Raw genomic sequence first — 55,942 nt, forward strand, 5'->3', positions numbered from 1 at the left:
CCCGAGGATACGACGGCTCGACACCGGCATGGCAAGACCACCCAGCGGCCGCCGCGGGCGTGTCACCTGCGACCGGACTGCGCACGTCCTCGAGCCGCCGCCGCGCTCCGGCGGCGCCGGTGCGCTGGTGGCGCGCCTCCGACGGGGAGGCGCCGCAGGCGCTGCGGGGGCCTCTACCCCGGCGCGATCTCGCCCGCGTAGTCGGCCAGGGCCTCGAGCAGCGCCTGCATGCGTTCGTCGTCGGCGTGCGCCTCGGCCAGCGCGTCGATGCGGTCCTGGTACGCGGCCAGCGTCAGTGCGCCGCCGGCGCCGTCGTGCAGGCGCGCGGCACAGTGCCGCTGCCAGCGCGCGCGTTCCTCGTCGTCGAGCGTGGCGGGAAAGTTGCGCGCGCGGTAGCGCCACAGCAGTTCGTCGAGCCGCGGGTCGTCGAACGCCGTGCGCCGGTGCGCCAGCTCGTCGGGTGGCAGCGCGCGCAGCCGCTCGAGCGCGCGGCGGTCACCGTCACCGAGCAGCGCGCCGTACAGGTCGTCGTCGACGTCGGCCGGCTCACCGCTTTCGGGCCGTGCGAACACCTCGGGCCACAGTCCGGCCAGCGCCGGCGCCAACCGCTGCGCGTCGCGCAGGTGGCGCGCGGTGCGCTGCGCGTCGACACCCCAGCGCTCGGCGGTCGCCGGCGTCAGCACCTTCGCGTTGCCGATCACCACCGGCGCGCGGTTCAGGTGGATCGTCTTCAGCGGCAGGCGTTCGACGCCCTCGGGCAGGTCGTCGGCGCGCGTGAACAGGCGCTCGCGCACCTGCGCCGCGTCGAGGCCGGCCAGGCGCTGCGGGTCCTCGGCCAGGTCCCAGACGATGACCTCGTTGCGGTTCGTCGGGTGCGGCGCCAGCGGCCACACCAGCGCCAGGCAGCCACGCTCGACCGGGTAGCGCCCCGAGACGTGCAGCAGCGGCTGGCCGGCGCGCTGTGCCGCGGCGATCTCGTCGGCCACCGCCTGCTTGCCGCGGCGCTCGAGCAGGAAGGCCCACAGTCGCGGCTTCTTCGTGCGCAGCAGCCTCGCCAGCGCGACCGTCGCACGCACGTCGCTCAGCGCGTCGTGCGCCGACGCGTGCACCAGCCCGTTGGCCGCAGACAGCCTGTCCAGCCGGAACGTCGGCCGGCCGTCGTCGCCCAGCGGCCACTCGATGCCTTCGGGCCGCAACGCGAAGGTGCAGCGCACGACGTCGAGCAGGTCCCAGCGCCCGCAACCGTTGCGCCACTCGCGCGAGTACGGGTCGATCAGGTTGCGCCAGAACAGGAACCGCGTGACCTCGTCGTCGAAGCGGATGCTGTTGTAGCCCACGCCCACCGTGCCCGGCACCGCCAGTTCGCGCTCGATCGCCGCGGCGAAGGCGTGCTCGGCGACACCCTGGGCCAGCGCCTGCTGGGGCGTGATGCCGGTGACCAGGCAGCTCTCGGGATCGGGCAGGAAGTCCGGCGCCGGACGGCAGTACAGCATCAGCGGCGGCGCGACCTCTTCGAGTGCGGCGTTGGTGCGCACGCCGGCGAACTGCGCCGGGCGGCTGCGCCGCGGGTCGACGCCGAAGGTCTCGTAGTCGTGCCAGAAGAAGGTGCCGTCGAGTGCGAGGGGGGCCATGCACGCACGATAACCGAGCCGCGGCCGGCGCATCGGCTAAGCTTGCGCGCACGTCCGCCCCCCGCCCCCCTGCCGGAGACCCCGTCCATGACCCGCGCGATCAACTTCAGCGCCGGCCCCGCCGCGCTGCCCGAACCGGTGCTCGAGCGCGCCGCCGCCGAGATGCTCGACTGGCGCGGCTCGGGCATGTCGGTGATGGAAATGAGCCACCGCGGCAAGGAGTACATGGCGATCCACGCACAGGCCGAGGCCGACCTGCGCGAGTTGCTCGGCGTTCCGGCGAACTACAAGGTGCTGTTCATGCAGGGCGGCGCGATCGCGCAGAACGCGATCGTGCCGATGAACCTGCTGCGCGGACGCACCGGCGCCGACTACGTTCACACCGGCGAGTGGTCGAAGAAGTCGATCCAGGAGGCGAAGAAGTACGCCGAGGTGCGCATCGCCGCGACCGCCGAGGCCAGCCGCTTCACGCACGTGCCGCCGCGCTCGGAGTGGCAGCTCGACCCGAACGCCGCCTACGTGCACATCTGCGCCAACGAGACGATCGGCGGCGTCGAGTACCACTGGACGCCCGACACCGGCGACGTGCCGCTGGTGGCCGACATGTCGAGCAACATCCTGTCGCGCCCGGTCGACGTGGCGCGCTACGGGCTGATCTACGCCGGCGCGCAGAAGAACATCGGCCCGGCGGGGCTGACGATCGTCATCGTGCGCGACGACCTGGTCGGCCAGGCGCTGCCGATCACGCCGTCGGTGTTCGACTACAAGCAGGCGGCCGACAACGACTCGATGCTCAACACGCCGCCGACCTACTCGATCTACGTCGCCGGGCTGGTGTTCCAGTGGCTGAAGGACCGGGGCGGGCTGGCCGCGATGGCCGCGCACAACGAACGCAAGGCGGCGCTGCTGTACGACTTCCTCGACGGCGGCAGCGGCTTCTACGTCAGCCCGGTCGCCAGGGACAGCCGCTCGCGCATGAACGTGCCGTTCAAGCTGAAGGACGAGTCGCTCGACGACGCCTTCCTCGAGGGGGCGCAGGCGCGCGGCATGGTGCAGCTCAAGGGCCACCGCTCGGTGGGCGGGATGCGCGCGTCGATCTACAACGCGATGCCGCTGGCCGGCGTGCAGGCGCTGGTCGAGTACATGAAGGAGTTCGAGGCGCGCCATGGCTGAGCCGACGCACCGCCGCCTGCGCGTGCTGGTGCTCAACCAGGTCTCGGCGCAGGGCCTGAAGCGCCTGCCGGCCGAGCGCTACGACGTCGGCAAGGACCTCGCCGATCCCGACGCGATCCTGCTGCGCTCGGCCGACCTGCACGCCGCCCCGATCCCCCCCGGCGTGCAGGCGATCGCGCGGGCCGGCGCCGGCACCAACAACATCCCGGTGGCGGCGATGAGCGCGCGCGGCGTGCCGGTGTTCAACGCGCCGGGCGCCAACGCCAACGCCGTGAAGGAGCTGGTGCTCGCCGGCATGCTGCTGGCGGCACGCAACGTGGCGCCGGCACTGCGCTTCGTCGCCGCGCTCGACCCCGCCGCGCCCGACCTCGACAAGCTCGTCGAGGACGGCAAGAAGGCCTACGCGGGGTTCGAGCTGGCCGGGCACACGCTGGGCATCGTCGGGCTGGGCAAGATCGGCTGCCTGGTCGCCGACGCGGCGATCAAGCTCGGCATGGACGTGATGGGCTTCGACCCGCACATCACCGTCGACGCGGCGTGGAGCCTGCCGTCGCAGGTGAAAAAGGCCGCCAGCGTCGCCGAGGTGCTCAAGCACTCGCACTTCGTCACGCTGCACGTGCCGCTGATCGAGGCCACGCGAAACCTCGTCGACGCCGACAACGTCGTGCTGATGCGCCCCGGCGCGGTGCTGCTGAACTTCTCGCGCGAGGGCGTCGTCGACGACGCCGCGGTCGTCGCCGCACTCGAACGCAAGGCGCTGGCAGCGTACGTGTGCGACTTCCCGAACGCCGTCTTGCACGGCCACGAGCGCGTCGTCGCACTGCCGCACCTCGGCGCGTCGACGCGCGAGGCCGAGGAGAACTGCGCACGCATGGTCATCGACCAGCTGCGCAGCTACCTCGAGCACGGCCAGGTCGAGCACGCGGTGAACTTCCCCAGCGTGACGATGCCGCGCGAGTCGGCGTGGCGGGTGGCGATCGCCAACGCCAACGTGCCGAACATGCTCGGCCAGATCTCGACCACGGTGGCACGGGCGGGGCTGAACATCCACAACATGGTCAACAAGTCGCGCGGCGAGATGGCGTACACGCTGGTCGACGTCGACAGCCCGGTGGCCGACGCCGTGCTCGCCGACCTGCGGCGCATCGACGGCGTGCTGGCGGTGCGCTACCTCCCCGACCCGGCGGCGTGACGGGCGTGGACGCGACGCAGGTCGACGACCTGCGCGCCGGACTGCGACGCTTCGTCGCGCGAGAGCTGGCGCCGCACGTCGACGCGTGGGACGAGGCCGGCGAGTTCCCGCGCGAGCTGTACCGGCGCGCGGGGCAGCTCGGCCTGCTCGGGCTCGGCTACCCCGAGCGGTTAGGCGGCATGCCCTGCGACCTCGCGACGCGCCTGGTCGCCGTCGAGGAGATCGCCCGTGCCGGCAGCGGCGGGCTGCTGGCCGGGCTGTTCTCGCACCACATCGCGCTGCCGCCGCTGCTCGCCGCGGGCCGCGCCGAGCTCCAGCAACGCGTGATCCCGCCGGTGCTGGCCGGCGAGGCGGTCGCCGCGCTGGCGGTGACCGAACCCGGCGGCGGCTCCGACGTGGCGCGGCTGGCCACCACCGCGCGGCGCGAAGGCGAGCACTACGTCGTCGACGGCGAGAAGGTGTTCGTCACCTCGGGGCTGCGCGCCGACTGGCTGACGGTCGCCGTGCGCACCGGCGGCCCCGGCGCCGGCGGCATCTCGCTGATGGTGGTGCCGGGCGACGCGCCGGGGCTCGCGCGCGCGCCGCTGAAGAAGATGGGCTGGTGGTGCAGCGACACGGCGCACCTGCGCTTCGACGGCGTGCGCGTGCCGGCGCAGCACCTGATCGGCGACGAGCACGGCGGCTTTGGCCTGATCATGGAGAACTTCAACGGCGAACGCCTGGCGCTCGCCGCAGGCGCCGTCGCGTTCGCGCAGGTCACCCACGACGAGGCGCTCGACTGGGCGCGCCGCCGGCGCACGTTCGGCCGCGCACTCGTCGAGCACCAGGTGGTGCGCCACCGGCTGATGGACATGCGCATGCGCATCGCCGCCAGCCGCGCGTTCCTGCGCGACGTCACGCGGCGGCTCGACACCGCCGGCGCGGCACCCGACGCCGAGACCGTCGCCGACCTGTGCCTGCTGAAGAACCACGCCACGCGGACGCTGCAGTGGTGCGCCGACGCCGCGGTGCAGATCCTCGGCGGCATGGGCTACATGCGCGGCACGAAGAGCGAGCGCATCTACCGCGAGGTCAAGGTGATGACGATCGGCGGCGGCACCGACGAGATCATGAAGGAGCTCGCCGCGCGGCAACTGGGGGTCTGATGGCTCGCTACACGACGCTCAAGCTCGCGGTGCGCGGGCGCATCGCGACGATCACGCTGAACCGCCCCGAGCGGCTCAACGCGATCGACGACCGCATGCCCGGCGAGATCGAGGCCGCGGTGCAGCGCGCCAACGACGACGCGCGCGTGCACGCCATCGTGCTGCAGGGCGCCGGCAGCGCGTTCTGCGCCGGCTACGATCTCAGGTTCTACGCCGAGCACGCGCACGCCGTGAACCAGCCGATGCCGTGGCAGCCGATGCGCGACTACCGGCTGATGAAGCGCAACACCGAGCGGTTCATGAGCCTGTGGCGCAGCCACAAGCCGACGATCGCCAAGGTGCACGGCTACGCGGTGGCCGGCGGCAGCGACATCGCGCTGTGCTGCGACCTGCTGGTGATGGCCGACGACGCGAAGATCGGCTACATGCCGGCGCGCGTGTGGGGTTGCCCGACCACCGCGATGTGGGTCTACCGTGTCGGCGCGATGCGCGCCAAGCGGCTGCTGTTCACCGGCGACCTGATCGACGGGCGCACCGCGGCCGACTGGGGGCTGGCGACGCTGGCGGTGCCCGCGGGCGAGATCGACGTCGCGACGCAGGCGCTGGCCGAGCGCGTCGCCGGCGTGCCGACCGCGCAGCTGACGATGCACAAGCTCGTGGTCAACCAGGCCGTCGAGGCGATGGGGCTGGCGCAGACGCAGACGCTGGCCACGCTGTTCGACGGCATCACGCGCCACTCGCCCGAAGGCACGTGGTTCCGCCGCTACGCCGAGGCGCACGGCTTCCCGGCCGCGGCCGAGTGGCGCGACTCGGGGCGAGCGCTGCCCGAGCTGGAGCCGGGCGACACCGGCGACGCGTTCATGACGCCGCCGGCCGCGGCCGACGCGCGGTCGGCCTGGTCGCGCGACGTGACCGGCAAGCGCCGCGTGGCGGCGCGCCCCAAGCCCGGGCGCCGTTGACGCCGTGGGCGTCGCCCGCGTGACAGCCGACGCCAAGGGCCGTAGCATGCTCCGCACGACCCCCCATGACACCCGGGAGACTGCGATGACCGACCGCGCGACGCCCCACGACGACTACCTGGCCAGCGCCGGTCGCCGGCGGCTGCTGCGCGCCGGGAGCGGCTCGCTGGCGGCCCTCGCCGCCGGCGGCCTGTTCGGCGGCCGGGTCGCGGTGGCGTCGACGGTCGACAAACCCGCCGACGTGCCCGTCGTCGACCGCGTCGCGATCCGCGTCGTCACCGACTCGTACCACCACGCGTTCGAGCCGCCGCGCACGCTGGGCTCGCTGCAGGTGCAGCGCCTGGGCTTCGCGGTGGCCCCGCGCACGCCGCCGCGGCGCACGCTGCAGAACGAGTGGGGGCTGTCGCTGCACGTCGAGTCGGCACGCGGCGACGAGACGCGGCAAGTGCTGCTCGACTTCGGCTACACCCCCGAGGCGCTGCTGAACAACCTGCTCCTGTGCGGCATCGACACCTCGAAGCTCGATGCGGTGGCGCTCAGCCACGGCCACTTCGATCACTTCGGCGGCATGGTCGGCTTCCTCGAAGCGAACCGCGGCAAGCTCAAGCCAGGGCTGCCGTTCTACCTCGGCAGCGAGGAGTGCTTCTGCACGCGCGAACTGAACGTGCCGGGCGAGGCAGGCAGCTTCGGTGCGCTCGACCGCGACGCGATCCGCGCCGCCGGGCTCACCGTCACCTTCGCCGAGCGGGCGTCGGTGCTGGCATCGCACGGCTTCACGACCGGCACGATCGCGCGCAGTTCGTTCGAGCGCGTGCTGGCGCCCACGCGCATGACCGTGGGCATGCAGGGCGCGCTCGGCTGCGCGCCCGAGCGCCTGCCCGAGGCCAAGCGGGCGCTGACCACCGCCGTGCCCGACGACTTCGAGCACGAGCAGGCGATCGCGTACCACCTGCGGGGCCGCGGGCTCGTCGTGATGACCTCGTGCGGACACCGTGGCATCGTCAACTCGGTGCGCAAGGCGATGCAGGTCGCCGGCACCTACAAGGTGCACGCCGTGCTCGGCGGCTTCCACCTCGCGCCGCACGCCGTCGACTACCAGCGGCAGACGCTGGCCGAGCTGAAGGCGATCAACCCGGACTTCCTGATCCCGATGCACTGCTCGGGCGAGACCTTCGTCTCGATGGTGCACACGGAGATGCCCGAGCGCTTCGTGCGTTCGTCGACGGGCACGCGCTTCGTGTTCAACGCGTAGCGGTGTCACCCGCCGGCGACGATCAGGCCGGCTGCCCTCCTCGCCCGGCGCCCGCAGCAAAGCGTCCGGCGCCGGCCCGGCTTTCGCCCGACGACAGCGTCGCGCGGCCCAGCGCGAACTCGTGCGCCAGCGCGTCGCGCAGCGGCAGGCCGGCCTGGGCCTTCACGCTGGCCAGGTCGCCGCGCAGGCAGACCTGCGGCAGCGCGGCGATCTGCCGCGCCAGCGCGAGCGCGGCGTCGAGCGCCGTCTGCCCGGGCCCGGCGCGCCGCTGGGCCAGGCCGATGGCCAGCGCCTCGTCGGCGCCGACCGCGCGGCCGGTGAGGATGAGGTCGAGCGCACGGCTCTCGCCGATCAGACGCGGCAGCCGCACCGTGCCGCCGTCGATCAGCGGCACGCCCCAGCGACGACAGTAGACGCCGAACACCGCCGTGCCGTCGACCACGCGCAGGTCGCACCACAGCGCCAGCTCGAGGCCGCCGGCCACCGCGTGGCCGCTGACCGCGGCGATCACCGGTTTCGACAGCCGAAGGCGCGTCGGCCCCATCGGGGCGTCGGCGTCGAGGTCGTCGTGCAGCGGGTTCGTGCGCTCGCCGCCTTCGGCGATCGCCTTCAGGTCGGCGCCGGCGCAGAACACCGCGTCGCCGCCGGTGAGCACGGCGACACTCGCTGCGGGGTCGGCGTCGAAGCGCCGGAACGCGTCGGCCAGCGCGCGGGCGGCCGGCCCGTCGACGGCGTTGCGCACCGCGGGCCGGTGCAGCCGAACGATCCACACGGCGCCGTCGCGCTCGACGCCGACACCGGCCTGCACTGTCTCCATCGTGACACCTCGTCGCGGGTGGTTTGCGGGTTTCCTCCCGCACGGTGGGCGGCGGCTTTTCGCTACAACTGCGCGTCCCCACGTCCAGCATAGCCCGAACCCGGCCCGAGGCTTCGTTTGCAGGTCCTGCAGGTACTCGTCAGCGGCATCGCGCAAGGTTGCATCTACGGCCTGATCGCGCTGGGCTTCGTGCTCATCTACAAGGCCACCGAAGCGGTCAGCTTCGCGCAGGGCGAGCTGATGATGCTCGGCGCCTTCCTCGGGCTGGCGCTGCTGACGGTGCTGGGCTTCCCGTTCTGGATCACCGTGCCGGCGGTGATCGCAGCGATGGCGGTGTTCGGCTTCGCGCTCGAGCGCGCCGTGATCCGCCCGATCCTGGGCCAGCCGGCGTTCTCGATCGTGATGCTGACCATCGGCATCGGCTACGTCGCGCGCGGCGCGATCACGATGGTGCCGGTGATCGGCACCGAGACGCACACGCTGCCGGTGCCGTACAAGGACGAGGTGATCCCGCTCGGCGGCGTCGTGCTGGCCGTCGAGCAGTTGGTGGTGATCGGCATCACCGCGCTGCTTTGCGGCGTGCTGTACCTGCTGTTCAGCCGCAGCAAGGTCGGCATCGCGATGCAGGCGGCGTCGCAGAACCAGCTGGCCGCCTACTACATGGGCATCCCGGTGAAGCGGCTCAACGGCGTGGTCTGGGCGCTGGCGGCGGTGGTCGCGGCGGTCGCGGGGCTGCTGCTCGCGCCGATCACCTTCGTGCACGCCAACATGGGCTTCATCGGGCTGAAGGCGTTCCCGGCCGCGGTGGTCGGCGGCTTCGGGAGCCTGCCCGGCGCGATCGTTGGCGGGCTGATCATCGGCGTGGTCGAGTCGCTGGCCGGCTTCTACCTGCCCGAGGGCTTTAAGGACGTCGCCGCCTACGTCGTGGTGCTGATCATGCTGATGCTCAAGCCCAACGGGCTGTTCGGCGAGAACCTCAGGAAGAAGGTGTAGCCGGCGATGCGCTTCATCTTCAAGACCAGCTACGACCAGGACATCTCGCTGGCCAAGCACGGCGGGCACCGGCTCTGGTACGGGGCGCTGCTGGTCGCGCTCGTCGCGGCGCCCTGGTGGCTCGAGGCCTACGGGCTGGCGCAGCTGACCTTCATCCTGATCTACGGCATCGTCGGGCTGGGGCTGATGCTGCTCGCCGGCTTCACCGGGCTGTTCTCGATCGGCCACGCGGCGTTCCTCGGCGTGGGCGCCTACACGCAGGCGGTGCTGGCGGCACAGGGCTGGCCGTTCCCGCTGTCGCTGGCCGCGGCGGCGGGGCTGTCGGCCGTGGTCGGTGCGGTCGTCGGGCTGCCGGCGCTGCGCGTCAAAGGGATCTACCTGGGCATCGCGACGCTGGCCTTCGGCTTCATCGTCGAGGAGGTGCTGGCGCGATGGGAGAGCGTCACCGGCGGCAACGCCGGCAAGATGGTCGGGCAGCCGCAGATGTTCGGCTGGGTCGCCGACAGCAGCGAGAAGTTCTACTTCCTGTGCCTGGTGATCGCGGTGGCCTGCACGCTGGCGGTGCTGAACCTGCTGCGCAGCCCCACCGGGCGCGCCTTCGTCGCGATCCGCGACAGCGAGATCTCGGCGCAGAGCATGGGCATCCACCTCGCCTACTACAAGACGCTCAGCTTCGCGATCAGCGCCGCGCTGGCAGGCATCGGCGGCGCGTTGTACGCGCACATGATCCGCTTCCTGTCGCCGGACCAGTTCAATATCATCCAGTCGATCGACCTGCTGCTGATGGTCGTCATCGGCGGGCTGGGCAGCGTGCACGGCGCGTTCCTCGGCGCGATCTTCCTGATCGGCATGCCGCAGGCGATCAGCGCGTTCAAGGACCTGCTGCCCGAGGCGATCGGGCAGGCGCCGGGACTGAAGTCGGTGATCTACGGCGCGGTGCTGATCGCGTTCGTGCTGTTCGAGCCGCTCGGGCTGTACGGGCGCTGGCTGAAGGTGCGCACCTGGTTCCAGCTGTTCCCGTTCTACCGCAAGGGCCTGTTCAAGCGGCAGAAGGCGTTCCAGAAGTCGGATCGATTGAGATGATCCCCCCCGAAGCGCCGTCGGCGCCTCCCCCCCGGGGGGGCGAGCCCGCAGGGCACGCCAGCGGAGCGGCGAAGCCGGATCCGCGGCGTCCGCCCGAACAACGCAGCGTGCCAAGCGTCTGATCGCTGCCATGCAAGACGTCCTGCTCTCGGCGAAGAACCTGGAAGTGCGCTTCGGCGGCGTGCTGGCGGTCAACGACGTCAGCTTCGACGTGCGCCGCGGCGAGGTGTTCACGCTGATCGGCCCCAACGGCGCCGGCAAGACGACGGTGTTCAACCTGATCAGCCGCATCTACACGCCCACCGCCGGCTCGATCGCCTACGAGGGTCAGGACCTGCTCGGGTTGCCACCGCACCGCATCGCCGCGCTGGGCATCGCGCGCACGTTCCAGAACATCGAGCTGTTCGAGCACGCCACCGTGCTGCAGAACCTGCTGATCGGGCGCCACATCCACCGCCGCAGCGGATTCTGGAGCGAGATCGTGTTCACGCCCCGCGTGCGTGCGGCCGAGCGCGAGACGCGGCGCAAGGTCGAGGAGGTGATCGACTTCCTCGACCTGCAGCACTACCGCGACACGATGGTCGCCGGACTGCCCTACGGGGTGCGCAAGGTCGTCGAGCTGGCGCGCGCGCTGGCCACCGGCCCGAAGCTGCTGCTGCTCGACGAGCCTTCGTCGGGTCTGAACGTCGAGGAGACCGGCGACATGGCGTTCTGGATCCAGGACATCGTCGACGACCTCGGCATCACGGTGCTGATGGTCGAGCACGACATGAGCCTGGTCTCGCGCGTGTCGGACCGCGTGCTGGCGATGAACCAGGGCGCGGTGCTCGCGGTGGGCGCGCCGGCCGAGGTGCAGGCGCACCCGGGCGTCGTCGAGGCCTACCTCGGCACGGCCGACGACGCGTCGTCGCTGCGGAGACCGAGATGACGGATGTCATCCTGAAGCTCAGCAACGTCGAGAGCGCCTACGGCCCGATCAAGGCGATCCGCGGCGTCAGCCTGCAGGTCGAGCGCGGCCGCATCGCCACCGTGCTCGGCAGCAACGGTGCCGGCAAGACGACGATCCTGAAGACGATCAGCGGCATCATCGACCCGCGCAAGGGCACGGTCGAGTTCAAGGGCGCGAACATCACCGCGCAGGACCCGGCGTTGATCGTGCAGCAGGGCCTGGTGCACGTGCCCGAGGGGCGCGAGGTGTTCCCGCTGCTGTCGGTGCACGACAACCTGCTGATGGGTGCCTACACGCGCCGCGACCGCGACGCGGTGGCGCGCGACCTGGACACCGTGTACCACTACTTCCCGATCCTCAAGGAGCGCGAGCGCCAGGACGCCGGGCTGCTGTCGGGCGGGCAGCAGCAGATGCTGGCGATCAGCCGCGCGTTGATGGCCGCGCCCGACCTGATGCTGCTCGACGAGCCGAGCCTGGGCCTGAGCCCCAAGCTGACGAAGGAGATCTTCGAGATCGTCGTGCGCATCAACCGCGAGCGCGGCACGACGATGCTGCTGGTCGAGCAGAACGCCAACATGGCGCTCAACGCCGCCGACTACGGCTACGTGCTCGAGAACGGCCGCATCGTGATGGAGGACACCTGCGAGCGCCTGCGCGACAAGGAGGACATCAAGGAGTTCTACCTGGGCATGAAGGAAGCCGGCGCGCGCGGCGAGCGACGCTGGAAGAAGAAGAAGACGTGGCGATGAACGGACTGTGGAACCTGGCGCGCGACGCGGGCCGCACCGAGCGGGTGGTGCCCGGCGCGACGGTGCCCGAGGTGTTCGTCAACGCCGTGCGCGAGCGCGGCGACCGCGTCTGGATGCGCGAGAAGAAGCTCGGCCTGTGGCGCGCCTGGACCTGGAACGCCGCCGCCGCCGCGGTGCGCGAGATCGCGCTCGGCCTGGCCGCGCTCGGCGTGCAGCCGGGCGAGCGCGTGTCGATCCTGTCGAATACGCGGCTCGAGTGGATGCTCGCCGACCTCGGCGTGCTGTGCGCCGGCGGCGTGTCCAACGGCATCTACCCGACCGACAGCCCGGTGCAGGTCGAGTACCTGTGCAGCGACTCGGACACGCGGGTGATCTTCGTCGAGGACGAGGAGCAGCTCGACAAGGTGCTCGAGGTGCGCGCGCGCCTGCCGCGGCTGGCGAAGATCGTCGTCTTCGACATGAAGGGCCTGCACCGTTTCGACGACCCGATGGTGCTCGGCCTCGAGGTGCTGCGCAGCGCCGGCGCCGAGTACGACCGCACGCACCCCGGCCTGTACGACGAGCGCCTGCGCAGCCGCGGCCCCGACGACCTCGCGATCCTCGTCTACACCTCGGGCACCACCGGCAAGCCCAAGGGCGCGATGCACCTGCACCGCGGGCTGGTCTACACGATGCGGCAGGCGTCGCTGGCGTTCCCGCGCACCGACCGCGACGAGCGCATGTGCTTCCTGCCGCTGTGCCACATCTTCGAGCGCATGGCCGGCGCGTACTTCTCCGTCTACACCGGGTCGGTGCTCAACTTCGTCGAGAACCCCGACACGGTGCCCGAGAACGTGCGCGAGATCGCGCCGACGGTGTTCGCCGCGGTGCCGCGCGTGTGGGAGAAGTTCTACTCGGCGGTGATGATCGCGCTGCAGGAGTCCAGCCGGGTGCAGCAGATCGCCTACCGCTGGGCGATCGGCGTCGGCGGACGCGTCACCGACCTCGTGCTCGCGCGCCGGCCGGTGCCGTCGGCGCTGAAGCTGCAGTTCGTGCTCGCGCGCTGGCTGGCGCTGGACAACGTGCGTCGGCTGATCGGCATCCACCGGGCGAAGTACCTGGTCACCGGCGCGGCGCCGATCTCGCCCGACCTGATCCGCTGGTACCTGTCGCTCGGGGTGCCGATGCTCGAGGGCTGGGCAATGACCGAGAACTGCGCGCTGGGCACCATCAACCGCCCGGAGGCGATCCGCGTCGGCACCATCGGCCGCGCCGCCGACGGCACCGAGGTGCGCATCGACCCAGACACCGGCGAGATCCTCGCGCGCGGGCCGAACGTCTTCGCCGGCTACCTGAACCTGCCCGACAAGACCGCCGAGGCGATCGACGCCGACGGCTGGCTGCACACCGGCGACGTCGGCACCGTCGACGACGAAGGGTTCTTCCGCATCACGGACCGGATGAAGGACATCATCATCACGGCCGGGGGCAAGAACGTCACGCCCAGCGAGCTGGAGAACGAGCTGAAGTTCTCGCCGTACGTCACCGACGCGGTGGTGATCGGCGACAAGCGGCCGTACCTGACGGTGCTGATCATGATCGACCAGGAGAACGTCGAGAAGTACGCGCAGGACCACGACGTGCCGTTCAGCAACTACGCCAGCCTGACGCGCGCGCGCGAGGTGCAGGAACTGATCCAGCGCGAGATCGACAAGGTCAACGCCAAGTTCGCGCGCGTCGAGCAGATCAAGGCTTTCCGCCTGATCGAGACCCAACTCAGCGCCGAGGACGAGGAGCTGACCCCGACGATGAAGCTCAAGCGGCGGTTCGTGCAGCAGAAGTACGCCCCGCTGATCGAATCGATGTATGGCAGCAGCCGCGCCTGAGCGGCAACGAAAGGAGACGCAGCATGAAACGCACCCTCACCGCGCTGGCCGTCGCGCTGGCCGCCCCGCTGGCGCTGGCGCAGGCCACCCAGGGCGTGACCAAGGACGAGATCATCGTCGGCTCGATCCAGGACCTGTCGGGGCCGATCGCCGGCTTCGGCAAGCAGTTGCGCCAGGGCATGCAGCTGCGCATCGACGAGCTCAACGAACAGGGCGGCAAGATCCACGGCCGCAAGCTGCGCCTGCTCATCGAGGACGACGCCTACGACCCGCGCAAGTCGGTGCTCGCGGCGCAGAAGCTGGTCAACCAGGACAAGGTGTTCGCCATCGTCGGCCACGTCGGCACGGCGCAGAACCTGGCCGCGATGCCGGTGCAGTTCGAGAAGAACGTGCTGAACTTCTACCCGGTCACCGCGGCGCGCGAGATGCACGAGCCGTTCCACCGGCTGAAGTTCGCGTTCGCCGCGACCTACTACGATCAGATGCGCATCTTCGTGCCGCGCCTCGTCAAGGAGAAGGGCGCCAAGAAGGTGTGCACGATGTACCAGGACGACGAGTTCGGGCTCGAGGTCTTCCGCGGCGCCGAGGAGGGCCTGAAGTCGATCGACATGAAGTTCACCGAGGTCACCACCTACAAGCGTGGCGCCACCGACTTCGCCAGCCAGGTGGCGCGCATGAAGGCCGCCGAGTGCGACTTCGTCGTGCTCGGCACGATCATCCGCGAGACCATCGGCGGCATCGCGACCGCGCGCAAGCTCGGCTTCAACCCGACCTTCCTCGGCTCGAGCGCGACCTACACCGACATCATCCCCAAGCTCGGCGGCAAGGCGATGGACGGCCTGTACGCGGGGATGACGATCCAGCATCCCTACCTCGACGACGCGTCGCAGCCGATCCGCTTCTGGGCCACCAAGTACAAGACCAAGTACAACGAGGATCCGACGGTGTTCTCGGTGTACGGCTACAACGCGATGGACGCGTTCATCGCCGTCGCGTCGCAGGCCGGACCGAACCTGACCACCGACAGCTTCATCAAGGCGATCGAGTCGATGCGCTTCGCGCCGGACATCTTCGGCAGCGCCGAGGCCACGTTCGGCCCGACCAAGCGCCAGGGCAGCAACGTGTCGCGCCTGTCGCAGCTGCAGGACGGTCGCTGGAAGCTGCTCACCGACTACGTGAAACCCTGACCGGGCGGCCACGCCGCGGTCGCTCCGGCCGCCCCTCGGGGCGGCTTTTTGCTGCCCGCACCGCCGGCGCCGACCGGGTCGGACTTGGATCCGTCGCGCAAGGTACGTATACTTGATGCATACTTTTTCGATCCGATGAACGAGCCGATCATGGAAGCCACCGTGGCCGAGCGCGGGCAGATCACGCTGCCCAAGGCCGTGCGCGACGCGCTCGGGCTGACCAAGGGCACCAAGCTCAAGGTCGAGCTCGACGGCAGCCGCATCGTGCTGCGCAAGGAGGTCGACGACGCGCTGTCGCGACTGCGCGGCAAGTTCAAGCTGCCCCCGGGCGTCACCACCGACGACGTCATGCGCGAGTTGCGGGGGCGCGCCCCCGGCGATCCGATCGACGTCTGATGGTCGCCGTCGACTCGTGCATCCTGATCGACCTGCTGGGCGGCGACGCGCGCGCTCAGGTGGCCGAGCAGGCGCTGCGCGACGCGCTGTCGCGCGGCCCCGTCGTCGTCTGCGACGTCGTCGTCGGCGAAGTCGTCTCTGGGCTGGGCTACGGCGCGGAACTGCTCGACACCCTCGAAGGCGCCGGCATCACGTTCTCGGCCATCGAGTCGCGCTCGGCCGTGCGCGCCGGCGAGATGCAGCGCCGTTACAAGGAGCGCCGCAAGGCCGCCGCGCTGCCGGCCGTCGGCCCGCGCACCGTGCCCGACTTCCTGATCGGCGCGCACGCGCTGCTGCAGTGCCGGGGCCTGATCACGCGCGACGCCGGTTTCTTTCGCGACTACTTCAAGGGCCTCAAAGTCATCGTGCCGCAAGCTGACTGACCGACCATCGCCGCCGCTGCCGCACAATCGACCGCCTTCTCGCACCGCAACAACACCCCCGTCCCAGCCCACGTCGAGGACCTTCGCCATGCTCGCCCCCACCCACGCCTTCTCCAAGACCCTGAAGTCCTTCAAGACCGCCTCCGGCAAGGAGGGCCTGCTGTACTCGCTGCCCGCGCTGTCCAGGATCCACCCGAACGTCAACCGGCTGCCGGTGTCGATCCGCATCGTGCTCGAGAGCGTGCTGCGCAACTGCGACGGCAAGAAGGTCACGCAGGAGCACGTCGAGCAACTCGCCAACTGGCAGCCGAACGCGCCGCGCACCGACGAGATCCCGTTCGTCGTCGCACGCGTCGTGCTGCAGGACTTCACCGGCGTGCCGCTGCTCGCGGACCTGGCGGCGATGCGCAACGTCGCCGACAGGATGGGCAAGAACCCGAAGACGATCGAGCCGCTGGTGCCGGTCGACCTGGTCGTCGACCACTCGGTGATGATCGACCACTACGGCAACAAGAAGGCGCTCGACCTGAACATGAAGCTCGAGTTCGAGCGCAACCGCGAGCGCTACGAGTTCATGAAGTGGGGCATGCAGGCGTTCGACACCTTCGGCGTCGTGCCGCCGGGCTTCGGCATCGTGCACCAGGTCAACCTCGAGTACCTGGCGCGCGGCGTGCACAAGCGCCGCGACAAGGTGCACTACCCCGACACGCTGGTCGGCACCGACAGCCACACGACGATGATCAACGGCATCGGCGTCGTCGGCTGGGGCGTCGGCGGCATCGAGGCCGAGGCCGGCATGCTCGGCCAGCCGGTGTACTTCCTGACGCCCGACGTCGTCGGCTTCGAGCTCACGGGCCAGCTGCGCGAGGGCGTGACGGCCACCGACCTCGTGCTGACGGTGACCGAGATCCTGCGCAGGCACAAGGTGGTGGGCAAGTTCGTCGAGTTCTTCGGCCCCGGCACCGAGAGCCTCGCGGTGCCCGACCGCGCGACGATCGCCAACATGGCGCCCGAGTACGGCGCGACGATGGGCTTCTTCCCGGTCGACGGCAAGACCGTCGAGTACTTCAGGGGCACCGGCCGCACCAAGGCCGAGATCGAGGCCTTCGAAGCCTACTTCAAGGCGCAGAAGCTGTTCGGCGTCCCGAAGGCGGGCGACATCGACTATTCCAGCGTCGTCACGCTCGACCTGTCCACGGTGGCGCCGAGCCTGGCCGGCCCGAAGCGCCCGCAGGACCGCATCGAGATCACGCACCTCGCGAAGACCTTCCGCGAGCTGTACAGCAAGCCGGTGGCCGACAACGGCTTCAACCAGCCGGCCGACCGGCTCGAGCGCCGCTACAGCCTGGCGGCAGAGGCCACGCCCGCCGCGCCGCCGACGCCGGCCGGCGCGCCGGCGGCGGTGACGGAGATGGTCGCCAACCGCCCGACGCTGGCCACCGCCAAGGGCATCGACAGCGGCGTGACGATCGGCAACGGCGACGTGCTGATCGCCGCGATCACCAGCTGCACCAACACCAGCAACCCCGGCGTGCTGCTCGCGGCCGGGCTGCTCGCGAAGAAGGCCGTCGAGGCCGGCTTGACGGTGCAGCCGCACATCAAGACCTCGCTGGCGCCGGGCTCGCGCATCGTCACCGAGTACCTGACGCGTGCCGGCTTGCTGCCCTACCTCGAGAAGCTCGGCTTCGCGGTGGCCGCGTACGGCTGCACGACGTGCATCGGCAATGCCGGCGACCTCACGCCCGAGATCAACGAGGTCATCACGAAGAACGACCTGGTCTGCGCCGCGGTGCTGTCGGGCAACCGCAACTTCGAGGCGCGCATCCACCCGAACCTGAAGGCCAACTTCCTCGCCAGCCCGCCGCTGGTCGTCGCCTACGCCATCGCCGGCAACGTGATGAAGGACCTGATGACCGAGCCGGTGGGCTACGGCAAGAAGGGCCGTGCGGTGTACCTCGGCGACATCTGGCCCAGCAGCGACGAGGTCTACAAGCTGATGAAGCACGCGATGGACGCGAAGGCGTTCAAGGCCAACTACGGCAAGGTGCACGCCAAGCCGGGCAAGCTGTGGGAGCAGATCAAGGGTGTCAAGGGCCAGGTCTATACGTGGCCGAAGAGCACCTACATCGCGCAACCGCCGTTCTTCGAGGGCTTCGAGATGACGCCGAAGGCGCTCGAGGCCGGCGTCAAGGGCGCGCGCGTGATGGCGCTGTTCGGCGACTCGATCACCACCGACCACATCTCGCCGGCCGGCTCGATCAAGGAGAAGTCGCCGGCCGGCCAGTACCTGGTCGCCAACGGCGTGGCCAGGGCCGACTTCAACAGCTACGGCTCGCGGCGCGGCAACCACGAGGTGATGATGCGCGGCACCTTCGCCAACGTGCGCATCAAGAACCTGATGATCCCGCCCGCCGCCGACGGCTCGCGCGAGGAAGGCGGCGTGACGCTGTTCCAGCCGGGCGGCGACAAGATGTTCATCTACGACGCCGCGATGAAGTACATGGCCGCCGGCGTGCCCACCGTGATCTTCGCCGGCGAGGAATACGGCACCGGATCGAGCCGCGACTGGGCGGCCAAGGGCACGCAGCTGCTGGGCATCAAGGCCGTGGTGGCCAAGAGCTTCGAGCGCATCCACCGCAGCAACCTGATCGGCATGGGCGTGCTGCCGCTGCAGTTCAAGGCCGGTGACTCGTGGGAGAAGCTGGGGCTCAAAGGCGACGAGACCGTCGACGTGATGCTCGGCCGGGAAATCAAGCCGCAGGACGACGCCGCGCTGGTGATCACCTACGCCGACGGGCGCAAGGTCACGGTCACGGTGACGCTGCGCATCGACACCGCGATCGAGGTCGACTACTACCGGCACGGGGGCATCCTGCCGTTCGTCCTCAGGCAACTGCTGGCAGCCTGAGCGCACTCGGCGCCATGCCGGGGGGCGCGGCACGCGAGTGCCGCGCCCCTTCGCGCTTCACGATGCGTGCAAGCCCGCTGGCGCGGCGTGGCGGCACCGTCGACACTGGCAGCCACGATGCCTGCTCCCACCGCGCGCGCCCTCGCCCGGGGCTTCACGCTGACCGGCCCGCCGCCGGGTTTCGTCGACGACCCCTACCCGTTCTACGCGGCGCTGCGCGCCCACGCGCCGGTGCACGAGATGGCGCCGGGATCGCTGCTGCTGACGCGCCACGACGACGTCGCCGCGATGTACCGCGACCCTGCGGCGAGCTCCGACAAGCGGCGCGAGTTCGCGCCCAGGTTCGGCGCCGGCACACCGCTGTACGAGCACCACACGACCAGCCTGGTGTTCAACGACGCGCCGCTGCACACGCGCGTGCGCCGGCCGATCGTCACCGCGCTGAACCCGCGCGCACTGGCGCGCATGGAAGCGCCGCTGGTCGCCCTCGTCGACGCCCTGCTCGACCGCCTCGCCGCGCTGCCCGCGCCCGACCTGATCGACGACTACGCGGCGCGCATCCCGCTCGAGGTGATCGGCAACCTGCTCGACATCCCGCCGGCCGAACGCGGCCCGCTGCGCGACTGGTCGCTGGCAATCCTGTCGGCCCTCGAGCCGGCGCCGTCGCCCGCGGTGCTGGGGCGCGGCCACGCCGCCGTCGACGAGTTCAAGGCCTACCTGCGCGGCCTCGTCGCCGAGCGGCGCAGGCACCCCGGCGACATCGACACCGACGTGCTGACGCGGCTGATCCACGGCGACGGCGAGCCGCTGTCGGACACCGAGCTGCTGCACCAGTGCATCTTCCTGCTCAACGCCGGCCACGAGACGACGACCAACCTGATCGGCAACGGCGTGCACGCGCTGCTGGTGCACCGCGGCGAGTTCGACCGGCTGCGCGCCGACCCCGCACTGATCACAACCGCGGTCGAGGAACTGCTGCGCTTCGAGAGCCCGCTGCAGCTGAACAACCGCGTGACGACGGCGCCGGTGACGCTCGGCGGCCGCGACTGGCCGGCCGGCACCTTCGTGACGCTGGGCATCGGCGCGGCGAACCGCGATCCGGCGGTGTTCGCCGACCCCGACCGGCTCGACATCGCGCGCAAGCCGAACCCGCACCTGGCGTTCGGCCACGGCGCGCACGCCTGCGCCGGCATGAACGTCGCGCGCCTCGAGGCGCGCATCGCGGTCGGCCGCCTCGTCGCGCGGTTCCCGCGCGTCGACCTCGCGGCGCCGCCCGAACGCGACCCGCGCATCCGCTTCCGCGGCTTTCGGCGCCTGCCGGTGCGCATCGGCTGACGCCACGATGGCCGAGCCGTTCAAGCTGCTGCTCGATGCCGACGTCGTGCGCCGCGCCGGCCGCCACCTGCAGCGCACATGGCCGGCGTTCGACCGCCGCCGATTCGAGCGCCTGGCCCTCGACGGACTCGACGCACTCGAGCTGAAGGCGCGTGCGATGCACATCGCCGACGCGCTCGAGGCGACGCTGCCGCCGCGTTTCGCCGACGCCGCCGCGGTGATCGAGGCCGCGCTGGGCGCGCCGCTGCCGGTCGACGGCGAGCCGGCGCGCGACCGCGACGACGGCCTCGCCGGCTGGATCGTCTGGCCGCTCGGCGAGTTCGTCGCGCGCCGCGGCCTCGACGACGCGCCGCGCGCGCTGCAATGCCTGCACGCGCTGACGCAGCGCTCGAGCGCCGAGTGGGCGATCCGCCCGTTCATCGAACGCGACCCCGCCACCGTGTTCGCCACGCTGCGGCGATGGACGCGCGACCCCAGCGCGCACGTGCGCCGTCTCGCCAGCGAAGGCAGCCGTCCGCGGCTGCCCTGGGGGCAGCAGCTGAAGTCGCTGATCGCCGACCCGTCGCCGACGCTGCCGCTGCTCGCCGCGCTGCAGGACGACGCCAGCGCCACCGTGCGCCGCAGCGTCGCGAACCACTTGAACGACATCGCGAAGGACCACCCCGCGGTCGTCGTCGCGTGGCTGCGCGAACACCTGCCGGGTGCACCGCCGGCACGCATCAAGCTGCTGCGCCACGCCAGTCGCACGCTGGTCAAGCACGGCCACCCCGAGGTGCTCGCGCTGTGGGGCGCGGGTCAGCCGCTGCGCGGCCAGGTGGCGCTGCGCGTGTCGCCGCCCGCGATCCGGCTCGGCGACGCGATCACGCTCGAGGTGCGGCTGCATTCGACGGCGCGGCGCGCCCAGCCGCTGCTGATCGACTATGCGCTGCACCACGTGAAGGCCGACGGTGCGCCCCGGCCGAAGGTCTTCAAGGGCTGGAAGCTCGAACTCGCGGCCGGCGAGCAGCGGACGCTGCGCAAGCGCCACGCGCTGCGGCCGGTCACCGTGCGCCGCTACCACGCCGGGCGGCACGTCGTCGACCTGCGGGTCAACGGCCGCACGGTGGCCAGCGCCGCGTTCGACCTGCGGCTGTAGCCTCGCGTCAGCGCAGCCGGCGCGCCCAGTCGTCGGCGTCGAAGCCGACCGTGACGCTGCCGTCGGGCCAGCGCACCACCGGCCGACGGATCACGCTGGGCTGGCGCAGCATCAGCGCACGGGCCGCAGCGGCGTCGACGACGGCTGCCTTCGCCGCGTCGTCGAGGCGGCGCCAGGTCGTGCCCCGGCGGTTGAGCAGCGGTTCCCAGCCCAGCGCGGCGATCCAGTCGTCGAGCGCCTCGGCCGGCACGCCCGACTTCCTGAAGTCGTGGAAGTCGGCCGCGCGGCCATGGTCGACGAGCCAGGCGCGGGCGCGCTTGACGGCGTCGCAGTTCGTGATGCCGTAGACGATGGGGTTCATCTTCGAAAGTCGGCGTCAGTCGCGATCGCTGGGCGCGTCGCAGACCGGGTCGATCATGTAGCCGCCACCGTCGACCGCGCGGCCCGCGGCGTCGAAGGTCATGCGAAACCACAGGCAGTCGTTGGTCGGGTAGCGCCACGACCACACCACGTGGCCCTGCCAGCCCACCCGCTGCACCTCGCCAGCACGGCCGATGCGGCGCAGCACCTCGTCGGCGCCCATCCCAGGCGCGAGCGTCGCGAAGTGGCGCTCGCCCAGCACCTGCTCGGCACGCAGCGCGCGCCCGCCGGCGTCGACGTCGACCATCCAGGTCACGCGGCCGAACGGGCCGGTGGCGAACTCGAGCCGGGTCGTCCCGTCGGGCATCGCGTATCGGCCGGTCGGCGCGCCGAGCGCGCGCAAGACCTCGGCCTCGCTCTGGCCGGGCTGCACCGGCGCGCCGAGCGAGGCACAGCCGGCCAGCAGCAGCAGCAGCAGCAGCCAGGACCATCGCAGCAGTGGTGTCATCGGTACTCGCCTCTGGGGCCGGGTGAGCGCACGCACGGCGACCGCGTCACTCGCGCACGTGGCCCGACAGCTCGAACTGCGGCCGCACCTGACCGGCGCTTGTGTAGGCCGGCTGCACGTGCCGCGGATCGGTCGGCGCCACCTGGCGCACCGTCGCGACCCACGCCGGCGGCGGGGGTGGCGGCGACGGCGCGAGCCGGTCCAGCTCGTCGATGCGGTCGAGGTGGCGAACGATGTCGTCGAGGCTGCAGCGGCCGATGCGGTAGCACGACGGCAAGGCAGTTGCCCAGCCCGCACGCGATGCCGGGCCGCGCCACGCCAGCGGTGGCACGGCCTGCCCATGCGCCCACCACGGTGCGGCGTGCGCGGGCCACGCCAGATCGCTCGGCGCGGCGTGCCGCTGCGCGACGGCAGACGACGGCAGCGCCATGATCGCTGCCGCGGTCAGCAGGTGCAGCCACGACTCCATCGGCGCATCGTAGCGCCGCGCACGACGGCGCGCACCGGCGAGGTCATGCCCCTTGGCGGGCGTCCGGCGCCGGCCTCAGGCCACCGCGATCACGACGTGCAGGTGCCGCGGCCCGTGCGCGCCCAGCACCAGGCTGCCCTCGATGTCGGTGGTGCCGCTGGCCCCGGTCACGAGGTTGGCGTTGCGCGGCGGCTTCGCACCCTCCACCGCCCGCGCGTAGTCCTCGAGGTAGGCCAGGATGCGGCCGGCGCGCAGCAGAACCAGGTGGTGCAGAGGCAGGAAGTGCGCCAGCACCGGCGTCTCAGCGTCGGAGTGGAACACCAGCGAGCCGGTCTCGGCGATGCCCCAGCGCGCCAGGCCGACCGCGGCCGTTTCGTCGGGCGCCACCGCGTCGTGCACCTCGAACCCCGTCCAGTCGAGCGCGCGCAGCGCGGCCGCGGGCTGCAGCGCGATCGCCGGCGCGAGCCCGCGCGCGTCGAGGTAGCGGCGCACCGCCGCGGGCAGCTCGTCGGCACGGGCGATCCGGTCCACCGTCGCCGCCACCTTCGGCGTGGTCACGCGCGCGACGAAGGCGTCGACGAGCGACGTCGCGAGCAGCGCCGGGCGGGTCGATGCCGGGTCGTCGAGCAGCGCCGCGGCGTCGCGCCGGATCCGCGCCGCGTCGGCGGTGCGCGGGCCGAGCGCCGCGCGCACCGCAGCGAGGATGGTCTCGCGCGCGCTCATCGGCAGACCCCGCCCGCCGCGCGCCGGCAGACAAGCGCACGGCAGCAGCGCGGTGCGCTCATCGCCTGCCGCCCGCACCGACGTCGTCGCCTTCGGCCAGCATCGCCATGAAGGTCTTGCGCGCCGGCGCCGGGAAGTCGCGGTGCCGCGTCCACGCGCCCAGCCCCGGCATGCCGCGCACCCACCCGGCGCGCGCGAACAGCCGCATCGCGCGCACGCCCAGGGTCGCGCCCAGCCGGTACAGCCGCGGCCTCGCGGCGACGAAAGTGAACACGCCCAGGCCGAAGCGCATCGCGCCCGGCTCCAGGCCGTCGCGCCACGAGCGATCGCGCCAGCCCCGCAGCAGCGTCGGCAGCGGGATCCTCACCGGGCACACCTCCTGGCACTTGCCGTTGAGCGTGCAGGCGTGCGCCAGGTCGCGCGAGGTCTCGAGGCCGTCGAACACCGGCGTCAGCACCGCTCCCATCGGCCCCGGGTAGGTGCCGCCGTAGGCGTGGCCGCCGAGCTGGCGGAACACGACGCAGTGGTTCATGCACGCGCCGCAGCGGATGCAGCGCAGCATCTCGCGCAACGCGGCGTCGCCCAGCATGCGCGTGCGGCCGTTGTCCACCAGCACGATGTGGAACTCGTCGGGTCCGTCGCGATCGCCCGGCTGCCTCGGGCCGCAGTGGAACGTGGTGTACTGGGTGACGTCGGCGCCGGTGGCCGAGCGCACCAGCAGGCGCAGCATCGCGAACGCATGCGCGGTGCTGGGCACCAGCTTCTCGATGCCGGCGGTGACGATGTGCATGCGCGGCGGCGAGGTGGTCAGCTCGGCGTTGCCCTCGTTGGTCACGGTGCAGGTGGCGCCGGTGTCGGCGATCAGGAAGTTGGCGCCCGAGATAGCGACGTCGGCGCCGAGGAACTTGTCGCGCAGCTCGCGCCGCGCGCTGTCGACCATGGCCTCGATGGTCTCGTCGCGGTGCGGCACGCGGTGCGCGCGCTTGAACATCGCCGACACCTGCTCGCGCGTGCGATGCATCGACGGCCAGACGATGTGCGATGGCCGGTCGCCGCCGAGCTGCACGATGTGCTCGGCCAGGTCGGTCTCGACGCGCTCGATGCCGGCGGCGTCGAGCGCGTGCGGCAGCCCGATCTCCTCGCCGAGCATCGACTTGACGCGGGTGACGCGCCCGGCGCCGGCCTGCCGGCACAGCTCGACGACGATGCGCGAGGCCTCGTCGGCGGTCGCCGCCCAGTGCACGCGGGCACCGGAGGCGACGGCGTTGCGCTCGAACTCGGCCAGGTAGTGATCGAGGTGGGCAACGACATGGTCCTTGATGCGCTGGCCGCGCTCGCGCGCGGCCTCGAACTGCGGGAAGTCGGCCAGCGCGGCGGCGCGCTTGCGTTCGGCGGTGCCGGTGGTGCGGTCGATCGCGAGCTTGAGCGTCGCGTCGGCCAGCGCCGCGTCGGCTCGCGCCTTGAACGACAACGGTGCGGCGTGCATCGCTCAACCCTCCTCGCCGATGGCCGCATCGGCGCGACCGGCCAGCACCTCGGCGGCGTGGAACACGCGCACCGCCGAGCCGTTGCGCTTGAGCTTGCCGGCCATGTGCATCAGGCAGCCCATGTCGCCGCCGAGCAGCAGCTGCGCGCCGCTGCCGTCGATGGCGGTGGCCTTCTCGCCGACGACCGCGTTCGAGATCGCCGGGTACTTGACGCAGAACGTGCCGCCGAAGCCGCAGCACACGTCGTGGCCCTGCAGCGGCTTCATCGCCAGCCCGTCGACCGCCGCCAGCAGCGCGCGCGGCTGGCCGAAGACGCCCAGCTCGCGCAGCCCCGAGCAGCTGTCGTGGTACGTGGCGCTGGCGTCCAGGCGGCGGCCCGACGGCCGGAAACGCATGACGTCGACGAGGAAGCTCATCAGCTCGTGACTGCGCTCACCCAGGCGCCGGGCACGCTCGGCCCACGGCGGATCGTCGGCCAGCGCCTCGGGATAGTGCGTGCGCGTCATGCCGACGCACGACCCCGACGGCGCGACCACGTAGTCGTACGGCTCGAAGATCTCGATGAAGCGGCGCGCCAGCAACGCCGTGTCGCGCGTGTCGCCGCTGTTGAAGGCCGGCTGGCCGCAGCAGGTCTGCGCCGACGGCACCTCGACGCGGCAGCCGGCCTCGCGCAGCAGCTGCAGCGCCGAGAAGCCCACGTTGGGCCGCATCGCGTCGACCAGGCAGGTCACGAACAGCGCGACGCGTGGCGACGACGCCGTCGACGGAACCGGGGGGCTGGCCATGGGCGTGCTTTCGGTTGGGGTGGCGTCGGACGCAGCCCCGCCGATGCGCGCTGCTGCCGACGCGACGATAACGCATCGGGGCATCGGGCGGTGGCCGCGTGCCGACCGCCGCTCAGGGCGGCTTCACGCCGATCAGCGGGTCGCCCCAGCGCAGCAGATGCATCGCGATCATCGCCAGCGCACCGGTCGATGCGACGTAGTAGACCGTCGGCAGGACGGTGCGGCGCAGCGTCTGGCCCTCGCGCCCCATCAGGCCCACCGTCGCCGACGCGGCGACGACGTTGTGGATGGCGATCATGTTGCCGGCTGCCGCGCCGATCGACTGCGCCGCCACCATCGTCGCGCCGCTGACGCCGAGCGCCTGCGCAACGCTGTACTGATACTGGCCGAGCATCAGGTTCGAGACGGTGTTCGAACCCGCGAGGAAGGCGCCGAGTGCGCCGACGGCCGGCGCGAACAGCGGGTAGACGTCGCCGACCGAGCCCGCCACCCAGCGCGCCATCGCTATCGGCATGCTCGCCAGTCCGTGGGCGTTGACACCCGACTGGATCATGATGCGCACCATCGGCACCGTGAACACCAGCACGAAGCCTGCGCCCAGCAGCGTGCCGCCGGACTCGCGCGCCGCCTTGACGAAGCCGGTGACCGGCATGCGGTGCAGGGCGATCGTGACCAGGCAGACGAACACGAGGACGCCGCCCGGCAGGTACAGCGGCTGGAAGCTGCCACCGATGCCGGTCTCGCCGAGGATGTCGCCTGCGCCGATGCTGACCGACTGCATCCACGCCTTGAGCGGCTCGATGGTGCGGCTGGCCACCAGCAACAGCGCCAGCAGCCCGTAGGGCACCCACGCCAGCAGCGTCGGAATGCGCCGGCTGCCGAGCTCGTCGAGCTTCATCTCGACGTCGCCCATCCACTCGGCCGGCCACTGCCTCGGGTCGGCGAAGTCCCAGCTCTGCTTCGGCACCAGGAAACCGGCGCGCGCGGCCAGTGTCGCCAGCGCCAAGCCGGTGAGGCCGCCGAGCAGCGACGGAAACTCCGGCCCCAGGTAGCGTCCGGCCAGGCCGTAGGGCACGGTGAACGCGAAGGCCGCGAACAGCGCGAACGGCACCGCCGGCAGCGCCTCGGCCCACGAGCGGTTGCGGCCGAAGAAGCGGGTCATGAACAGCACCAGGAACACCGGAATCAGCGTGCCGGCGATCGCGTGTCCCAGCGCGACCCGCTCGACCACCAGGTCGAAGAAGTCGGCCCAGCTCAGGCCCTGCGCTTGCAGCGCCTGCGTCATCGACTCGCGCTGCAACCCGCCCTGCACACCGACGATCAGCGGCGTGCCGACGGCGCCGAACGACACCGGGGTCGACTGGATGATCATGCCGAACGTCACCGCCGACAGCGCCGGGAACCCCACCGCGACCATCAGCGGCCCGGCCACCGCCGCCGGCGTGCCGAAGCCCGATGCCCCCTCGATGAAGCTGCCGAACAGCCACGCGATCAGGATCACCTGGATGCGGCGGTCGGGGCTGATGCGCGCGAAGCCGCTGCGGATCCCGGCGATGCCGCCCGAGTGTTTCAGCGTGTTGAGCAGCAGCAGCGCACCGAAGACGATCCACAGCACCTGCACGGTGACGATCAACCCTTCGAGCGTGGCCGCGGCCACCCGGTTGAAGCCGACACCCCAGGCGAACAGCGCGATCGACGCCGTGACGAGGTAGACCAGCGGCATCGCGCGCCTGGCCGGCCAGCCGAGGCCGACCAGCAGGATGCCCGACAGGGCGATCGGCGTGAAGGCCAGGAGTGCCTGCAGACCAGCGGTCACGATCACCCTCCTCGGTGCGCGGGCAGTCCCGGCGCGGATCGCCCAAGCCATTGGACGGTCTTCCGCTGCCGCCTCGGCCGTCGCCGCGACGACCGCGTTCGTGGCGTCGAAGGCAGACCACGCCTTGTCCGTCGGGAACGCCTCGCTGTCAATGGTGGCACCGCCGCGGCACACTGCGGCATCGACCTCTTGACAGGAGCCCTCACGTGCCCGACGCACCGCAAGACCTCGGCGCCGACCGCAGCCCGCTGGACTATCCGTTCGACGGCCCGCCCTCCCCCGGGCGCACCGTCGAGATCGCCTCCGGCGTGCACTGGATGCGCATGCCGCTGCCGTACGCGCTGGACCACATCAACCTCTACGCGATCGACGACGGCGCCGGCTGGGCCATCGTCGACACCGGCACGCGCACCGAAGCCGTCGCCGCGGCCTGGCGCGAGCTGTTCACGCTGTCGCCGCAGCGCTCGCTGTCGCGCATCTTGGTCACCCACATGCACCCCGACCATGTCGGCATGGCCGGCTGGCTGGCGCGCAAGTTCGGCGTGCGTCTTTGGATGACGCGCCTGGAGTACCTGAGCTGCCGGGTGATGGTGGGCGACACCGGCCGCGAGGCGCCGCCGGAGGCGATCGAGTTCTACCGCCGCGCCGGCTGGGGCGACGCGGCGATCGAGACCTACCGCGCGCGCTTCGGCAACTTCGGCAAGCACATCCACCCGCTGCCCGACAGCTTCCGCCGGCTGCATGACGGCGAGCGGCTGGCGATCGGCGCGCACGAGTGGCAGGTCATCGTCGGCACCGGCCACTCGCCCGAACACGCCTGCCTGTACTGCCCGGCACTGAAGCTGCTGGTCTCGGGTGACCAGGTGCTGCCGCGCATCTCGTCGAACGTGTCGGTCTACCCGCTCGAGCCCGACGCCGACCCGCTCGCCGAGTGGATGGCCTCGCTCGACAGGCTGCAGCGCCTGGTGCCCGACGACGTGCTGGTGCTGCCGTCGCACAACGAGCCGTTTCGCGGCCTGCACCGTCGCATCGACGCGCTGCGCCGCGGCCAGGAGCTGGCGCTGGTGCGCCTGCGCCGCACGCTGGCCGAACCGAAGCGGGCGATCGACGTCTTCGCGGCGCTGTTCGCACGTGCGATCCCCGAGGACAACGTGCCGCTGCTGGGCATGGCCACCGGCGAGAGCCTGGCCTGCCTGAACTGGCTGCTCGCACGCGGCGAGGCGGTGCGCGAATGCGGCGCCGACGGGGTCGACCGCTATCGGATCGCGTGATGCGGCTGCACTTGCCATCCGGTGGGTCGTGGCACGCTCGGGTCGACCGCCTCGGCCACCGCAGCGCAGGAGCCGGTCGCAACAGCGACACCTCGCGGTGCCGCGGCGGGACGCGTCAGCCGCCACCGGAATCACGACGGCCGGCCCGCCTTCGGGCCGAGCCCACATGTACTCGTGTAGGCACGGCGGCGAGCACGTCGCGACCGTCGCCGGCAACGTGCCGGCGGCGCAAAAGCGGGATCGCGGCGATGCGCAGGTGCGCCTGCAGACGCCCGAAGCAGTGGCTGGTCCTGTTGCACTGGAGCACTGGAGCACTGGGTTTCCTCGGGTCGTCTGCGTGCATGCATGGCTGGCATGTGCCGGTCGTTCGGCACCGGATGTCGCGATTCGTGAATCCGCGCTGGCCGAGCTCCCCGACCGGCAGGCCCTCGACCTAGATGGCTTCGTGCCGACTCGATCTGCCGAACCGCGGGCGACGGCGCCGCCGCGGCGTCCTTCCTCACGATGGTCGGGCGCTGCAGCGCCGGCTCTGCGGACTCGGCGTCGTCGGCCGCGGTCGAATCACCCCGGCATCCCTGGGCGGCGCAATGCAGGTCGCCGACGCCGGACACGCAGACGTGTGGACGTGGCGCCCGCAGTCCGGTCCGATGCCATCGCCGCTGCCACGCCGCGAGGCCGGCGCGCTTCGGTGACCGATCAGCGCCACGAGTCCTGGTTCTTCGGCAGCAGGCCGCCCGGGTCGTGCACGTCGAGCCGATCGCCGGGCGCCAGCGACTGCGTGTAGACCACCAGGTTGACGCCGCCCGGCGCCACCGCGGAGCCGAACACGATGCCCTTGGCGCTGGCCGCCAGCGCCTCGTCGGCAGCCCGCCAGCTGGGGGGTTCCAGCCGCCGGTCGAACCACAGCTCGCGCCAGTCGCAGTGGAAGTCGGCCCAGGGTTGCGACCAGTGCACCGCGTCGAACCCGCCACGGTAGTCGACCGCCGGCGCGATCTGCACGATGTACGTCACCAGCGTGCCCGGCGGCATCAGCGGCGACAGCTGCTGGTACTCGCGGATGGCGGTGTGCGCGTCCAGGGACAGGTACAGCGCGGGCGTGCCGGGCCGGTTCGCGCGGCCACCGTGGGCGGCGGCGCCGGCGCCGCTGGTGGGTGCCACCGCCCAGCGCGGCGTGTGCATGCGCCAGGCGATGACCGGACCCAGCGCGTCGAGGATCATCCCGCGGCGCCGGCCTCGAGCGACATCACATAGCGCAGCAGGTCGTCGGTGCGACCTTCGGACACCAGGCGCTCCGGCGTGCGATAGCCGAACACCGCCAGCGGCTCGTTGCGGAACCAGCACAGCGCCCGACCGACGTCGCCGTTCAGGTCGGTGGCGGCCTTGATGACGCGCATCGACTCGCGCAGGTAGTCCTGCAAGGCACGCGAGCCCGGGGCCCGCCCGATCGTGTTGCGGTGCACATGCGCCTGGTCGGCCAGGGTCTGCAGGTCGACGTGCAGCGCCTGCGCGAAGCGCCGCGGCGAGAGCACGGTCGTGGGCAGGTCGGGATCGCGCAGGAACGCCTGCAGGTCGGCGAAGGTGCGTCCGACGAACGCCGCGTCCAGGACGTCGACATCGCTCATTATTGCCCCATCATCGCATCAATGATGCACTATTGAAGCACACATGATGCACCCCGTCCATCCACCCCGCCTTGACCCCACCACCGGTCGTGGCCGCCAGCGACCGGCGCCGAGCCGCCGACGTCCGGCCCGGTGCCGTCGGCGCGCCGGTCCGGCGCGGTCGTGCTTCGGCGAGGCCGCGTCCTTGCCGGCTTGCCGACCCTCGAGACCGCTCCATAGAATGGGCCTCGAAGCGGGGGGCCCGCTCGGGAGCGAGCTGCATGGCCGAAGCAATCGACAAGGCGCGATGGCCGCGTACGCTGTTCGCCGCAGGTCTGCTGGCCTGCATCGCCGTCAACGCGCCGCCTGCGCGGGCCCAGGACGCCGCCAAGCCCTGTGCGGCGGTGCTGATGCACGGCAAGGGCGGCAGCCCGCGGTACATCGGCTTCTTCGGGCGAAGGCTCGAACCGTACTGCAAGGTCAAGCTGCTCGAGATGCCCTGGTCGCAGCGCCGCGACTACGACGCCCCGTATCCCCAGGCGCTGCAGGAGGTCGCGGCGGAGGTTCAGTCCTTCCGTGCCCAGGGGTACCAGCGTGTGACCGTCATGGGCCACAGCTTCGGGGCCAATGCGGCCATGGCCTACATGGCGCACGTGGGCGACGCCGATGCCGTTGTCGCGCTGGCCCCCGGGCATGTCCCTGCGACCATGTACGAGCGGGGCATCGGCAAGGCGGCGGTGGACAAGGCACGCGATCTGGTGCGGGCCGGCCAGGGCAACGAGAAGCTGACGATGGAGGACCTGAACCAGGGCGAGCGTCGCAGCGTCCGCATGACGGCCGAAGTGCTGTGGAGCTATTTCGACCCGGCCGGGCTCGGGCATATGCCGGCGACGGCCGCCGCATTCAAGAAGCCCGTGCCCTTCCTCTGGGTGGTCGGCACGGCCGATCGGATGCACGCGGCCGGCGAGGACTACGCCTTCCGCAAGGCGCCCGCGCACCCGGCCAGCAGGTACCTGGCGGTGTCCGCCGGCCACACCGACGCGCCCGACGTGGCGGCCGACCAGGTGCTGGAGTGGCTGAAGGCATTGCCTTGAGTCAAGGGCCTCGAGGAAGGTGCCGGGAGACTCGAAGGCAGCGTCGCAACCTCGACGCCGCGTGAAGTCGGTGTGATCCACGGGCGGCCGCGCACGGGTCGCGACCCCACGATCCCCGCATGCGCCGCATGCACCGTAAGAGCGCCGACATGCCGGGCGCCCTCGTGCGCCGCCGGGACGCGGCCACGCTGGCCGGTGTGCTGCTCGAACTCGCCGCCGGGCACGACGACCTGCGGGCACGTGGCGCGGGATTTGCAGCGGTTGCGTGAGCTTGCCGGGCACGGCCCCGACGTGTCGCCTCGGGCGACCCCTGCCGCCTTCGAGTCCGCAGTGCGCAGCCGGCACGGGCGCAAGTGGAGCGTCCGGCGTCTGGTGGACCCGTCGTCGGGTCGACGGGCAGACACACCCCCGGACCGGGCGACTCGGCACGCTGCGCGCCGTCGACCGCAGCGCCCGCAGCAGGCGACACGACCCGCAGGACGGTTTCACGGTCCGGGAGTCGCAGCGATACTTCGATCGTGCGAAGCGTCGACGGGAGATCGCGATGAAGCATACGGCCGCGTGGATCCTGGCACTGTTCGGCATGCTGCCGGCGCTGGCGCAGCAAAGCCCGAACGACATCGCGATGCTGAAGAAGTACGCCGGCACCTGGGCGGTGGACTGCGCCAAGCCGGGCGTGCGGCTCGGCATCGACGTCAAGGCGCTGACGCTCAGCGGTGGCGGCAAGCGGGTGAGCAGCGGCTCGCCACCGATGGCTGCGTTCAGCTACTTCGGCCAACAGCAGCCACCCGCCGGCTTCGAGGCCGCGCTGATCGGCGAGGGGCGTGCCGCCAGCCTGACGTTCATGGCGATGAACGACGCTTCGGGCGCCTACGTCACGGTCGACGCCGACGGCGCGCTGGACAGGCAGTTCGGCAAGGCGGCGCTGGCGGGCAAGTTCCGGCGTTGCCCTTGATGTGACCGCCGGTGCGCGGCGGTCGCGATGCGATGCGAACTGCGCGCCGACGATCTCGTCGAGCGCTCGCACAACGCGACTCTCAGCGAAGCGCGAGAGCGCGGACTGCCGGGGCCCGCGGTCGGATATGCTTTGTCCCGGCCTGCGCCGCGCGTGCTGCGCCACACCCGGCCACACACTCGAGAAGAGGAACGCATCATGGGTCTCGTCCAGGCAGCGGTTGGAGCGATCGGTGGCTCGCTCGCCGACCAGTGGAAGGACTTCTACACCGTGCCCGACGGCCTGCCGGCGACAGCCGCGCTGTTCGCCGCGGTGCCGCGCGGCACCAACGCCGGGCGGGGCTCCAACACCCGGGGCTCGTCGAACATCATCACCAACGGCTCGCGCATCGTCGTGCCCGAGGGCTACGGCCTGCTGCTGATGCAGGACGGCGCCGTCACCGCCTTCGTCGCCGAGGCCGGCGGCTACGAGTGGAACTCGGACGACCTGCAGTCCCGGTCGATCTTCAGCGGCGGCGGCCTGTTCGACTCGCTGGTGCGCCAGAGCTGGGAGCGTTTCAAGTTCGGTGGCCAGCCCGGCGCGCAGCAGGCTGCGTTCTTCGTGTCGCTGAAGGAATTGCCGGACAACCGCTTCGGCACCCAGTCCGAGATCTACTGGGACGACGGCTACCTGAACGCGCAGGTCGGTGCCATCACCCGCGGCAGCTACACGCTGCAGATCGTGGACCCGATCCGCTTCGTCAAGAGCTTTGTGCCCGCCAGCTACCTGCAGCCCGGTCGGGTGTTCGATTTCACCGATCTGGACAACGCGGCCGCCGGCCAGCTGTTCAACGAGGTCGTGAGTTCGTTGGCACCGGCCTTCAGCCTCTACACCAACGACCCGGCCAAGGGCAACCGAATCACCCGCATCCAGCAGGACTCGATCGGCTTCGCCGCCAGCCTGTCCGAAGCGGTCGAGCGGGCCTACCACTGGAAGACCGACCGCGGCCTGGTCATCGTCAAGACCGCCATCGTTTCCATCGAGTACGACGCCCACACGCGCGAGATCCTCAAGACGGTGCAGCGCGCCGACGCGCTGACTGGCGCGCGCGGCAACGCCAACCTGCAGGCCTCGGTGGCGGCGGGCGTGCAGGCGGCGGGCGAGAACGCCGGCGTCGGCGGCATCTTGGGCATGGGTGTGGCCACCGGCGGCCTGGGTGGCTTGGCCGGCCTGCAGCAGCCGGCGGCCGCGGCGCCTGCGGTCGCACCCGCACCGCAGGCCGCACCGGCCCCGGCGGTCGACGACCCGATGGCCCGCCTGACCCAGGCCAAGCAGATGCTCGATGCCGGGCTGATCACCCAGGCCGACTACGACGCGGTCAAGGCCAAGGCACTGGGCCTGTAACGGCCAGCGCACCGCGTGGCGCCGCTCCCGCCGAACAGGCCCGCCGGGCCGGGCTCGCCGCAGGACATGCCGCCTGAGCCAGGGCAGCCACCGATCGACCCGGACACCCTGCCCCGGCCGATCCGCGACGAACTGCTGGCGCCCGACCCCGCGGCGATCGACACCGCGTCCAGGGAACTGCGCGACGGTCTGAACCAATGCCCCAAGTGCGGTTCGACCGAGGTGCGACACCGACCGGAGTCCGACCGGCTGATCTGCCTGTACTGCCGCCACGAGTGGGCGGCCACGCGGGTGGAGGACGCGTTCGGCCTGGGCGAAGGCATCGCCGACCTGCGGGGCACGCAGGTCGCGTCCGGCGCGCGCGACATCGCGGCCGACGCGCAGAGCCTGCGCAGTTACAAGTGCGGCGGCTGCGGCGCCGAGGTGGTGATCAACACCGAGACCGCGATGACCGCGCGCTGCCACTGGTGCCGGCACGTGCTGGGCGTCAACGAGCAGATCGACAACGGCGCGGTGCCCGACGCAGTGCTGCCCTTTCACGTCAAGAAGGACGACGCGGTGGCGCGAATCCGCCAGTTCGTCAACAAGCGCCGGCTGTTCGCGCTCGAGGCCTTCAAGGACGAGTTCACCCCCGAGAACGTGGTCGGCGTCTATCTGCCCTACATGGTGGTCGACGCGCGCGGCAGCGCCGACGTGGCGGGCTTCGGCGAAATCGAAACGCGCCGCTACACGCGGGGCCAGGGCAAGAACAAGCAGACCTTCTACGACGCCGACGTCTGGCGCGTGCAGCGGCACGTCGATTTCACGGTGGACGACCTCACGCTCGAGTCCAGCGCCAGGCGCGGCAATCTCGATGCCCGCACCAACACCCACAACGTCATCAACACCATCTTGCCGTTCGACACGAAGAACGCGGTGAAGTGGAACGCCTCCTACCTGGTGGGCTACACGTCGGAGAAGCGCGACCGCGACGTGCAGCAACTGATGCCGCGGCTGCAACAGCAGATGCTGTCGATCGCCCGCGCCCAGGTGCAGCCTTCGGTGCGGCGCTACGACCGGGGCGTACGCTGGGAGCGCGAGCGCATGGACCTGAAGGGCACGCGCTGGGTGGCCATGTACCTGCCGGTGTGGCTGTACGCGTACCACCAGCCGGGGCCGGGGAGTCGCCCGGGAGGCGGGCTGCTGCACTACATCGCGGTCAACGGCCGCACCGGCGAAACCATGGGCAGCGTGCCGCTGCAGCAGTGGAAGCTCATCCTTGCGGCGCTGACCATCGGCACGGTGGTCGAGGCGCTGGCGCTGTGGCTCATCGCGCGCTGAAGTGAACCTCCCCCGACGCACTTCGCGCGCCCCCTCCCGAGGCGGGGGCGCCGCCAGCGGACCGGCAAAGCCGGGCCCGCGGCGATCGCTCGATGGCGTCGGGTTCGTGCGTCGCGTTTCGCACGAAGCGCGGTGGAGCAGCTGAAGTGGACTTCGACGGCGACGCCATCCTCTTCCTGCTGGCGCTGGGCCCGGCCAGCGCGGTCGGCTTCTACTGGGCGATCTACCGTCACTACCGCAACACCGACAAGTCACACGCCTACGAACACGAAACCGCGGTCGACGTGCTGGCCCTGACCGGCGTCGAGGCCGACCGCAAGGTCGATGAAGTCCGCGCCACCCGCTCGCCGCGCATTCAAGGCGACAACGTGGGCGAGCATCGGCAGCGCGTGCAGTCGATGTAGGGTGTCGACGGCGACACAGCGCAGGGCGGTCGACCCAGCGCAACCTCCGACCACACCATGCCGGGCACCGTGCGGCCCCTCACCCACCGGCGGGGAGGGACCTGCATGCGGGGGGGGCTGTCTCGGAGACCTTGATCGAACACAAGAACGCCGTGCGAAGGTCATGCTGTCATGAGTTCGAGAGATCGAGGTTTGCGGAGGTCCACACATGAGGCGGTCAGGCATTCGGAGTTGGGTGGTCGGCCACGCGCTGTCACTGCTGATCGGTTTGTGCGCAAGCGCAGCCGTTGCCGGAACCGTCGTCTACGACGCGGCCGCGGACTTTTCTGCAACGAACAATCCGAACGGGGTCTGGTCGTACGGCGCGAAGCAGCAGGTCGGCGGCGCCTTCACTCCCTACTCGCGCACGAAGGTCGACGGCGGGAACGATACATGGTTCGAACTGGATTCCTGATCTACTCACAGGTCTGGGGCATCGAGCCGTGGATCGCGTACGACGGAATTTCCTCGCACCTGCTGATGCACCCGGGCGTGATCACGTACCCGTACGAGCAGTACAACAAGCTGCCGTATTCGGTGCTGCGCTGGACAGCGCCCGCCGACGGGATGTACGAGGTTGATGCCCGGTTCTTCGGGTTCGGGTTCGCCAACTTCGAGCCGGGCACAACCACGGACGTGCACGTGCTGCTCAACGAGGTCGCGCTGCTCGACGCCTACATCGTGGGCCCTTCGGCACAACAGCTCTTCGCGGGCAGGCGGTTCTTCGCGGCTGGGGATACGCTGGACTTCGCCGTCGGGCCGGCGACCGATGTCGGCCCGCTATACGACTACCAGGGCGACATGACGGGCTTGTCGCTCGCCATCACCGCCGTCCCCGAGCCCGCGACCGCGCTGCTTCTCTGCGCAGGCCTGGCGGGGCTGATCGGGATGCGACGCACACGGGGGTCCATGAGCTGACCGCGCCGTCGAACCGGCAGCAGCCGATGGCAAGACGGCCCACGCGTCGCTGCGTGAGCCGCTCGGGTGTGTCTTGGTGGGCCCTGTAGGATTCGAACCTACGACCAACGGATTAAGAGTCCGCTGCTCTACCAGCTGAGCTAAGAGCCCGTTGCCTCGCGGCGTGTCGTCTGCGCCGGACCTTCGATCCGGTGGTGGGTCGTGCAGGATTCGAACCTGCGACCAACGGATTAAAAGTCCGCTGCTCTACCAGCTGAGCTAACGACCCCCGTTGGCAGCGCCGCGAATTATAGCCATCTCGATCGCAGCGCCGGCAGCGCCCACAGCAGCTGTCGCACCGCCTCGCCGGCGGCCACCAGGCCGAAGGTCGCGGTCACCGTGACGGTCGACCCGTAGCCGGCGCAGTTCAGGCTGCCGTCGACGTCGCCGCCGTCGGCCGGCCGGTGCACGCGCTCCTTCGAGTACACGCAGCGCAGCCCCATCGCCTCGCCGCCGCGCGGCGCACCGTGGTCGCGGCGCAGGCGCTGGCGCAGCGACGCCAGCAGCGGGTCGTGCGTGACGTGGGCCAGGTCGTCGACCGCGACCGCCTGCGCCGAGAGCTTGCCGCCGGCTGCACCGACGCCGACGAAGGGCACGCCGCTGCGCATCGCCCAGGCGGCCAGCGTCAACTTGGCACCAATGCCGTCGCAGGCGTCGATCACCACATCGACCGGCTGCGGCAGCAGCGCGGGCCAATTCGCCGCGTCGACGAACTCCTCCACCGCCTGCACGTCGCAACCGGGGTGGATGTCGGCCAGCCGCTCGCGCAACGCCAGTACCTTGGCCTGCCCCACGGTGGCGCCGCGGGCCTGCACCTGGCGGTGGATGTTGGACTCGCTGACGTGGTCCAGGTCGATCAGCGTCAGACCGGCCACGCCGCAGCGCGCCAACGCCTCGGCGGCCCACGACCCGACGCCGCCGACACCCACCAGCGCCACGCGCGCGGCGCGCAGCAAGCGGTAGCCGTCGTCGCCGTACAGGCGGCGCAGCCCGGCGAACCGACGCTCGAGGTCGGCCTCTTCGCCACCGACGCTGCCCGCGTCGGCCAACCCCTCGGACGCAGCGCTCACGCCTGCCGCTCCAGCCGCCACGCCTGGTAGCGCACGCCGAGCACCGCGCCGCCGACGATGCCGCCCAGCGCGATGAAGCTGCCCAGCGCCAGCGTCGACACGCCGGTCAGCCCCTGGCCCACGGTGCAGCCGTAGGCGGTGACACCGCCGATGCCCATCAGCGCAGCGCCGACGATGTGATTGGCCAGGTCCTCGACGCCGCCGAAGCCCTCCCAGCGGAACGTGCGGCTGGCCAGCGCCCACGCCGCCGACCCGGCAACCACGCCGAACACCGAGACGACGCCCAGCGTCAGGCGCTTGTTCGCGTCGCTGAACAGGATCAGCCAGTCCAGCGCGTAGGCGATCGGCGCGACGAAGGTCAGCGACTCCATGCTGCGCGTGTTCGTCGCCAGGTACACCGGCTCGAGCGTGTCGGGGTGCTCGGGCACGAAGCCCATGCGCCCGGACACCCACCACACCGCGACGATCACCGCGCCGATGCCCACGCCGCCGAGCAGCGTCTCGGGCGCGCGCCCCTCGGCGCGCGCGAGCGCCCATGCCACCAGCGCGCCGCCGAACGCCAGCCCCAGCACGCCGGCCAGCAGCGGCACCGGCGCGCCGCTGGCGTGCGCCAGCAGCGACGGCAGGTCCTGCCCCGCGGGCAGCGTCAGCGCGACGCGGTCGACGCTGTCGACGCGCCACACGGCGGTGATGCCGCGCAGCGTCATGTACGAGGTCACCGACAGCGTGAGCAGCACCACCAGCGCCTTCAGGCTGCCGCCGCCCACGCGCACCAGCGACTTGCTGCCGCAACCCGACGCCAGCACCATGCCGAAGCCGAAGACGACTCCGCCGGCCAGGTTGGATAGCCAGATCAGTCGCTCGGTGGCGTACACGCTGTCGCCGGCACGCACCCAGCCCAGCGCGACCATCGCGTTGAAGCCGATCATCGCGGTGCCGATCGCCAGCACCCACATGCGCATGCGCGACCAGTCGCCGAAGTTGACGATGTCGGTGACGGCGCCCATCGTGCAGAAGTGCGTGCGCTGCGCGATCGCGCCGAACAGCGCCGACAGCACGAACACGGCCCACAACACGTGCCGCGTCAACGACGCGACGTCGACGGTCTCCATCGGATGATTCTAGAGACCGGCCCACCCCGCCCTGCGGGTACGCACGGGGACCGGCACGCTCGGCTCAGCGCAGCGCGGCGAGACGGTCCTTCGCCGCCGCCGCGGCCTCTGAGCGCGGGTAGGCCTTCTGCAGGTCGGTCAGCGTCGTGCGCGCCGCGCGCGTGTCCTTCGTCTCGATCTGCGCGTTGGCCACCGCGAGCATCGCCTCGGGCGCGCGCGGGTGGTTCGGCGACTTGGCGACGAACTCGCGCAGCACCGCGATCGCGCCGGCGTGGTCGCGCTTGCCGTACAGCGCGTTGCCCAGCCAGAAACGCGCCGACGGCGCATAGCCGCCGTCGGGCCAGCGCTTGACGAACGCCGCGAAGGCGTCGGCGGCACCGGCGAAGTCGGCGCCGCGCAGCAACGCCAGCGCGGCGTCGTAGTCGCGCTTCTCGGCCGCTTCGGCGAGGAACTCCTGCCCGTCAAGCGTGACCTTCTGCGGCTCGAACCGGCGCAGCCGCTCGTCGATGGCCTGCGTCAGGTCGAGCTGGCGGCGCTGCAACTCGGCGATGTCGCGCGCCAGCGTCTCGTCGCTGCCGCGCAGCCGCGCCACCTCGCCACGCAGTTGCTCGAGCTGTGCGTTCAGGTCGACCAGCCCGCGGCGCAGCAGACCGATCTGCTCGAGCAGGTCGGCGTTGGCACGCGTGTGCTGCTCGAGCTGCGCGCGCAGCCGCTCGTTGTCCTGTTCGACCTTCGCGCGCAGGTCGACGATGGCCTTGCGCGCCTCGTTGTCGGGGAACAGCTGCGCCTGCGCCACGGGGGCAACCCCCAGCAGCGACAGCAGCAACGCGGCCGCGGCGGCCAGCGATCGCGGCGCGGGCATCAGCGGTCCTTCAGCTCGGCGCGCCGGTTCTTCGCCCACGCGTCCTCGTTGCTCGCGGCCACGGCCGGGCGCTCCTCACCGAAGCTCACCGCCTCGAGCTGCGCGTCGTCGACGCCGAGCAGCGTCAGCGAGCGCAGCACCGCCTCGGCGCGGCGCTGGCCCAGCGCCAGGTTGTACTCGCGCCCGCCGCGCTCGTCGGTGTGGCCCTCGATGACGACGCGCTGGTTGCGGTTGGCCACGAGCCGCTTCGCGTGCGCCTCGACCAGCGGCTGGAACTCGCCCTTGACGACGTAGCTGTCGAAATCGAAGTAGACGACGCGGTCGAGCGTGGTGGCGGCTGCGGCCTGCCGGCCCAGGTCGACGCTGGCGACCTGCGACTGGCCCGCACCGGCACCGGTCGCGCCGCTGCCCGCCGCACCGGCCGCGGCGCCGTCCACCGGCACCGGCGTGCGCGACTCGACCGGCGGCGCCTTGTCGTCGAGCTTCACCGGCGTCGAGCACCCGGCCAGCCCGAGGGCGGCCAGGGCCAGCAGGCCGGTGGCGAGGGTTGCACGCATCGAAGTCATGGCTGGATCTCCCTTCGGTTCAAGAAAACGTTCGATCGGGTGCGGGCGGCGCGGCGTGCGCGGCACGAAGTCAGCGCCCGTAGGGCCCCCACACGGGTTCGCGCACGTCGGCGCCCGAGGCGGCCAGGCGCGTCTTGATGCGCCCGTCGAGCGTGCTGGTCATCAGCACGTCGCGCCCGCCGGCGCGCGTGGCGTAGATGACCAGGCGGCTGTTCGGCGCGAAGCTCGGGCTCTCGTCGTCTTGGGTGTCGGTCAGCGCGGTCACCTTGCCGCCGGCCAGCTCCATCGTCATCAGCCGGAACGCGTTGCCGCTGCGCGTGACGTACGCCAGCGTGCGCCCGTCGGGGCTGATCGCCGGGCTGATGTTGTAGCTGCCCTCGAAGCTCACGCGCTCGGCGGCACCGCCGGCCACCGGCATGCGGTAGATCTGCGGGCTGCCACCGCGGTCGCTGACGAAGTACAGCGTGCGCCCGTCGGCGGTGAACGCGGGCTCGGTCTCGATCGAGGTGCCCTGCGTCAGCCGACGCGGCTCGCCACCGGCCGCAGCCAGCAGGTACAGGTGCGAGCCGCCGTCGCGCGACAGCGTCAGCGCCAGCTGGCTGCCGTCGGGCGACCAGGCCGGCGCGCTGTTGCTGCCGCGGAAGTTCGCCAGCACGCGGCGGCGCCCGCTGGCCACTTCCTGCACCCACACCACCGCCTTCTGCGACTCGAACGACACGTAGGCCAGCTGCTTGCCGTCGGGCGACCAGGCCGGCGAGATGATCGGCTCGGGGCTGGCCAGCGCCACCTGCGCGTTCTCGCCGTCGGCATCGGCCACGTGCAGGGTGAAACGTCCGTTGCTTCGCGTCACGTAGGCGATCCGCGTGGCGAACACGCCGGGCTCGCCGGTGAGTTGCCGGTACACCGCATCGGCGACGCGGTGCGCCGCCAGCCGCAGGTCGGCCGCCGTCACCGCCTGGCTGCTGCCGCCCAGGTCCTCGCCCTTGACCACGTCCCACAGCTTGTGGCGCACGTCGAAGCGCCCGTCGGCGAGCCGGGTCACCGAGCCGAGCACCAGCGCGTCGACGGCGCGCGCGCGCCACTCGGCCATCACCGGCAGCGAGGTTTCGTCGAGCACTCCGGGCGCGTCGACGCCGCGGAACAGCCCGCTGCGTTCGAGGTCGGCGCGCACGATGGCGGCGATCGGCTGGCCGCCAGCGGCCTCGTCGCGAAAGCGCGCCACCGACACCGGGATCTGCGTCGCGCCGACGCCGCTGATCTCGACGCGGAACTGCGCCAGCGCCGGCGCCACCGCGCCCAGGCCCAGCGCACCGATGAACCTTCTGCGTTGCGGATTCGTCATGGTCGGGAAGGACCCCGCCGGCGCGCAGAGGTTCAGTCGACGGGGATCGAACGGCATGAGCAGAGAAGCGGTGCGGCGGCTTCGGTCGACAAGCCGGCCATTGTAGGCACGCCCTGCCGCGATAATCCGCGCCAGTTCCGCCACCCTCATGCCGACCCTGCGCCAGCGCCTCGCGCGCATCGCCCCGTACTTCCGCTCGAGCCGCAAGGGATTCGTCGCCGCCATCGCCGCCGCGGTGGTCGGCGCGGCGACCGAACCGATGATCCCGGCGCTGCTGCAGCCGCTGCTCGACCGCGGGTTCAGCGCCGGCGGCATCCCGCTGTGGACGATCCCGGTGGCCATCATCGGGCTGTTCCTGGTGCGCGGCGGCGCCGCGTTCGTCACCCAGTACGCGCTGTCGTGGGCCACCACGCGCGGCGTGCTCGAGCTGCGCCAGGCGATGTTCGCGCACCTGATGCGCGCCGCGCCGGCGCTGTTCACGCGGCAGTCGGCGAGCAGCCTGACCAACACGCTGGTCTACGAAGTGCAGCAAGGCGCGCAGCAGCTCGTCAACGCCAGCCTGACCCTGCTGCGCGACTCGCTGACGCTGCTCGCGCTGCTGGGCTACCTGCTGTGGCTGAACTGGAAGCTCACGCTGTTCGTCGCGGTGCTCGCGCCGGCGATCGTGTTCGTGATCCGCACCGTCAGTCGCCGGTTGCACCGGCTCACGCGCGCGGTGCTGTCGGCCAACGACGAACTCGCCTACGTGGTCGAGGAGAACGCGCTGGCCTGGCGCATCGTGCGCCTGCACGGCGCGGCGGCCGAGCAGTCGGGGCGTTTCGCTCGCGCCAGCGAACAGCTGCGCCGCCTGACCGTGAAGTCGGTGGCCGCCGGCGCGACGATGTCGCCAATCACCCAGCTGCTCGCCGCCTGCGCGCTGTCGGCGGTGATCGCGCTGGCGCTGTGGCAGAGCCGCGACGGCGGCGTCACGGTGGGCAGCTTCGTCGCCTTCGTCACCGCGATGCTGATGATGCTCTCGCCGATCAAGCACTTGTCCGACGTGGCCGCGCCGATCACCCGAGGGCTCGCCGCGCTCGAACGCGGCGTCGCGCTGCTCGACGACCACCCGCGCGAGCGCGGCGGCACGCACGCGCCGGCCTCGGGCCGCGTGCGCGGCGAGATCGAGCTGCGCGGCGTGTCGCTGCGCTACGCCGACGACCAGCCGTGCGCGCTCGATGACGTGGACCTGGTGCTGCACGCCGGCGAGACCGTGGCGCTGGTGGGCCCGTCGGGCGCCGGCAAGTCGACGCTGGTGCACCTGCTGCCGCGTTTCGTCGAACCCACCGCCGGCGAGGTGCGGCTCGACGGCGTCGTGCTGCCGCAGTGGGACACCGACGCGCTGCGCCGGCAGTTCGCGCTGGTCAGCCAGGACGTGGTGCTGTTCAACGACAGCGTCGCCGCCAACGTCGCGCTCGGCGGCACGCTCGACCGCGATCGCGTGCGCGACGCGCTGCGCGGCGCGCACCTGCTCGACTTCGTCGAGCGCCTGCCCCAGGGCATCGACAGTGCGATCGGCCACAACGGCAGCCAGCTCTCGGGCGGGCAGCGCCAGCGGCTGGCGATCGCGCGCGCGATCTACAAGGACGCGCCGGTGCTGATCCTCGACGAGGCCACCTCGGCGCTCGACAGCGAATCCGAACGCGCGGTGCAGGACGCGCTGGACACGCTGATGCGCGGGCGCACGACGATCGTCATCGCGCACCGGCTCAGCACCATCGAGCACGCCGACCGCGTCGTGGCGATGGAGCATGGCCGCATCGTCGAACAGGGCCCGCCGGCGGCGCTGCTCGCCGCGGGCGGCCTGTATGCCAGACTGCACGGACTTCAATTCAGGAGCTGAGGACCATGACCGAACGCCCGCCGATCAGCCGCTACCCGGTGCCCGCGCTGAACGACCTGCCCGAAGACATCCGCGCACGCATCCTCGAGGTGCAGGACAAGGCCGGCTTCGTGCCCAACGTGTTCCTCGCCTTCGCGCACCGGCCGGCCGAGTGGCGCGCCTTCTTCGCCTACCACGACGCGCTGATGCTCAAGGACGGCGGCTCGCTGACCAAGGGCGACCGCGAGATGATCGTCACCGCCACCAGCGCGGCGAACCACTGCCTGTACTGCGTCGTCGCGCACGGCGCGATCCTGCGCATCTACGAGAAGAAGCCGCTGGTGGCCGACCAGGTCGCGGTGAACCACCGCAAGGCCGACATCAGCCCGCGCCAGCGCGCGATGCTCGACTTCGCGATGAAGGTCTGCCTGCGCTCGCACGAGGTCGACGACGCCGACTTCGCCGCGCTGCATGCGCACGGCTTCGACGACGAGGACATCTGGGACATCGCGGCGATCACCGCGTTCTTCGGCCTGTCGAACCGCATGGCCAACGTCGCGGGCATGCGGCCCAACGACGAGTTCTACCTGATGGGCCGCGTGCCCCGCGCACCGAAGGCCTGACGCGGCCCGCGATGGCAGCCGCCGACGCCGTCGCGGCGCTGGTGCTGCTCAACCGCTGTGCGCGCGGCGCACGCGCGCTCGAGCCGGCCATCGGCGACGCGCTGGCCGCCGCCACCCCCGCCACGCGCTGGCTCGCCACCGACGACGCCGGCGCCGCGCGCGACGCCGTCGCCGCATTGCCGCGCCGCACGCGCGTGGTCGTCGTCGGCGGCGACGGCACGTTGCACCAGCTGCTACCCGCGCTGCTGGCGGGCGACCACGAGCTTGGCGTGGTGCCCGCGGGCAGCGGCGACGACAGTGCGCGCGCTTTCGGGCTGCACGGGCTGCCGTGGCGCGACGCGCTGAGGCACGCGCTGGGCGGGCCGGCCCGCGCCGTCGACGTCGGCGAGCTGCGCACGGTGCATGGTGCGCGGCCGTTCGTCTCGAGCCTGTGCGCCGGCTTCGACGCTGCGGTCTCGGCGCGCGCGCTGCGCATGCCGCGAGGCTTCGGCGGGCTGCCGCGCTACCTGCTGGCCACGCTGGCCGAGATCGCGCAACTGCGGCGCCAGCGCGTGTGCGTGCACGCCGACGGCGCCGCGGTGCACGACGGCGAGGTGCTGTTCGCTTCGGTGGTCAACACGCCGACCTACGGAGGCGGCATGCCGGTCGCCCCGCCGGCGGCGATCGACGACGGCCGGCTCGATCTGGTCGTCGCGGGCCGATTCGGTCGCGCCGGCGCGCTGGCGATGCTGCCGCGGCTGCTGCTCGGCCGCCACCTCGGCCACCCGCGCGTGCGGCATGCGACCTTCACGACGCTGCGCATCGAAGCCGACGCGCCGCTGCCGCTGGCCGCCGACGGCGAGGTACTGCCCGAAGCGAGCGTCGTCGAGGTGGCGGTGCGGCCCGCAGCGCTGCGTGTGGTGCGTGCCCGGTCGAGCTGACGCGGCGAGCGCGACGTGACCGTTGAGCTTCAGCACTGGCGCATCGCTCGCGCGCCGTGCCTGGAAGCAAGAAGCCCGGTGCCTTGTGGACACCGGGCTCTGCGGTTCGATGGTCGGGGCGGCGGGATTCGAACTCGCGACCCCTTGCACCCCATGCAAGTGCGCTACCAGGCTGCGCTACGCCCCGACGAAGCGTGCAAGTATACCCTCGGTGACGCGCCGATCAGACGCCGAGCAGGTCGCGGATCGCGAGCAGCTCGGTGCGCACGCGCGCCAGCGACAAGGTGCCATCGCCTGCTTCGATCACGGGGGCGGCGGTGGCGTGCGGCAGCGCGTCGGCATCGCAGGCCTCGTCGCGCGCGTCGGTCGCTGCGACCGCGGCCGCACCGGCCGACGCCCCGCGCCCGCTGCCCTCGGCCAGCCGGTTGCGCGCACCGCTGATCGTGAAGCCCTGCTCGTAAAGCAGGTCGCGGATGCGGCGGATCAGCAGCACCTCGTGGTGCTGGTAGTAGCGCCGGTTGCCGCGCCGCTTGACCGGCTTGAGCTGCGTGAACTCCTGCTCCCAGTAGCGCAGCACGTAGGGCTTGACGCCGCACAGTTCGCTGACCTCACCAATCGTGAAGTAGCGCTTGGCGGGAATCGGCGGCAGGCCCTTGTCCATGCGGATCGATGCGTCGCGGCGACGGCGTCGGGACTCTACTCGAACTCACCCGCGGTCGGGATGTCGCCCTGCACGACGCCCTTGAGCTTGTGGCTCGCGTGGAAGGTCACGACGTGCCGCGCCTTGATCGGGATCGACTCGCCGGTGCGCGGGTTGCGCCCCGGTCGCGGCGCCTTGCGGCGGATGTTGAAGTTGCCGAATCCCGAGAGCTTGACGTCACCACCCTCGACCAGCGACGCGTGAATGATGTCGAAGAAGGCCTCGACCATGTCCTTGGACTCGCGCTTGTTCAGGCCCAGGCGCTCGAACAGCAGTTCGGCGAGGTCGGCCTTGGTCAGCGTCGGCGTCTCGAGCGTGGGCAGGATCACGCGCGCCGGCGCGGCGGGGGGCTCGTGGCTCGGGTCGTCGCTCATCGTCGTTGTCCTCGGTCGTTCTTCGATCGGCGTGCCGGTTCAGGCGCGCAGCCGCGCACCGAGCTGGCGCTGCAGGCGCTCGAGCACCTGCGCCACCGCCGCATCGATGCGCTCGTCGGTCAGCGTCGCGTGGTCGTCGAGCAGTTCCAGCCGCACCGCCAGGCTGCGCTCGTTCGCGCCGATGCCGGCCACCGGCTGGCTCGGCTTGTAGAGGTCGAACAGGCGCGCTGAACGCAGCAGCCCGTCGCCGGCGCCGATCGCGGCGAGCAGCGCGTCGTGGGTCACCCCGTCGGCGACCACCAGCGCCAGGTCGCGCCACGCCGGCTGCTGCCGCGGCAGCGGCTCGAACTGCGGCACCTCGCGGGCGGTCAGCGCCGCGAGCTCGACCTCGAACAGCACCGGCGCGTGCGGCAGGTCGTAGCCCTGGCGCCACTTCGGATGCAGTTCACCGACCCATCCTACGGGCCTGCCGTCGACCTCGATGCGCGCGCTGCGCCCCGGGTGCAGCGCCGGGTGCGGCGCGGGAACGAAACGCGGCGCGCGCGGCGCAAACAGCGCCTCGACGTCGCCCTTGACGTCGAAGAAGTCGACCGTGCGCTCGCGCGCGCCCCACTGCAGGTCGTCGGCCGCGCCGTACGCCAGCGCCGCGACGCGCATCGGCTGGTGCACCCCGGCCACCGTGGTGTCGCCGTCGCGCACCGAGGCGTCCTTCATGAACACGCGGCCGATCTCGAACACGCGCACGCGCGCGGTCTTGCGCGCCAGATTGTGGCGCAGCACCTGCACCAGCGAGCCGACCAGGCTCGATCGCATCACCGCCAGCGGCGCGGCGATCGGGTTGAGCACCTTGATCGGGTCCGGGTTGCCGGCCAGTTCGTGCTCCCAGCGCTCCTCGACGAACGAGAAGCCGATCGTCTCCTGGTAGTCGAGCGCGGCCAGCAGGTGGCGCAGCCGGTGCGCGCTGCGCAGGCGTTCGGGCTTCACGTGGGCGACCACCGGCGCCAGCGGCGGCGTCGAGGGCAGGCGGTCGTAGCCGAGCACGCGCACCACCTCCTCGATCAGGTCCTCCTCGATCGCCAGGTCGAAGCGCCAGCTCGGCGGCGTCACCGTCAGCGTGCCGTCGCCCTCGGCGAACGGCAGGCCGAGCCGGCGGAACACCTCGGCGCACTGCGCTTGCGTCACCGGCATGCCGATCACCTTGCTCGCGCGCGCGACGCGCAGAGCAACCGGCGGCGGCGCCGGCAGGTTCACGACCTGGTCGTCGACCGGCCCCGGTTCGCCGCCGCAGATGTCGACGATCAGCTGCGTGAGGCGCTCGATGTGCTCGACCGTCAGCGCCGGATCGACGCCGCGCTCGAAGCGGTGCCCGGCGTCGGTCGCGAAGTTGTAACGCCGCGACCGCCCCGCCACCGCCTTCGGCCACCAGAACGCGGCCTCGACGTAGACGTTCCTCGTCTCGTCCGCGACCGCGGTGGCATCGCCGCCCATGATGCCGGCCAGCGACTCGACGGCCCGCGCGTCGGCGATCACGCCGACCTGCTCGTCGACCTCGATCGTGCTGCCGTTGAGAAGCTTCAGCGTCTCGCCGGGGCGACCCCAGCGCACGACGAGCTTGTCGTGGATCTTGTCGAGGTCGAAGATGTGCGACGGGCGGCCGTACTCGAACATCACGTAGTTCGAGATGTCGACCAGCGCGGTGACGCTGCGCTGGCCGCAGCGCGCCAGGCGCTCGACCATCCACGCCGGCGTCGTCGCGGTGGTGTCGACGCCGCGCACGACGCGGCCCGAGAAGCGCCCGCACAGGTCGCTCGCCTCGACGACGACCGGCAGCGTCGCGCCGTGGCGTGGCTGCACCGCGGCGATCGCCGGGGTGTTCAGCGGCGCTCCGGTCAGCGCCGCGACCTCGCGCGCGATGCCGTACACGCTCAGGCAGTGCGCCAGGTTGGGCGTGAGCTTGAGCGTGAACAGCGTGTCGTCGAGGTTCAGGGCCTCGCGCAGATCGGCGCCGACCGGCGCGTCGCTCGCCAGTTCGAGCAGGCCGCCGTGGTCATCGGAGAGTTTCAGCTCGCGCGCCGAGCACAGCATGCCGTGGCTGTCGACGCCGCGCAGCTGGCCGACGCGGATCTCGAACGGCGCGCCGCCCGGCTCGGTGGGCGGCAGCTGCGCGCCGACCAGCGCCAGCGGCACGCGGACGCCGGCGCGCGCGTTGGGCGCGCCGCACACCACCTGCAGCAGTCCGCCGGCCGTGTGTTCGCCTGCCGCGACCTTGCACACGCGCAACCGGTCGGCATTGGGGTGCGGCATGGCATCGACGATCTCGCCGACGACGACCTTCGAGAACGCAGGCGCCACCGCCCGCAGCTCCTCGACCTCGAGGCCGGCCATGGTCAGCAGGTCGGCCAGCTCCTGCGTGCTCAGCGGCGGGTTGCAGAACTCGCGCAGCCAGGATTCAGGGAATTGCATGGTGTTCGAACTCGCGCGCGGGGCTCACTGGAACTGGGCCAGGAAGCGCAGGTCGTTGTCGAAGAACAGGCGCAGGTCGCCCACGCCGTAGCGCAGCATCGTCAGCCGGTCCGGGCCCATGCCGAACGCGAAGCCGATGTAGCGCTCTGGGTCGAGGCCGAAGTTGCGCACCACGTTCGGATGCACCTGCCCGGCGCCCGAGACCTCGAGCCAGCGGCCCTTCAGCGGACCGGACGAGAACGCGATGTCGACCTCGGCCGACGGCTCGGTGAACGGGAAGAAGCTGGGCCGGAAGCGCAGTTCGAGGTCGTCGGTCTCGAAGAAGCGGCGGCAGAAGTCGGCAAACACCGCCTTCAGGTCCTTGAAGCTGATGTTCTCGCCGATCCACAGCCCCTCGCACTGGTGGAACATCGGCGAGTGCGTGGCGTCGCTGTCGACGCGGTAGGTGCGCCCGGGCGCGATGACGCGGATCTCGGGCATCGGATCGGCGCCGGCGTGGCGCTTGACGTGCTGCACCGCGTGTCGGACCTGCATCGGGCTGGTGTGCGTGCGCAGCAGGTAGCCGCCCTCGACGTAGAAGGTGTCGTGCATCGAGCGCGCCGGGTGGTCCTCGGGCGTGTTCAGCGCGGTGAAGTTGTACCAGTCGTTCTCGATCTCGGGGCCTTCGGCGACGTCGAAACCCATCGACGCGAAGATCGCCTCGATGCGCTCCATCGTGCGGCTCACGGGGTGCAGCCCGCCGCTGCCGCGGCGACGCCCGGGCAGCGTCACGTCGAGCGCCTCGGCGCGCAGCTGAAGCTCGAGCTCGGCGTCGGCCAGCGCCTGGCGGCGCGCCTGCAGCGCGGCCTCGATGCGCTGCTTGGCGGCGTTGATCTCGGCGCCGCGCTCGCGCTTGGCCTCGGGCGCGAGCGCCGCCAGCGACTTCAGCAGCTCGGTCACCCGGCCGGCCTTGCCGAGGTAGCGCGCCTTCGCGTTCTCCAGTTCGGCCGGCGTGGTTGCCGCGTTGAACTCGGTCGTGGCGCCGGCCACCAGGTTGTCGAGATCGTTCATCGGTAGTCGAAAGACAAAAAAAGGCCGCCCCCGAAGGTGACGGCCTTCATGCTTGCGGCACCCCGGCGGCGACGCCGGAGCGACGGGGTCAAGCGAGCTGGGCCTTCACCTTCTCGACGATGCTGCCGAACGCAGCCGGGTCGTTGACGGCCAGATCGGCCAGCACCTTGCGGTCGATGTCGATCTGCGCCTTCTTCAGGCCGGCCATGAACTTGCTGTAGGTCACGCCGAGCTCGCGGCTGGCCGCGTTGATGCGCGCGATCCACAGCGCGCGGAACACGCGCTTGCGGGTGCGGCGGTCGCGGTAGGCGTACTGGCCCGCCTTCATCACCGCCTGCTTGGCGATGCGGAAGACGTTCTTGCGGCGGCCGCGGAAGCCCTTGGCGAGCTTCAGGATCTTCTTGTGGCGGGCGTGGGCGGTGACACCACGTTTGACGCGAGGCATGCTCGTTCTCCTTTCGTGCTCAGGCGGTCACAGACCGGCGAACGGCATCATCGCCGCGATGTGGCCGGTATCGCGCTCGTGCACGTTGGCGCTGCCGCGCAGCTGGCGCTTTCGCGTCGTGCTCTTCTTCGTGAGGATGTGGCGCTTGTAGGCCTGACCGCGCTTGACGGTGCCTCCCGGGCGCACGCGGAACCGCTTGGCCGCGCTCTTCTTGGTCTTCATCTTGGGCATGACTGCTCCTTCTATGTGACCCCTGCAGGCGACGCCGGCACCCGGCGCGCTTGTTGGCCTGCAGCGGCTTGTCTTCGCCAGCCGCGGCGACCGACCGCGGCGGCGAAATCCTTCATCCGAACGTCGCCGGCGCTACTTGCGCTTCGGCGCCAGCACCATGATCATCTGCCGCCCCTCGAGCTTGGGCATGTGCTCGACCACCGCCACGTCGGCCAGTTCGTCGCGGATGCGCTCGAGCAGCCGCATGCCGATCTCCTGGTGCGTGATCTCGCGGCCGCGGAAGCGCAGCGTGACCTTGCCCTTGTCACCGTCCTCGGCGATGAAGCGGCGCAGGTTGCGCATCTTGATCGCGTAGTCGCCCTCGTCGGTGCCGGGCCGGAACTTGACCTCCTTGACCTCGATGACCTTCTGCTTCGACTTGGCCTCGGCCGCCTTCTTCTGTTCCTGGTACTTGAACTTGCCGTAGTCCATCAGCCGGCACACCGGCGGATCGGCCTGGGCGGCGATCTCGACCAGATCGACGTCGTACTCGCCTGCGAGCCGCAGGGCCTCCTGGATCGGGACGATGCCCAGCGGCTCGTTGTCCGGGCCGTTGAGCCGCACCTGCGGCGCCATGATCTCCCGGTTCAACCGGTGTTTGCGGATGTCGTTCGGCGTACGACGGTCGAAGAAAGTAGCGATGGTCCGAACCTCTCGAGGACCGCAGGCGAGTCGCGGTCCGATGAAAAAAACGAAACGCGCGCCCGGCCTTCAGACCTTGGCCGCGACGTCGCCAGCGAGCTTCGCGATGAACTCGTCCAGCGACATCACGCCGAGATCCCGATTGCCCCGGGCGCGCACCGCAACGGCGCCGCTCGCCTTTTCCTTGTCGCCCACGACGAGGATGTACGGCACCTTCTGCAACGAATGCGCGCGGATTTTATACGTGATCTTGTCGGCGCGCAAATCCGCCTCGACTCTAACTCCTTGTTTTTGAAGCGTTTTCGCCACGTCCGCCGCGTAGTCGGACTGGCCCTCGGCAATCGAGCACACGACCACCTGCAGCGGCGCCAGCCACGCCGGCAGCGCGCCGGCGTGCTGCTCGATCAGGATGCCGATGAAACGCTCGAGGCTGCCGACGATCGCGCGGTGCAGCATCACCGGGTGGCGCCGGCTGCCGTCCTCGGCGACGTACTCGGCGCCCAGGCGCTGCGCCATCGAGAAGTCGACCTGCATCGTGCCGCACTGCCACTCGCGGCCGAGCGCGTCCTTCAGCGTGTACTCGATCTTCGGCCCGTAGAAAGCGCCGTCGCCCGGCGCGATGACGAACTCGCAGCCCGAGGCGCGCAGGCTTTCCATCAGCGCATGCTCGGCCTTGTCCCAGATCTCGTCGCTGCCGATGCGCTGCTCGGGACGCGTCGCGACCTTGTACAGGATCTCGGTGAAGCCGAAGTCGGCGTAGACCTTCTGCAGCAGCGCGGTGTAGGCCACGCACTCGGGCAGGATGTGGTCCTCGGTGCAGAAGACGTGGCCGTCGTCCTGCGTGAAGCCGCGCACGCGCATGATGCCGTGCAGTCCGCCGGTGGGCTCGTTGCGGTGGCAGGCGCCGAACTCGCCGAAACGCAGCGGCAGGTCGCGGTAGCTCTTGACGCCCTGCTTGAAGATCAGGATGTGGCCGGGACAGTTCATCGGCTTGAGCGCGTAGTCGCGCTTCTCCGACTCCGTCGTGAACATGTTCTCGCGGTACTTGTCCCAGTGCCCCGTCTTCTCCCACAGCGTCTTCTCGAGCAGTTGCGGGCCCTTGACCTCGAGGTAGCCGTTGTCGCGGTAGACGGCGCGCATGTACTGCTCGACCTGCTGCCACAGCGCCCAGCCCTTCGGGTGCCAGAACACGAGCCCCGGCGCATGCTCGTCGAGGTGGAACAGGTCGAGCTCGCGGCCGAGCTTGCGGTGGTCGCGCTTCTCGGCCTCCTCGAGCATCGTCAGGTACTTCTGCAGGTCGTCCTTCGTCGCCCACGCGGTGCCGTAGACGCGCTGCAGCATCTCGTTGCGGTGGTCGCCACGCCAGTAGGCGCCCGCCACCTTCATCAGCTTGAAGTGCCTCAGCCGGCCCGTGCTCGGCACATGCGGCCCGCGGCACAGGTCCTCGAAGCCGCCTTCGCGGTACAGGCTGACCTCCTCGCCCGGCGGGATGCTCGAGATGATCTCGGCCTTGTAGTGCTCGCCCTGCGCCTTGAAGTGCGCCACCGCCTCGTCGCGCGGCAGCACGCGGCGCACCACCGGCTCGTCCTTGGCCGCGAGCTCGCGCATGCGCTGCTCGATCGCCGCCAGGTCGTCGGGCGTGAACGGTCGCTTGTACGAGAAGTCGTAGTAGAAGCCGTTGTCGATCACCGGGCCGATCGTGACCTGTGCGTCGGGGAACAGCTCCTTGACCGCATAGGCCAGCAGGTGCGCCGTCGAGTGGCGGATCAGCTCGAGGCCGTCGGGGTCCTTGTCGGTGACGATCGCCAGTTCGACGTCGGCTTCGATGCGGTGGCTCGTGTCGACCAGCCGGGCGTCGGTGCCGCGGCCGATGCGCCCGGCCAGCGCCGCCTTGGCCAGGCCGGGGCCGATCGACGCCGCGACCTCGGCCACCGAGACCGGGCCGGGGTACTCGCGTTTCGAACCATCGGGCAACTGGACGGAAATCATGGGGACAGCTCCAGAGACGACAAAGCGCGGACGGGCCGCGCTCGATCGGACGACGGACAGGGGCGCGATCGACCGCGGCGGCTCAACCTCCGAAGGTGGTGAACGTAGTTCGCGGTGTCATAACCCGTCGCTGCCTTTCTCGCTCTTGCTGGTGAAACGGTGCCTGCGATTGTAATCGCAGCTCAGTCCAGCGGCTGCGCGTCGATCGACGCGCGCTGCACCATGTCGGCAAACTCGTCGGCCAGCCGCCGGCTCTCGTCCAGTGCGCGCGACCACACCGCGACGCGGCCGTCGAAGTCGTCGCCGAAGACTTTGAAGTCGTTGCGATCCGGCAGCTTCGCGCCCGGCAGCGTCGCGATCCACTCGGCGCTGGGCGCGAGCACGACGACGTTGGCCAGCCGCCCGCTGGCGCGGTGACGGTGGCGCAGCGCCTTGTCGAGCCAGCCGGGCACGATCTGGCGCTGGAAGTGCGGGTACAGCACCAGCCCCTCGTGCATCGACGCGTAGTCGAGGTGCAGGTGGTAGTCGGTGATGCCGCCGTCCCAGTACGCGCCGGGCGGCGCGCCGGGAACGTCGCGCACCGCCTCGAGCCAGAACGGGATCGAGCAGCTCGCCAGGATGCTCGGCTGCAGGTTCGCGGCGTCGAGCGCCACGACGCGGGTACGGTAGTCGCGCAGGTGCAGCGGCAGCGCCTCGCGCGGGTCGGAGAACACCACGCGCTCGAGCCAGCCGCCCATCGCGCGACGGCTCACGGCGTTGGTCGCGAAGGCGCCGACGTAGCCCAGCGGCGTCGTCACCCGCGATCCCAGCCTGCCCTCGCGCCCCAGCAGGTGCCGGCCGCGGCTGGTGAACACGTGCAGCCGGTAGCGCGGGCTGCCGAGTACCTGCGCCTCGCGGCCACCGAAGCGCTCGGCGAGCTTGGCGCCGAACACCGCGCTGACGTGGCGCGGCGTCGGCGCCCTGCCCGGTGCATGCTCGTAGCGCTGGTGGATGTAGTCGTCGGCCAGCCGTGCCAGCGCCGCGTCGGCGTCGGGCAGGCTGGCGCAGGCCATGCGCCAGGCGCCGATCGACGCACCGGCCAGGTGCACGACCTGCGATGCGCCGGCCAGCCAGTGGCCGAAGACGAAACGGTCCAGCGGGTTGAGCACCAGCCCCTTCGGCCCGCCGGCGGCCGCCGGCACGACGCGCACGTCGGCCGCGCGCAGGCCGACCTCGCGCAGGCGCGCGCGTGCACGGGGGCCGGCAAACACCTCGAGCGACTTCATCGCGCGCAGCCCCCTCGGGCGACACGCCGCCGGTGCGCGCGCCTCACCGCTTGCCGGACAGCCGCGCGAACGCCGCCGCCATGGCGCCCTGCGGCCGCGCCTGGTCGCCGCGCATGCGCTCGCGGTGCGCGCCGGGTCGATCGCCACCGGCGGCGTCGCGCGCCGGCACCGAGGCGTCGAGCCTCATCGTCAGCGCGATGCGCCGGCGTTCGATGTCGACCTCGAGCACCTTGACCTTGACGATGTCGCCGGTCTTCACGACCTCGCGCGCGTCGCGCACGAAGGTCTTGGCGAGCTGGCTGACGTGCACCAGCCCGTCCTGGTGCACGCCGAGGTCGACGAAGGCGCCGAACTGCGCGACGTTGCTCACCGTGCCCGCGAGCACCATGCCCGGGCTCAGATCCTTGATGTCCTCGACGCCGTCGTTGAAGCGCGCCACCAGGAAGTGCGGCCGCGGGTCGCGCCCGGGCTTCTCGAGCTCGGCGACGATGTCGCGCACGGTGATCGTGCCGAAACGCTCGTCGGCGAAGGTCTCGGGCCGCAGCGCCTTGAGCACGTCGGTGCACCCCATCAGCTCGCCGACCGTGCGCCCGGTGGCGGCGAGCAGCCGGTCGACCACGGGGTAGCTCTCGGGGTGCACGCCGGTCATGTCGAGCGGGTTGTCGCCGCCCCGGATGCGCAGGAAACCGGCGGCCTGCTCGAAGGTCTTCGGCCCGAGCCCGCCGACCTCGAGCAGCTGCCGCCGGTTGCGGAACGCCCCCTGCGCGTCGCGCCAGCGCACGATCGCCGTGGCCACCGACGCGCTCAGCCCCGACACGCGCGCCAGCAGCGGCACCGACGCGGTGTTCAGGTCGACGCCGACCGCGTTGACGCAGTCCTCGACCGCCGCGGCGAGCGCGCGCGCGAGCTCGGCCTGGTTGACGTCGTGCTGGTACTGCCCGACGCCGATGCTCTTCGGGTCGATCTTCACCAACTCGGCCAGCGGGTCCTGCACGCGGCGCGCGATGCTCACCGCGCCGCGAAGGCTGACGTCGAGGTCGGGCAGCTCGGCGCTGGCCAGCGCGCTGGCCGAGTACACCGACGCACCGGCCTCGCTGACCACGACCTTGTCGAGCTTCGCGCCGGGCACCAGCTGCTGCACGCGCCTGACGAGGTCGGCGGCGAGCCGGTCGGTCTCGCGGCTCGCGGTGCCGTTGCCGATCGCCACCAGGGTCACGCCGTGCGCGGACACCATCCGCCCGAGCGTGTGCAGTGCGCCGTCCCAGTCGCGCCGCGGCTCGTGCGGGAACACCGTGGCGGTGTCGAGCACCTTGCCGGTGGCGGACACCACCGCGACCTTCACGCCGGTGCGGATGCCCGGGTCGAGCCCCATGACGACGCGCGGGCCGGCCGGCGCGGCGAGCAGCAGGTCGCGCAGGTTCTCGGCGAAGACCTTGATCGCGGTCGCCTCGGCCGCTTCGCGCACCCGCGCGAACAGGTCGCGCTCGAGGCTCAGGCTGAGCTTGACCTTCCAGGCCCAGGCCACGGTCCTGCGGATCAGGTCGTCGCCGGCGCGGCCGGCGTGGCTCCAGCCGAGGTGGCGCGCGATGCGGCCCTCGGCCAGCGACGGGGTGCCCGGCTCGGCCTGCTCGTCGAGCACCAGCCGCGCGTCGAGCACCTCGAGCGCGCGGCCGCGGAACACCGCCAGCGCGCGGTGCGACGGCACCTTCGCGATCGGTTCGGCGTACTCGAAGTAGTCGCGGAACTTGGCCACGTCGGCCTGCTGCGCATCCTTGCCCGACGCGAGCCTCGCCTGCAGCCGGCCCTCGGCCCACAGCCACTCGCGCAGCGCGCCGACCAGCGTCGCGTCCTCGGCCCAGCGCTCGGCGAGCAAGTCGCGCACGCCGTCGAGCACGGCGTGCGCGTCGGCGAAACCGGCGTCGGCGTCGACGAACGCGGCGGCCTCGGCCAACGGGTCGAGTCTCGGGTCGGCGAACAGGCGGTCGGCCAGCGGCTCGAGCCCGGCGTCGCGCGCGATCGCGCCCTTGG

The 55,942-nt window shown here is 71.3% G+C and carries 54 protein-coding genes and 3 tRNA genes (1 of these 57 only partly in view); 28 read left to right on the top strand and 29 right to left on the bottom strand.

What is annotated here, in order from left to right; genetic code table 11:
• Positions 1-173: 173 nt before the first annotated feature.
• Positions 174-1,631: an exodeoxyribonuclease I gene (gene sbcB / locus PKC53_RS01275; RefSeq protein ID WP_324425487.1), complete on the bottom strand. Its 1,458-nt coding sequence runs from the start codon at positions 1,629-1,631 to the stop codon at positions 174-176.
• A gap of 87 nt (positions 1,632-1,718) precedes the next feature.
• Between sbcB and serC the strand changes: the two genes are divergently transcribed.
• From serC to PKC53_RS01300, 5 genes are all read left to right on the top strand, one after another.
• The gene (gene serC, locus PKC53_RS01280) at positions 1,719-2,804 is read left to right on the top strand and encodes a 3-phosphoserine/phosphohydroxythreonine transaminase (RefSeq protein ID WP_324425489.1); all 1,086 of its coding nucleotides are present in this window, start codon (positions 1,719-1,721) and stop codon (positions 2,802-2,804) included.
• The gene (locus PKC53_RS01285; protein WP_324425491.1) at positions 2,797-3,996 is read left to right on the top strand and encodes a phosphoglycerate dehydrogenase; all 1,200 of its coding nucleotides are present in this window, start codon (positions 2,797-2,799) and stop codon (positions 3,994-3,996) included. Before serC ends, PKC53_RS01285 begins: the two co-directional genes overlap by 8 nt.
• Positions 3,997-4,001: 5 nt before the next feature.
• On the top strand, positions 4,002-5,141 hold the full coding sequence (locus PKC53_RS01290; RefSeq protein WP_324425493.1) for an acyl-CoA dehydrogenase family protein: 1,140 nt from the start codon (positions 4,002-4,004) through the stop codon (positions 5,139-5,141).
• The gene (locus PKC53_RS01295; RefSeq protein ID WP_324425496.1) at positions 5,141-6,100 is read left to right on the top strand and encodes a crotonase/enoyl-CoA hydratase family protein; all 960 of its coding nucleotides are present in this window, start codon (positions 5,141-5,143) and stop codon (positions 6,098-6,100) included. Before PKC53_RS01290 ends, PKC53_RS01295 begins: the two co-directional genes overlap by 1 nt.
• Positions 6,101-6,185: 85 nt before the next feature.
• Positions 6,186-7,352, top strand: a complete 1,167-nt coding sequence (locus PKC53_RS01300) for an MBL fold metallo-hydrolase (protein ID WP_324425497.1) — start codon at positions 6,186-6,188, stop codon at positions 7,350-7,352.
• Between the two features lie 22 nt (positions 7,353-7,374).
• On the opposite strand, the gene PKC53_RS01305 is transcribed toward PKC53_RS01300, so the two are convergent.
• Positions 7,375-8,169 carry a crotonase/enoyl-CoA hydratase family protein gene (locus PKC53_RS01305; RefSeq protein WP_324425499.1) on the bottom strand — a complete coding sequence of 265 codons (795 nt, stop codon included), beginning with the start codon at positions 8,167-8,169 and terminating at the stop codon, positions 7,375-7,377.
• A gap of 117 nt (positions 8,170-8,286) precedes the next feature.
• Between PKC53_RS01305 and PKC53_RS01310 the strand changes: the two genes are divergently transcribed.
• From PKC53_RS01310 to PKC53_RS01360, 11 genes are all read left to right on the top strand, one after another.
• A complete protein-coding gene (locus tag PKC53_RS01310) occupies positions 8,287-9,162 on the top strand; it encodes a branched-chain amino acid ABC transporter permease (protein ID WP_324425501.1) in 876 nt (291 codons plus the stop codon).
• 6 nt (positions 9,163-9,168) lie between these two features.
• A complete protein-coding gene (locus PKC53_RS01315; RefSeq protein ID WP_324425504.1) occupies positions 9,169-10,245 on the top strand; it encodes a branched-chain amino acid ABC transporter permease in 1,077 nt (358 codons plus the stop codon).
• Positions 10,246-10,375: 130 nt separating this feature from the next.
• A complete protein-coding gene (locus PKC53_RS01320; protein ID WP_324425506.1) occupies positions 10,376-11,173 on the top strand; it encodes an ABC transporter ATP-binding protein in 798 nt (265 codons plus the stop codon).
• Positions 11,170-11,943, top strand: coding sequence for an ABC transporter ATP-binding protein (locus tag PKC53_RS01325; RefSeq protein WP_324425508.1), 774 nt, complete (start codon positions 11,170-11,172; stop codon positions 11,941-11,943). Before PKC53_RS01320 ends, PKC53_RS01325 begins: the two co-directional genes overlap by 4 nt.
• Entirely contained in the window at positions 11,940-13,808 is a 1,869-nt protein-coding gene (locus tag PKC53_RS01330) for an AMP-dependent synthetase/ligase (protein WP_324425510.1), read from the top strand. Before PKC53_RS01325 ends, PKC53_RS01330 begins: the two co-directional genes overlap by 4 nt.
• 23 nt (positions 13,809-13,831) lie before the next feature.
• Positions 13,832-14,995 (top strand): ABC transporter substrate-binding protein, encoded by a 1,164-nt coding sequence (locus PKC53_RS01335; RefSeq protein WP_324425512.1) that lies wholly within the window; start codon positions 13,832-13,834, stop codon positions 14,993-14,995.
• Between the two features lie 150 nt (positions 14,996-15,145).
• Positions 15,146-15,391, top strand: a complete 246-nt coding sequence (locus tag PKC53_RS01340) for an AbrB/MazE/SpoVT family DNA-binding domain-containing protein (protein ID WP_324425514.1) — start codon at positions 15,146-15,148, stop codon at positions 15,389-15,391.
• Entirely contained in the window at positions 15,391-15,813 is a 423-nt protein-coding gene (locus PKC53_RS01345) for a type II toxin-antitoxin system VapC family toxin (RefSeq protein ID WP_324425516.1), read from the top strand. The genes PKC53_RS01340 and PKC53_RS01345 overlap by 1 nt, the downstream gene beginning before the upstream one ends.
• An 88-nt stretch (positions 15,814-15,901) precedes the next feature.
• Positions 15,902-18,721, top strand: a complete 2,820-nt coding sequence (acnA, locus tag PKC53_RS01350; RefSeq protein ID WP_324425518.1) for an aconitate hydratase AcnA — start codon at positions 15,902-15,904, stop codon at positions 18,719-18,721.
• A gap of 117 nt (positions 18,722-18,838) precedes the next feature.
• Complete coding sequence (locus PKC53_RS01355) at positions 18,839-20,056, top strand: cytochrome P450 (RefSeq protein WP_324425520.1); 1,218 nt, start codon at positions 18,839-18,841, stop codon at positions 20,054-20,056.
• 7 nt (positions 20,057-20,063) lie between these two features.
• Positions 20,064-21,191 carry a DNA alkylation repair protein gene (locus tag PKC53_RS01360; protein WP_324425522.1) on the top strand — a complete coding sequence of 376 codons (1,128 nt, stop codon included), beginning with the start codon at positions 20,064-20,066 and terminating at the stop codon, positions 21,189-21,191.
• A gap of 7 nt (positions 21,192-21,198) precedes the next feature.
• Here PKC53_RS01360 and PKC53_RS01365 read toward each other — a convergent pair whose 3' ends face one another.
• The 7 genes from PKC53_RS01365 to PKC53_RS01395 form a co-directional block, all read right to left on the bottom strand.
• The gene (locus PKC53_RS01365; protein WP_324425524.1) at positions 21,199-21,552 is read right to left on the bottom strand and encodes an ArsC family reductase; all 354 of its coding nucleotides are present in this window, start codon (positions 21,550-21,552) and stop codon (positions 21,199-21,201) included.
• Positions 21,553-21,567: 15 nt separating this feature from the next.
• On the bottom strand, positions 21,568-22,059 hold the full coding sequence (locus PKC53_RS01370; protein ID WP_324425526.1) for a hypothetical protein: 492 nt from the start codon (positions 22,057-22,059) through the stop codon (positions 21,568-21,570).
• A 46-nt stretch (positions 22,060-22,105) separates the two neighbouring features.
• Positions 22,106-22,528, bottom strand: coding sequence for a hypothetical protein (locus PKC53_RS01375; RefSeq protein WP_324425529.1), 423 nt, complete (start codon positions 22,526-22,528; stop codon positions 22,106-22,108).
• A gap of 75 nt (positions 22,529-22,603) precedes the next feature.
• Positions 22,604-23,251 (bottom strand): LUD domain-containing protein, encoded by a 648-nt coding sequence (locus tag PKC53_RS01380; protein WP_324425531.1) that lies wholly within the window; start codon positions 23,249-23,251, stop codon positions 22,604-22,606.
• 58 nt (positions 23,252-23,309) lie between these two features.
• Entirely contained in the window at positions 23,310-24,737 is a 1,428-nt protein-coding gene (locus tag PKC53_RS01385; protein WP_324425533.1) for a lactate utilization protein B, read from the bottom strand.
• A 3-nt stretch (positions 24,738-24,740) separates the two neighbouring features.
• Positions 24,741-25,523: a (Fe-S)-binding protein gene (locus PKC53_RS01390; RefSeq protein ID WP_324425535.1), complete on the bottom strand. Its 783-nt coding sequence runs from the start codon at positions 25,521-25,523 to the stop codon at positions 24,741-24,743.
• 112 nt (positions 25,524-25,635) lie between these two features.
• Positions 25,636-27,339 (bottom strand): L-lactate permease, encoded by a 1,704-nt coding sequence (locus tag PKC53_RS01395; protein WP_324425537.1) that lies wholly within the window; start codon positions 27,337-27,339, stop codon positions 25,636-25,638.
• Between the two features lie 206 nt (positions 27,340-27,545).
• Here PKC53_RS01395 and PKC53_RS01400 point away from each other — a divergent pair, with 206 nt between their 5' ends.
• Positions 27,546-28,610, top strand: coding sequence for an MBL fold metallo-hydrolase (locus tag PKC53_RS01400; protein WP_324425539.1), 1,065 nt, complete (start codon positions 27,546-27,548; stop codon positions 28,608-28,610).
• 696 nt (positions 28,611-29,306) lie between these two features.
• Here PKC53_RS01400 and PKC53_RS01405 read toward each other — a convergent pair.
• Together PKC53_RS01405 and PKC53_RS01410 are read right to left on the bottom strand one after the other, a co-directional pair.
• Entirely contained in the window at positions 29,307-29,828 is a 522-nt protein-coding gene (locus PKC53_RS01405; protein ID WP_324425541.1) for an RES domain-containing protein, read from the bottom strand.
• Positions 29,825-30,232: a DUF2384 domain-containing protein gene (locus PKC53_RS01410; protein ID WP_324425543.1), complete on the bottom strand. Its 408-nt coding sequence runs from the start codon at positions 30,230-30,232 to the stop codon at positions 29,825-29,827. The genes PKC53_RS01405 and PKC53_RS01410 overlap by 4 nt, the downstream gene beginning before the upstream one ends.
• Positions 30,233-30,492: 260 nt before the next feature.
• Between PKC53_RS01410 and PKC53_RS01415 the strand changes: the two genes are divergently transcribed.
• The 8 genes from PKC53_RS01415 to PKC53_RS01450 all read left to right on the top strand — a co-directional run bounded on the left by PKC53_RS01415 (position 30,493) and on the right by PKC53_RS01450 (position 36,324).
• Positions 30,493-31,305 carry an alpha/beta hydrolase gene (locus PKC53_RS01415; protein WP_324425545.1) on the top strand — a complete coding sequence of 271 codons (813 nt, stop codon included), beginning with the start codon at positions 30,493-30,495 and terminating at the stop codon, positions 31,303-31,305.
• Between the two features lie 119 nt (positions 31,306-31,424).
• Complete coding sequence (locus tag PKC53_RS01420) at positions 31,425-31,574, top strand: hypothetical protein (RefSeq protein ID WP_324425547.1); 150 nt, start codon at positions 31,425-31,427, stop codon at positions 31,572-31,574.
• A 275-nt stretch (positions 31,575-31,849) separates the two neighbouring features.
• On the top strand, positions 31,850-32,260 hold the full coding sequence (locus PKC53_RS01425; RefSeq protein WP_324425549.1) for a hypothetical protein: 411 nt from the start codon (positions 31,850-31,852) through the stop codon (positions 32,258-32,260).
• Between the two features lie 198 nt (positions 32,261-32,458).
• Positions 32,459-33,643: an SPFH domain-containing protein gene (locus PKC53_RS01430; RefSeq protein ID WP_324425550.1), complete on the top strand. Its 1,185-nt coding sequence runs from the start codon at positions 32,459-32,461 to the stop codon at positions 33,641-33,643.
• 66 nt (positions 33,644-33,709) lie between these two features.
• Positions 33,710-34,963 (top strand): TFIIB-type zinc ribbon-containing protein, encoded by a 1,254-nt coding sequence (locus PKC53_RS01435; protein ID WP_324425552.1) that lies wholly within the window; start codon positions 33,710-33,712, stop codon positions 34,961-34,963.
• 146 nt (positions 34,964-35,109) lie between these two features.
• The gene (locus PKC53_RS01440) at positions 35,110-35,367 is read left to right on the top strand and encodes a hypothetical protein (RefSeq protein ID WP_324425554.1); all 258 of its coding nucleotides are present in this window, start codon (positions 35,110-35,112) and stop codon (positions 35,365-35,367) included.
• Positions 35,368-35,602: 235 nt separating this feature from the next.
• The gene (locus tag PKC53_RS01445; protein WP_324425555.1) at positions 35,603-35,821 is read left to right on the top strand and encodes a hypothetical protein; all 219 of its coding nucleotides are present in this window, start codon (positions 35,603-35,605) and stop codon (positions 35,819-35,821) included.
• Complete coding sequence (locus tag PKC53_RS01450; RefSeq protein ID WP_324425557.1) at positions 35,800-36,324, top strand: PEP-CTERM sorting domain-containing protein; 525 nt, start codon at positions 35,800-35,802, stop codon at positions 36,322-36,324. Before PKC53_RS01445 ends, PKC53_RS01450 begins: the two co-directional genes overlap by 22 nt.
• Positions 36,325-36,398: 74 nt before the next feature.
• On the opposite strand, the gene PKC53_RS01455 is transcribed toward PKC53_RS01450, so the two are convergent.
• The 7 genes from PKC53_RS01455 to tolB all read right to left on the bottom strand — a co-directional run bounded on the left by PKC53_RS01455 (position 36,399) and on the right by tolB (position 41,315).
• Positions 36,399-36,474, bottom strand: a tRNA-Lys gene (locus PKC53_RS01455).
• Between the two features lie 42 nt (positions 36,475-36,516).
• A tRNA-Lys gene (locus PKC53_RS01460) sits at positions 36,517-36,592 on the bottom strand.
• 19 nt (positions 36,593-36,611) lie between these two features.
• A complete protein-coding gene (locus tag PKC53_RS01465) occupies positions 36,612-37,433 on the bottom strand; it encodes a tRNA threonylcarbamoyladenosine dehydratase (RefSeq protein ID WP_324425559.1) in 822 nt (273 codons plus the stop codon).
• Entirely contained in the window at positions 37,430-38,545 is a 1,116-nt protein-coding gene (locus PKC53_RS01470; protein ID WP_324425561.1) for a YeeE/YedE family protein, read from the bottom strand. Before PKC53_RS01470 ends, PKC53_RS01465 begins: the two co-directional genes overlap by 4 nt.
• A gap of 64 nt (positions 38,546-38,609) precedes the next feature.
• Complete coding sequence (gene ybgF, locus PKC53_RS01475) at positions 38,610-39,407, bottom strand: tol-pal system protein YbgF (protein ID WP_324425563.1); 798 nt, start codon at positions 39,405-39,407, stop codon at positions 38,610-38,612.
• A complete protein-coding gene (gene pal / locus PKC53_RS01480) occupies positions 39,407-39,973 on the bottom strand; it encodes a peptidoglycan-associated lipoprotein Pal (RefSeq protein ID WP_324425565.1) in 567 nt (188 codons plus the stop codon). Before pal ends, ybgF begins: the two co-directional genes overlap by 1 nt.
• Before the next feature lie 70 nt (positions 39,974-40,043).
• The gene (tolB, locus tag PKC53_RS01485) at positions 40,044-41,315 is read right to left on the bottom strand and encodes a Tol-Pal system beta propeller repeat protein TolB (protein ID WP_324425567.1); all 1,272 of its coding nucleotides are present in this window, start codon (positions 41,313-41,315) and stop codon (positions 40,044-40,046) included.
• A 148-nt stretch (positions 41,316-41,463) separates the two neighbouring features.
• Here tolB and msbA point away from each other — a divergent pair, with 148 nt between their 5' ends.
• Genes msbA through PKC53_RS01500 form a run of 3 tightly spaced genes read left to right on the top strand, consistent with a single transcriptional unit; the run spans position 41,464 to position 44,716 of the window.
• On the top strand, positions 41,464-43,194 hold the full coding sequence (gene msbA / locus PKC53_RS01490) for a lipid A export permease/ATP-binding protein MsbA (protein WP_324425569.1): 1,731 nt from the start codon (positions 41,464-41,466) through the stop codon (positions 43,192-43,194).
• A 5-nt stretch (positions 43,195-43,199) separates the two neighbouring features.
• Positions 43,200-43,796: a peroxidase-related enzyme gene (locus PKC53_RS01495; RefSeq protein WP_324425571.1), complete on the top strand. Its 597-nt coding sequence runs from the start codon at positions 43,200-43,202 to the stop codon at positions 43,794-43,796.
• A gap of 11 nt (positions 43,797-43,807) precedes the next feature.
• On the top strand, positions 43,808-44,716 hold the full coding sequence (locus PKC53_RS01500; protein WP_324425573.1) for a diacylglycerol kinase family protein: 909 nt from the start codon (positions 43,808-43,810) through the stop codon (positions 44,714-44,716).
• 110 nt (positions 44,717-44,826) lie between these two features.
• Here PKC53_RS01500 and PKC53_RS01505 read toward each other — a convergent pair.
• The 11 genes from PKC53_RS01505 to PKC53_RS01555 form a co-directional block, all read right to left on the bottom strand.
• A tRNA-Pro gene (locus PKC53_RS01505) sits at positions 44,827-44,903 on the bottom strand.
• 36 nt (positions 44,904-44,939) lie between these two features.
• Entirely contained in the window at positions 44,940-45,377 is a 438-nt protein-coding gene (locus PKC53_RS01510) for a MerR family transcriptional regulator (protein ID WP_324425575.1), read from the bottom strand.
• A gap of 35 nt (positions 45,378-45,412) precedes the next feature.
• A complete protein-coding gene (locus tag PKC53_RS01515) occupies positions 45,413-45,790 on the bottom strand; it encodes an integration host factor subunit alpha (RefSeq protein WP_324425577.1) in 378 nt (125 codons plus the stop codon).
• A gap of 39 nt (positions 45,791-45,829) precedes the next feature.
• Positions 45,830-48,253 (bottom strand): phenylalanine--tRNA ligase subunit beta, encoded by a 2,424-nt coding sequence (pheT, locus tag PKC53_RS01520; RefSeq protein WP_324425579.1) that lies wholly within the window; start codon positions 48,251-48,253, stop codon positions 45,830-45,832.
• 24 nt (positions 48,254-48,277) lie between these two features.
• Positions 48,278-49,303 carry a phenylalanine--tRNA ligase subunit alpha gene (gene pheS / locus PKC53_RS01525; RefSeq protein ID WP_324425581.1) on the bottom strand — a complete coding sequence of 342 codons (1,026 nt, stop codon included), beginning with the start codon at positions 49,301-49,303 and terminating at the stop codon, positions 48,278-48,280.
• Positions 49,304-49,391: 88 nt separating this feature from the next.
• Positions 49,392-49,748 (bottom strand): 50S ribosomal protein L20, encoded by a 357-nt coding sequence (gene rplT / locus PKC53_RS01530; RefSeq protein WP_324425583.1) that lies wholly within the window; start codon positions 49,746-49,748, stop codon positions 49,392-49,394.
• Positions 49,749-49,775: 27 nt separating this feature from the next.
• On the bottom strand, positions 49,776-49,979 hold the full coding sequence (gene rpmI / locus PKC53_RS01535) for a 50S ribosomal protein L35 (RefSeq protein ID WP_324425585.1): 204 nt from the start codon (positions 49,977-49,979) through the stop codon (positions 49,776-49,778).
• A 132-nt stretch (positions 49,980-50,111) separates the two neighbouring features.
• Positions 50,112-50,609, bottom strand: a complete 498-nt coding sequence (gene infC / locus PKC53_RS01540; protein WP_324425587.1) for a translation initiation factor IF-3 — start codon at positions 50,607-50,609, stop codon at positions 50,112-50,114.
• 120 nt (positions 50,610-50,729) lie between these two features.
• A complete protein-coding gene (gene thrS / locus PKC53_RS01545) occupies positions 50,730-52,649 on the bottom strand; it encodes a threonine--tRNA ligase (protein WP_324425589.1) in 1,920 nt (639 codons plus the stop codon).
• A gap of 182 nt (positions 52,650-52,831) precedes the next feature.
• Positions 52,832-53,914, bottom strand: a complete 1,083-nt coding sequence (locus PKC53_RS01550; protein WP_324425591.1) for a phospholipase — start codon at positions 53,912-53,914, stop codon at positions 52,832-52,834.
• Positions 53,915-53,957: 43 nt separating this feature from the next.
• Positions 53,958-55,942 carry the 3' portion of a Tex family protein gene (locus tag PKC53_RS01555; protein ID WP_324425593.1) on the bottom strand. Its footprint extends 331 nt past the window's final position, so the window shows 1,985 of its 2,316 coding nt (coding positions 332-2,316); its start codon lies beyond the right edge, outside the window; the stop codon is at positions 53,958-53,960.

Origin of the sequence: Azohydromonas sp., from assembly GCF_035325925.1 — a bacterium.
Lineage (GTDB): Bacteria > Pseudomonadota > Gammaproteobacteria > Burkholderiales > Burkholderiaceae_C > Calidifontimicrobium.

Bases quoted from the DNA above. Each gene is read 5' to 3' on its own strand.
- sbcB (WP_324425487.1), bottom strand. From the start codon at position 1,631: ATGGCCCCCCTCGCACTCGACGGCACCTTCTTCTGGCACGACTACGAG.
- serC (WP_324425489.1), top strand. From the start codon at position 1,719: ATGACCCGCGCGATCAACTTCAGCGCCGGCCCCGCCGCGCTGCCCGAA.
- PKC53_RS01285 (WP_324425491.1), top strand. From the start codon at position 2,797: ATGGCTGAGCCGACGCACCGCCGCCTGCGCGTGCTGGTGCTCAACCAG.
- PKC53_RS01295 (WP_324425496.1), top strand. From the start codon at position 5,141: ATGGCTCGCTACACGACGCTCAAGCTCGCGGTGCGCGGGCGCATCGCG.
- PKC53_RS01300 (WP_324425497.1), top strand. From the start codon at position 6,186: ATGACCGACCGCGCGACGCCCCACGACGACTACCTGGCCAGCGCCGGT.
- PKC53_RS01305 (WP_324425499.1), bottom strand. From the start codon at position 8,169: ATGGAGACAGTGCAGGCCGGTGTCGGCGTCGAGCGCGACGGCGCCGTG.
- PKC53_RS01315 (WP_324425504.1), top strand. From the start codon at position 9,169: ATGCGCTTCATCTTCAAGACCAGCTACGACCAGGACATCTCGCTGGCC.
- PKC53_RS01320 (WP_324425506.1), top strand. From the start codon at position 10,376: ATGCAAGACGTCCTGCTCTCGGCGAAGAACCTGGAAGTGCGCTTCGGC.
- PKC53_RS01325 (WP_324425508.1), top strand. From the start codon at position 11,170: ATGACGGATGTCATCCTGAAGCTCAGCAACGTCGAGAGCGCCTACGGC.
- PKC53_RS01330 (WP_324425510.1), top strand. From the start codon at position 11,940: ATGAACGGACTGTGGAACCTGGCGCGCGACGCGGGCCGCACCGAGCGG.
- PKC53_RS01335 (WP_324425512.1), top strand. From the start codon at position 13,832: ATGAAACGCACCCTCACCGCGCTGGCCGTCGCGCTGGCCGCCCCGCTG.
- PKC53_RS01340 (WP_324425514.1), top strand. From the start codon at position 15,146: ATGGAAGCCACCGTGGCCGAGCGCGGGCAGATCACGCTGCCCAAGGCC.
- PKC53_RS01345 (WP_324425516.1), top strand. From the start codon at position 15,391: ATGGTCGCCGTCGACTCGTGCATCCTGATCGACCTGCTGGGCGGCGAC.
- acnA (WP_324425518.1), top strand. From the start codon at position 15,902: ATGCTCGCCCCCACCCACGCCTTCTCCAAGACCCTGAAGTCCTTCAAG.
- PKC53_RS01355 (WP_324425520.1), top strand. From the start codon at position 18,839: ATGCCTGCTCCCACCGCGCGCGCCCTCGCCCGGGGCTTCACGCTGACC.
- PKC53_RS01360 (WP_324425522.1), top strand. From the start codon at position 20,064: ATGGCCGAGCCGTTCAAGCTGCTGCTCGATGCCGACGTCGTGCGCCGC.
- PKC53_RS01365 (WP_324425524.1), bottom strand. From the start codon at position 21,552: ATGAACCCCATCGTCTACGGCATCACGAACTGCGACGCCGTCAAGCGC.
- PKC53_RS01370 (WP_324425526.1), bottom strand. From the start codon at position 22,059: ATGACACCACTGCTGCGATGGTCCTGGCTGCTGCTGCTGCTGCTGCTG.
- PKC53_RS01375 (WP_324425529.1), bottom strand. From the start codon at position 22,528: ATGGAGTCGTGGCTGCACCTGCTGACCGCGGCAGCGATCATGGCGCTG.
- PKC53_RS01380 (WP_324425531.1), bottom strand. From the start codon at position 23,251: ATGAGCGCGCGCGAGACCATCCTCGCTGCGGTGCGCGCGGCGCTCGGC.
- PKC53_RS01385 (WP_324425533.1), bottom strand. From the start codon at position 24,737: ATGCACGCCGCACCGTTGTCGTTCAAGGCGCGAGCCGACGCGGCGCTG.
- PKC53_RS01390 (WP_324425535.1), bottom strand. From the start codon at position 25,523: ATGGCCAGCCCCCCGGTTCCGTCGACGGCGTCGTCGCCACGCGTCGCG.
- PKC53_RS01405 (WP_324425541.1), bottom strand. From the start codon at position 29,828: ATGATCCTCGACGCGCTGGGTCCGGTCATCGCCTGGCGCATGCACACG.
- PKC53_RS01410 (WP_324425543.1), bottom strand. From the start codon at position 30,232: ATGAGCGATGTCGACGTCCTGGACGCGGCGTTCGTCGGACGCACCTTC.
- PKC53_RS01415 (WP_324425545.1), top strand. From the start codon at position 30,493: ATGGCCGAAGCAATCGACAAGGCGCGATGGCCGCGTACGCTGTTCGCC.
- PKC53_RS01420 (WP_324425547.1), top strand. From the start codon at position 31,425: ATGCGCCGCATGCACCGTAAGAGCGCCGACATGCCGGGCGCCCTCGTG.
- PKC53_RS01425 (WP_324425549.1), top strand. From the start codon at position 31,850: ATGAAGCATACGGCCGCGTGGATCCTGGCACTGTTCGGCATGCTGCCG.
- PKC53_RS01430 (WP_324425550.1), top strand. From the start codon at position 32,459: ATGGGTCTCGTCCAGGCAGCGGTTGGAGCGATCGGTGGCTCGCTCGCC.
- PKC53_RS01435 (WP_324425552.1), top strand. From the start codon at position 33,710: ATGCCGCCTGAGCCAGGGCAGCCACCGATCGACCCGGACACCCTGCCC.
- PKC53_RS01450 (WP_324425557.1), top strand. From the start codon at position 35,800: ATGGTTCGAACTGGATTCCTGATCTACTCACAGGTCTGGGGCATCGAG.
- PKC53_RS01470 (WP_324425561.1), bottom strand. From the start codon at position 38,545: ATGGAGACCGTCGACGTCGCGTCGTTGACGCGGCACGTGTTGTGGGCC.
- ybgF (WP_324425563.1), bottom strand. From the start codon at position 39,407: ATGCCCGCGCCGCGATCGCTGGCCGCCGCGGCCGCGTTGCTGCTGTCG.
- pal (WP_324425565.1), bottom strand. From the start codon at position 39,973: ATGACTTCGATGCGTGCAACCCTCGCCACCGGCCTGCTGGCCCTGGCC.
- tolB (WP_324425567.1), bottom strand. From the start codon at position 41,315: ATGACGAATCCGCAACGCAGAAGGTTCATCGGTGCGCTGGGCCTGGGC.
- msbA (WP_324425569.1), top strand. From the start codon at position 41,464: ATGCCGACCCTGCGCCAGCGCCTCGCGCGCATCGCCCCGTACTTCCGC.
- PKC53_RS01495 (WP_324425571.1), top strand. From the start codon at position 43,200: ATGACCGAACGCCCGCCGATCAGCCGCTACCCGGTGCCCGCGCTGAAC.
- PKC53_RS01500 (WP_324425573.1), top strand. From the start codon at position 43,808: ATGGCAGCCGCCGACGCCGTCGCGGCGCTGGTGCTGCTCAACCGCTGT.
- PKC53_RS01510 (WP_324425575.1), bottom strand. From the start codon at position 45,377: ATGGACAAGGGCCTGCCGCCGATTCCCGCCAAGCGCTACTTCACGATT.
- PKC53_RS01515 (WP_324425577.1), bottom strand. From the start codon at position 45,790: ATGAGCGACGACCCGAGCCACGAGCCCCCCGCCGCGCCGGCGCGCGTG.
- pheT (WP_324425579.1), bottom strand. From the start codon at position 48,253: ATGCAATTCCCTGAATCCTGGCTGCGCGAGTTCTGCAACCCGCCGCTG.
- pheS (WP_324425581.1), bottom strand. From the start codon at position 49,303: ATGAACGATCTCGACAACCTGGTGGCCGGCGCCACGACCGAGTTCAAC.
- rplT (WP_324425583.1), bottom strand. From the start codon at position 49,748: ATGCCTCGCGTCAAACGTGGTGTCACCGCCCACGCCCGCCACAAGAAG.
- rpmI (WP_324425585.1), bottom strand. From the start codon at position 49,979: ATGCCCAAGATGAAGACCAAGAAGAGCGCGGCCAAGCGGTTCCGCGTG.
- thrS (WP_324425589.1), bottom strand. From the start codon at position 52,649: ATGATTTCCGTCCAGTTGCCCGATGGTTCGAAACGCGAGTACCCCGGC.
- PKC53_RS01550 (WP_324425591.1), bottom strand. From the start codon at position 53,914: ATGAAGTCGCTCGAGGTGTTTGCCGGCCCCCGTGCACGCGCGCGCCTG.